This is a genomic window from Chryseobacterium ginsengisoli, from assembly GCF_039542325.1.
GTDB lineage: Bacteria > Bacteroidota > Bacteroidia > Flavobacteriales > Weeksellaceae > Chryseobacterium > Chryseobacterium ginsengisoli.
The window spans coordinates 57672-115342 of the sequence record NZ_BAABHX010000008.1 but is presented as its reverse complement, the minus strand read 5'-3'; the positions used below and the strand labels follow the sequence as shown (position 1 = coordinate 115342).

The following is a 57671-nucleotide window of genomic DNA, read 5'->3' as shown; positions in this document are numbered from 1 at the left end:
TCACCAAATTTTTAGAGGAAAAAAAAAGCCTAAAAAACAGCAAAAAGAAGTCATAACTTCTGAAACAAAACCAAAATTTCAACGATTCAATTCTTTAGTAGACGAAAAAAAATTAGAGAATTTCATCAAACCGATGCTTGCAAAACCTTTTGAAAAAGCATTCAATGATGAAGACTGGATTTTCGAAATAAAATGGGACGGTTATCGCGCTATTGCAGATCTCAGCCAAAAACAACCTCTCTTCTACTCCCGAAACGGAATTTCATTTTTGTCAAAATTTGAAAAAGTGTCGCAGGATTTCGAAAATCAGAAACATAAAATGATTTTGGATGGTGAAATTGTTGCTTACGATGAAAACGGAAGACCCAATTTTCAATTGCTTCAACAGATTGGTGAAAATCCTGATTTAGCCTTGACTTATCAGGTTTTTGATATTTTGTGGCTTAATGGTCATTCGACTGAAGAAATCCCTTTAATTCAGCGAAAAGAACTTTTAAAAGAAGCTTTGGTTGAAACGGATGTTATCAAATATTGCGATCACGTTCCCGAAAAAGGCATTGAATTTTTTAATCAAATGAAAAAAATGAAGCTGGAAGGAATGATTGCTAAAAAATCCGACAGTCTTTATGTAGAAAATCACAGAACTACGGATTGGCTGAAAATAAAATTCACCAACACAGAAGAAGTGATAATTTGTGGATTTACAGAACCTCGCGGAACAAGAGAAGGTTTTGGAGCCTTGATTTTAGGAAAATATATTGACGGAAAATTGATTTATTCCGGACATACAGGAACTGGTTTTAATAAAGAATCATTGAATCTGCTTCATGAAAGACTGAAAAAATTAATTATAAAAACTTCACCGTTTGAAACAATTCCAAAAACGAACTCGCCTGTAACATGGACAAAACCCGAATTGGTCTGTGAAATAAAATACTCTGAAATTACCAAAGACGGAATCTTCCGCCATCCTGTTTTTGTGGCAATTCGTGAGGATAAAAACCCTGAAGATGTAAACGAAAAACCTAAAGAAATGAAAGCTAAAACTCCCACAAAAAGCACAAAAATTTCCGAAAAAGAAAAGGAAATCACGTTGAATAAACACAATGTAAAACTAACTAATCAGGATAAAATTTATTTTCCAAAAGATGAAATTACAAAAGGCGATGTGATAGAATATTATCAGTCGATTGCAGAATATATTTTACCACATTTGAAAAACCGTCCGCTTTCTTTAAACCGTTTTCCTAATGGAATTGAAGAGCAAGGATTTTATCAGAAAGATGCAAGTGATAATATTCCTGATTGGATAAAAACGACCCAGGTTTATTCCGAATCCAACGACAAGTACATCGATTATATTTACTGCAACGATAAGGCAACTTTAGCTTATCTGAACAATTTAGGCTGTATTGATATGAATCCGTGGAACTCCTCACTTCCCGATTTAGAACATCCTGATTATCTGGTTTTGGATCTGGATCCTTCGAAGAAAAATACCTTTGATGATGTGATTGAAACCGCTTTACAAGTAAATGAAGTTTTAGAATCTATAAAAATTAAAGGATATTGTAAAACTTCCGGAAGTACGGGAATTCATATTTATGTTCCGATGGGTGGAAAATATGATTTTGACCAGGTGAAAGATTTCGCGAATATTCTCATGAAGCAAGTCAATGAAAAATTGCCAAAACTTACGACTTTAGAAAGAAGTTTACAGAAACGTGATGATAAGAAAATTTATTTGGATTATCTTCAAAACAGAACTGGGCAGACTTTGGCGAGTGCTTATAGTTTACGTCCAAAAGAAGGTGCTTCCGTTTCGATGCCTTTGGAATGGGAAGAATTGAAAAAAGGATTAAAACCGACTGATTTTAATATTCATAATGCATTGGAAAGAATTAAAGAAAGAGGCGATTTATTTAAGCCTGTTTTGGGAAAGGGAATTAATATGATGAAGGCGTTGGAATTGTTGCAGGATGTTGAATAAAATTAATCATTTAAATTTTCAATCATTTTTAAACAAAAATCAATGCTATTTTCATCTCTTAAATGATTGACTAATAAATATAAATTATTAATGATATCATCAATCGACAAAATTAAATCATTCTTGAAAAATTTTCTCTGCATTAAATATACTTCTAAATTAATATAAATATATCTAAGATATTCAACATCATTAATTTTTGAAAAACACTCGCAAAAAACATATGAAGATTGATATTTTCCTTCTAATTCATAATCTGTAGAATCTAAAAAATCTGCAATAAAACATAATTGATAATCTGCCCATTTAAAAACCTCTTTCACAAAATCATCATGTTGTTTTGGAGTTAAACTTTCTAAAATATTCTTTAAAAAAGGATAATGATCATATTCAAAATTTTCTGAACTGTCATTGGAGCTAATATTATCAATATAAGTTTTAATTTCTAAAAATTGATCATTCATTATTATGATTTAAGGAAGTTTTGCGACCAGACTTTCCGGCAATATTTTCAAAATCAGATAAATCACTTTCCACTTAAAATTCGGAACAATAGTGAACGAATTTCCTGCATTTACAATAAATTTTGCCACATAATCAGGTTCCATAATTAAAGAGTCATTCAATTCTAAACCTTCATTGATCTTTGTTCGGATATAACCAATGACCAAAGCATTGACTTTAATATTTCTTGAAGCTAATTCCTGTCTCAATCCAGCTAAATAAGTCGTAAAAGCCGCCTTTGTACTTCCGTAAACAAAATTACTTTTTCTTCCTCTCACACCCGAAAGTGAAGATAAACCAATGATTCTTTCTAAATTCTTATTGCTTTCATCTGTCGCAATAATATTTAAAATAGAAACAGCTCCCATATAATTTACCATCATCATTTGTTGAGTACCTTTGAAATCTCTTAAAGCTTTTTCATTATCAACTAAAAATCCTGCGGCATAAACTACAATATGAGGTTTTACGGGAAGTTGATCATAAAATTTCTGATGAGAGTCAAAATCTACAGAATCAAAACTTAAAATTGTGACTTTTGAATTGAAATTATTCTCGTGAACAAATTCTTCCAATGATTTCGTATTTCTCGAAGCTGCAATAACTGAAAATCCCTTTTGAATGTATTGTTTAATACTTTGTTTCGCGACATCGGAATTTGCGCCTAAAATGAGAACGGTTTTGTTTGTGTTTTGATTCATAGAGCAAAGATAAATTAAAGCATATAATTAAACGAAAATTTGTCATTTCGACGAAGGAGAAATCTATTAAATCTCTTGAGGCTTTAAATAAGAAATTAAAATTATTAAGATAGATTCTTCTCTACGCTTTGCTTCGTTCTGAATGACAGTGAGAATAATATAAAAAGTTTCGGCGGGGTGAGCTTTGCTCACCCCGCCGAAACGAAATATTTTAAAAACTAGAAAAATTATTTTTTCTCTGTTTCGATTTCTTTTTTGTCTTCTGTTTTTTCAGTAGCTTTTGCTTTATCTCCGAAACGGTTTTCTGTAAATTCTCTTGAAACAGCCGCTTTTTCAAACTTTAGTTTCCCAGATAATGTTTCGATTACAAAACCATCATCCTGAACTTGAGCAATTCTTCCGTGAAGTCCTGAAGTAAGCACTACTCTGGTTCCCACTTTCAAAGTTTCCTGAAAGTTTTTCTCTTGTTTTGCCTTTTTCTGTTGAGGTCTTATCATTAAGAAATAAAAACCTACAAACATTACTCCCATCATGATAAGCATCATTGGAGATGATCCTCCACCTGGAGCTGCCTGCAAAAAGATTGATAATAGATTCATATTATGGTTGAATATTTGCCGTGAATGTTAATTTAATTGGAGCTTTTTCTACGTTAGCAAAAACATCCGCATATTTGTTTACGTTTCCGTCGAAGTTTGAAGAATCGAAGTGCAACGTGATTTTTCCTTTTTTACCAGGTAAGATTGGCTCTTTTGTAAAGTCACCTGCAGTACATCCGCATCCAGGTTTTACTTCAGAAATTACTAATGGATTGGTTCCTGTATTCGTAACTTCATAAATGTGCTCTACTTTATCTCCTTTTTTGATGTTTCCAAAATCGAAGCTGTTTTCAGCAAGAGCAATTGTTGTTAATGGTTGGTTTGATGCAGGATCAGCTGTCTCTGTTGAAGCAGGAGCCAAAGTAGGATCTGCATGAGCAGCAGTTGTAGCCGTAGAATCTGTAGCAACAGTTTCTTTGCCAGCAACCTCTTTATTTTCTTTTTTACAAGAAACCAAACCAAAACCTATGATAGACAAAGCGATAATTGATAACGTCTTTTTCATATTTAAAATTTTATATTCTATTTAAATCTTTACAGTATTTATCTAAAATTCCGTTAATGAAAATATTTGATCTGTCTGTTGCGAAAACTTTTGCAATCTCGATATATTCATTAATAATAACTCTTGAAGGCGTAAAAGGAAAATTGTCAAGCTCCGTAATAGCTGTTGATAAAATAACTTTATCCATCAAAGAAACTCTTTCCAGATCCCAGTTTTCCAGTCTTTCTGAAAGCTTTTTTTCGTTGTTTTCCCAACTGTCCAAAGTATTTCGCAAAAGTTTCATGGCAAAAGTTTTATCCTCTTCATCTTTAATCATTTTAATTAAAGTTCTGCTTTCTTCATCTTCTTTCAGGAAACCAATTGTTTTTTGAACCATTGAATTTGCAATGTGGATATCGTCGTACCAAGAAAGTTCTTTATCACTAAGATAATCATGGAAATCATCATTTTCAGCAATGTATCTTAAAAATAATTTACCAATGAATTTCTGATCTTCCTCAAAAGAATATCCTTCTTCTTTCATGAAATCCTGATAACGTTTTCCTGCTGCCATTCTCTGAAAAGTCTTTACCAAAAGATCATCATGCAAATCCCATTTCAATTCCTTGTGCTGACCTGTGAAAAATAATCTCTCAGGGTTTTCTTCCAGCTTAATTAAAACTTGATTATTGATGAATTTTTGGTTAGGATTAATATCAGAATCAGACTTAAGATATTTGTTCTTACCAATCTCAATCTGATTTTCTGCCAGTTCTTTAAGAGAAACCAAAAAATTCAGCTGATAAATATAGAGATAATAGATTTTCTCTATTCCAGCAAACATGTTTTTCTCTAATACATCAAATTTTACAGGATTCTGGTAGTATGAATACACAGTCTGTACCACTTTTTCACGGATTTGTCGTCTTCCTAACATTCAAAGAGCTTTTTTATGGGCGCAAAGATACAAAATTTAAAATTGATGAAATTCGTAATGTGGTCACATTTTCGTAATTTTGTAAAACTTTATGAAAGCGCTAAAAACTCTGAACCCCTACTTCTGGAAGCACAAAATATTACTATTTTGGGGGGTATTATTCATCATTACCAGCAATTTTTTTAATATATATAAAGTTCAGTATGTAGGAAAATCTGTAGATGAACTTACAAAGAACGGAAATCTTGGTTTCAATAATCAGGTTTTAATTTATGTTGCTATTATTGTAGGCTGTTCCTTATTAACAGGATTTTTCACCTTTATGATGCGACAGACGATTATTGTTGCTTCAAGAAGAATTGAATATGAGCTGAAAAACAAAATTTACAGACATTATCAGGATCTTTCTTTAACGGATTACAAGCAAACAACAATCGGAGATTTAATGAACAGATTAAGCGAAGACGTTGTTGCTGTAAGAATGTATCTAGGTCCCGGAGTAATGTATGTTGCCAACTTAATCGTTCTTGTCGTTATTACTGCCATTTATATGGTAAAAACAGATGCTTCCATGACGGCTTGGACACTGTTGCCTCTCCCGATTTTATCGTATGCTATTTATAAGGTAAGTTCGATTATTAATAAAAAGTCGAAGATCATGCAGAAAAGCCAGTCTGCAATTTCAACTTTTGTGCAGGACAGTTTTTCCGGAATTCGTGTGGTGAAATTTTTTGCAAGAGAAAATTACATTAAGAAGAATTACGGAGTAAAAGTTACCGATTATCAAGACAAAGCATTAGATTTAGCAAAAACTGAAGCATATTTCTTTACTATTATTTTATTCGTAATTGGATTATTGAATGTTGCAATCATTTGGATCGGTGGTCAGAAATATATTGCAGGAGAACTGAGTATTGGTAAAATTGCAGATTTCTTCATGTATATCAATACCTTGATTTTCCCTTTCTCAATGGTAGGTTGGGTAACTTCTGTTAATCAAAGAGCAGAAGCTTCAATGCAGAGAATTAATGAATTCATGGATAAAAAATCTGAAATCATTAATAAAAACTTCGACACATATGAAATCAAAGGTAATATCGAATTCAGAAATGTTTCTTATGTGTATCCAAATACAGGAATCCGGGCTTTAGATAATTTAAGCTTTACTTTAAAAGCGGGCGAATCTCTCGCAATTATGGGGAAAACCGGAAGCGGAAAGTCTACAATTGCCTTATTATTATGTAGATTAATTGATCCTACTGAAGGTGAAATTTTAATTGACGGTAAAAATTTAAAAGAGCATAATTTAGAAAATTACAGAAATTTCATCGGGTATATTCCTCAGGAAAGCTACCTTTTCTCCGATTCTATTGAAAATAATATCGGTTTCGCCATCGACAAACCAACTCACGGAAAAGTAGTTGAATATGCCAAGATTGCCGACGTTGATAAAAATATTATTGAGTTTAAAGAACAGTACAATACAATGGTTGGCGAACGCGGCGTGATGCTTTCGGGAGGTCAGAAACAGCGAATCTGTATTGCAAGAGCCTTAATTAAAGACCCGAACATTATCATTTTCGATGATTCTCTGTCTGCTTTAGATACTGAAACAGAACAGAATATACTTGAAAATATCGACAGAAAAATCCATAACGCAACATCCATAATCATCACACACAGAGAGTCTAGCGCTCAGAGGGCCGATAAAATCCTCAACCTGACTGAAATTACCGATTCCATAACTGCATAGCAGAATCGTTCACAAATGTTAAATAAATCATAAAAAAAATTTTGTGATTAAAAGAAAACTTTTATATTTGTTCTTAACAAGATTAAAAAATATCTAACAATGAGTGAATACAAGGAACGCCATGAAAATGAAATTTTCACGAAGGTGTTAAAAGCAGGGAGAAGAACTTATTTCTTTGATGTGCGCGAGACGAAAGCAGGAGATTATTATCTTACAATTACTGAGAGTAAGAAGAATTTCGGAGAGAATGGAGAAGCTACATTCGAGAAGCATAAAATTTACCTTTACAAGGAAGATTTTAAGAGTTTTCAGGAGATGTTTAATGAATCCACAGATTTCATCATTAACGAGAAGGGTGAGGATGTAATATCAGAAAAGCATGATAAAGACTTCAAAAGCAGATCTTTCACGATCGATTCTGACGACGAAGTTTAATCAAACAATACTTTAAAAACACAAGCATCTGAAAAAGGGTGCTTTTTTTGTGCCTATATTTTTCTTTTTTAAGACAGAATAAAAGCGTTTATTTAATTATTGAACTGTGTGTTAAATCAATAACTATATTTCTGTAAGTTTGCAATAATAGTTTAACTATAAATGAAACAAGAATACTCAATATAAATTCTTAATTGACTATCAAAATATACGCAAATAGTAAAATTTAGAATATTCCTGATTTTGCTTATTAAATACAGCTATCTTTTAGTTACTGTTTTTTGAAAATAATTGAAATAAAAAACGTCAAGATGGTTTATTTTGAAAAATAAAAAAATCCCGCTAAAACCTTAGCGGGATTCAAAACTTTGGGGTGAATGAGGGGTCTCGAACCCCCGACCTCCGGAACCACAATCCGGCGCTCTAACCAACTGAGCTACAATCACCGTTTTTGGTGGTGCAAATATAGGAAAGAATTTTCAATTACCAAACAATTCCATCAAAATTTTTCAAAGAAATTAGCTTCTCAGACGTAAATCCCTCAGCATAAGTCACTCCCGATAATCTTCCTAAATCTTGAGCACGATAAGTTAAGCTTTCATAAAAATCTTTTGATGTAATTGGCGTTTCCGGTTCTTTAGAAGTCGGATCATAAAACTGAGTTTTGAAAGCCATACAAGCTGCAATCTTTTTATCCAAATGCTCAGAAATGTCGATACAGAATTCCGGCTCGATATTTTTCCACTGAATATAATGGAAAACATGCTTCGGCCTCCACACTTCCTGATTCTCTCCGTCTAAAACGGTCTCAATTTTTCTCAGCCCAGCTAAGAAGCACGCATCAGACACTAATTTCGCTCCTTTTGCATGATCTGGATGTCTATCATCAATTGCATTAGCTAAAACGATTTCCGGGCGGTATTTGCGAATCATTTTTACGATCCTCATTTGATATTCTTCAGAATTCTCCAAAAATCCATCCTTCATCCCAAGATTTTCTCTTGCAACTACTCCAAGAATTTTCGCAGAATCTGCTGCTTCCAATTTTCTTGTTTCATCAGTTCCTCTTGTTCCCAACTCTCCTTTAGTAAGATCTACGATAGCGCAAATTTTTCCTTCTGAAACCATTTTGGCAACTGTCCCGCCACAGCCCAATTCTACATCATCAGGATGTGCTCCAAAAGCTAGTATATCTGTTTTCATTTATTCTTTCTTATTTTTTAATTTGTCAGATGGAACGCCAGTAATTTTTCTCATATTTTTAATCTTTAACCTCGGCGTTTCATATTTTCAAAGATAAGATTTAAAACAAAAACTTCCCAAACATTAAGAATGGGAAGTTTTAATATCTATAATTTAGATTTTAAATTATTTGTTGATCTCTGCATTCAATTTTACAGCATCCTGATAAGTAGGATCCAATTGAACAGATTTTGCTACATAATCTTTAGCTTTAGCCACATCAGAATCTTTGCTCATGTAAGCTACTGCAAAATATGCGTATGCTAAAGTTTGTTTGTTAGCTTCCTGATCTGCAGGTTTTACTGTACTGATGAATTTTTCGTAAGCAATCTTTGCAGCATCATTATTTCCAGCTTGCTGATAAGAATATCCTAAACTGTAGTAACCAGGAGCCCAATCCGGAAGAAGTGCGCTCATTTTCTGCCATGTAGCAATTGCTCCATTCCAGTTTTTAATATCCTGATAAGCAGTAGCCAACTTAAATAAAGAATCGCTATCCTGAGAATTCGCAGCAACTTTTTGCTTTAAACCATCAATTGTAGGGTTAGTTGGTCCTGCATCTATATCAGCCTGAGAAGCTCCTCCTCCAGCGATTTTTGCCAATTCCATATCCCATTTCATTGTTTCATCTTTTGCAGCTTTTGCAATAGCAATCTTTTGTTGAGCTTCTGTTATTAAAGCTGTTTTCTTAGCAGCATCAGTTTCAGTTTTAGCCAAACCAGCCGCGATCAAACCTTGCAAACCTTGGTCAGCTGGTTGTACTCTTGCCTTTTCAGCCTGAGAAACAAAGCTATCCATGTTTTGTTTTGCCTCAGCATATTTTCCGTCTGCAAATAATTGATAAGCTCTTAATTTAAATTTAATTGGATCATTAATTTTATCAAAGATTTTATCTAAAACCTGCTTAGAGTTTGCATAATCTTCATTTGTGAAATAAAGTTTAGCAATTTCTAATTGAGTATATGGATCTTCATCAGCATATTTTGTATAGTTGATAAGATCTTGAGTAGCTTTCGCGTTTTGTTGATATCTGATATCATATGCAGCTAAAGCTTTGTAAGCTGGTGCATAAGACTGATCTGTAGCGATTGCTTTATCAATACTTGTTTTTGCTTGCTGCCATTGTTGAGCTGCCATCCACAAAGTACCAATTCTTGTATAAACTGATGCTTTATTTTTAGCTAAAGGAAGTGCCTTATCATAAGCTGACATTGCATCCCCAGGAATTCTCTTCAATCTGTAAGCATCTCCTAAAGTATAATAGTAATGTGCCGGAACTCCTTTTTTCTCAGCTCTTTCAATTGCCTTATTAAGGAATTGAATTGCTAAGTCAGGAGAGTTATTTTTTTCAAATAATGTTAAAGCTTCTGCAGCTCTGAACAATACTTCAGCATCTTTTTCTTTAGAATCCGTTACAATTTTCTGGATTTCAGCAATTGCATTTTTGTCACCTTTTCCAAGTTTTACAGTAGCCAAACCTAATTTGTTCAAATAGCTTTTGCTGTCTGCAACAAGACCTTTGTTGAAACTGTCGGTTGCCGCTGCAAAATCAGGTTCACCTTGCTTTAAAAATGTATTTCCTAAGTAGAAATAGTTTTCAGCTGTAGGCGCTGTAGCGATCATGTTCGTAAAATTAGTTTTTGCTTGGGCAAATTTATCACTGTCAATACTGTTGATACCATCCTGTACTGTTTGCGCGTAGGCAAAGTTAGCAAAGAATACCACAGCTGCTCCAAAAGCAATCTTTTTTACATTCATATTCATTATATCTTTCATTTTTATATTTTCTAATCTAAATTCGATTTATATAGTACACAATTTTCAGACCAAAATAATATTTTTATTTCGGGAAATAATGTAATTTAATATATTTTAACGCATTTGCACTTCTCTCTTATACAAATTGTAAGGCTGTAATCCTTCTTTTTGTACAATCATTTGCCCCAATTGTGTACAAGAATATCTTATAAAACCATTGGCAATATTGAAGTTTCCTTCTCTTGTCAAAAAGTATAAAACTCTTGTAAAAGGATATTCCATATTACGCAGATTATCATAATCTGTATTATACAAAACCCCTTTGCTCTCAACAGGAAGAATTTTCACCATATTTCTTAATTGTTCAGATTCTTTATCATAAGGACGACTGAATGTATTAAGCCCAATAACTCCTATTTTATCGGGATATTTATTTAATTCTTCAATAATATTTTTGTTACCCGGAATTACTGAAAACTTTAAATCTTTAGGCTGTTTTTTAAGCTTTTGAGCGACGAAATTTAAATTACTTGAATTGGCTCCGTTAAAAACAAATTGCTTATCCTCAGATTGCATTCCCTGAGAAATTTCTTCCATTGAAATACTTTCTTTTGGAGAATCCTTCGGAACAATGAAAATCACAGCATCAGCAGCGAATTTAGCAGGTAAAAACTTTATATCAGCTCGTTCTTCGTAAGTTTTAATCTCTTCCTGAGATAATTCTTTTGACATTACAACAGTTGTTGCCTTATCGTTTAAGAGATCTATAAAGCCTAAATCTTCTTTCTTTGTAACAACCTTAATATGCGCATCAGGATAATTGATCATATAGCCATCTGCTAAAGCATCAACAACACCTTCAAAAGATTCGTCCGTAAGAATTGTAAGATCTCCTTTTTTATAGTCAACATCTGAAGATTTATCCTCTTTTTTGCAGCTTACAATGACAATACTAAATATAAATAGTATCAGAACTTTAATACTATTCTTCATTTCCTGAATTTTTAATTTTTGTAATCGCCCTGTATATTCTGAAAATACCATAAAGAATAAGAAGCGCGCCTAATATATAAGCAACTCCCGGTTCCAGAATCGTGAAAAAGAACTTGTAGAAAATTACTACAATTCCTAAAACGATATAAAACAATCCCGTAACTAGGGATAACCAATTGAACATCATGTAACAAAAATACCAAAAAAAATAAAAAGAGAAGCATAAGCTTCTCTTTATTTAATTATTATTTAAAGATAAAAATTATCCTTCAAAATTCATAGTCAAAGGTAATCTAAATCTATAACGTACAGATTGTCCGTTAATTTTAGCAGGAGTCCATTTGTTTTTAATAGACTTAATTGTTCTGATTGCTTCAGAATTGAAATCAGAATTTCCTCCGCTAGCTTTAACGTCAGTAATACTTCCATCTCTTTCAACTACGAAAGTAACTTCAGCTTTTACTGTACCTTCATCTCCGTTCATAGCAGATCCATCAAAGTTACTAGATACTTTGTTTCTGAAGGCATTGATACCTCCAGGGAATTCTGCAGTTTGCTCAACCTCTGTATAAACCTGGTTTTCATTAACTTGAGGCTTAACTTCAGCTGTTGAAGCTTTTGTTCCCGTTGATGGCGGTGGTGGCGGTGGTGTATAATTTGGAACTTTCACCCCTTCTTGATTCTCCAAACCAGTCTGTGTATCTAATTGCTTAGAAATTGGTGGTGGTGGAGTTTCAATTTTCGGAGCTCTTACAGGTTCCGGAACCACATTCTGAATCACCTCGATTTTCTCTTCCTCTTTTGGTGGAGGTGGTGGTGGTGGTGGTTCATCTTTTGGCTGCTCTATAATTTTATCTTCCTGAACTACATCCTTCAATTTAGCTTCAACTTCTGTTTTTTCTCTAGCATTCATTTGTTGGATTTTCATTACAACAAATGGAGTTGCTATAGCAAGAACGAAAATCAGAGTTCCAATAAGGAAAGACTTTGTTAATAGTCTTGGGTATGCACTTCTTAAATCATAGGCACCATATTCTTTATTTCTATGTTCAAATACAATCTCATCTAAAGTAAGATTTTGATTGTAATTATTTTCATTTGACATATCTCTATAATTTTATGGTTAAATTACTTCGCCGCTGGTGCTGCAGTTGCAGGATTACCAACTTTTCTATCATAAATAGCTTTTTCCCAAGGCTTAAGATCAGTAACACCGTACTGTTCACTCTTCGTAATTGCCATTTCATCAAGAATATCCACAAAGTTTTTATATACAGCATCGTCAGTCGGTTTGATAATAACAGTAAATTTAGTTTTATCAGCCGCGTTTGCTTTTGCAGTCTCAATTACTTTTCTAATTCCTTCTCTGTCGAAAGTAGTTTCATTAAGATTCTGATCCGTCAAAGAAGTATTATCTTGCTGGTGCCAGAAAATTTTATTGTCTTTACCTAATAATAAAGAAATAGAGTTAGAAAGTTTAATTTCAGTTGGAGGTGGTTTTTTTTGATCATCTTTCGGTTTTGCCGGAAGCCCCAAATCCATTACATTCGGTTTAGAGAATGTGGTTGTGAACATAAAGAATGTAATCAAAAGAAATCCTAAGTCCACCATCGGAGTCATGTCTACGCGGGTATTCTGCTTTTTCGATCGGACCTTGCCGCCTTTCCCGCTATCATCTTTTACTTGTACTTCTGCCATTTCTAATTGATTATTCGGATTTTTCTTGTGATGTTATCAACCAAAATTTAAGAAAATCTATATCTCTCAAACCTTCAAATAAACTTTTAACTTTTGGATATTGTGTATTAACATCCCCCTTAATAGCTAATTTGTACTGAGGGTTAACTGCTAAACTTGCTTTAATCCAGTCTACTAATTGTTTATTTGTACTATCCATAGGAACTCCAGGAGCACCTTTAAAGTTTTTTCGCTCATCTTCAGGTAAATCCAAATAGCTTTTTAACTGCGTCATTGGAACACCAATTGCCTGAACTTTCGTGAATGCTACTTTTTCTGCATCTGTAAAAGGAGGTAGATTATATTTCTGCCCCATACTTTCCAACAACTGAATTCTTTCAGTTCCGTTCTCAACAGGCTGGAAGTAGAATGTACCTTTAGGAGATACACTTACAGACATTAAGCTTGCATCAGGAAGCAATTTTTCTGAGATTGAAGATGGCGGTTTTATCTGCTCCACATCAGGTTTTTTAAACTGTGTGGTCAATATAAAGAACGTAAGTAGTAGGAATGCAACGTCACACATTGCCGTCATATCCGTCACTACTCCATGTCTTTTTGGTTTGACTCTCGCCATTATTATTAATGATTTTTAATTAAACTTCTTTTTACTTACTACAAATACCTTGCTAATTCTTAGTTGAATTCAGCAAAAGATTGTTGGATGCTCATAGCGATCTCGTCGATCTTATAAGTTAATCCGTCAATTTTAGAAGTAAAGAAGTTATAAAGGATAATCGCAATTGCAGAAGTACCAATACCTAAAGCTGTATTCATAAGTGCTTCAGAGATACCGATTGATAATGCAGCAGCATCCGGAGTTCCACCTCCACCACCTAAAGCAGCGAACGCTCTGATCATCCCGATTACCGTACCCAATAGTGCTACTAACGTTGCAACAGTACCTAAAGTAGAAAGGATCATCATATTTTTCTCAAGCATTGGCATCTCAAGAGTTGTAGCTTCTTCGATAGCTTTGTTAAGCGCTACCATTTTCTGCTCTTTGTTAAGAGTTGTATCATGAGATAAAGCTTTGTAAGTAGTAAGACCTTCTTTTACTACGTTACCAACAGAACCTTGTTGTCTGTCACACTCTTCTAAAGCTTCGTCAACTTTGTTTTGGTTTAGTAAGCTTCTTACTTGTAATACGAAATTATCAATGTTTCCAGAACCTGAAGCTTTTCTTAAAACGAAGAAACGCTCAAATGCAAAAACCAACACTGTAATCATAAAAGTAATCAAAATCGGAACGATAAATCCTCCCATGTATACCATTCCTAAACCATGAGGGTGTAGTTCTTTAGACTCAATATTTGCAAAAGCAACTGAAGCTACCCCTTTAATTCTTGGATCATCTTGGAAATTCCCAGGATTACCGCAGATAAATAGATAAATAGCTATACCTACTAATAACAAAATAGGAATAATAACAGATGGGTTTAAACCTCCCGACTTTCTAGCAATTACTTGCTCATCATTTTTTGAAACATTCATTTCCATATTTAACTAAATTATATTGTTTTAAAAATTTTACAAGGTGTAAATTAAAGGCAAAAATAATTAAAATGCAAGAGTCTTAAATAAACATTTGCCTTTTTTTTGATAAGGAAATTTTAATACACTTTCGATATTATAATTATTTTCTCTTTTTTTGGCAATATTCCTCAATTTTAACATTTACGTTAAAAAATTAAAAAAATTAAGCCCTCATTTTTTTAAATTTGCCAATGTTAATTTTTTTTTAAATTACTATATTCACAATTCTGTGAGGCACTACAATGATTTTCGTAGGTGTTTTACCTTCCAAAATCTGCTGCATTTTTTCATCCTGAAGCACTGTCTCTTCAACTTCTTTAGCAGAAAGCTGTGCAGAAAGGGAAATTTTAAACTTCATTTTACCATTTACACTCACAGGATACTGAATTTCATCTTCTACTAAATAATCCTCATTCAATACAGGGAATTTCTCGAATTCGACAGATTCATTATGACCTAATAAACTCCAAAGTTCCTCGCAGATGTGCGGTGCATACGGAGAAATGATAACGGCAAGAGGTTCTAAAATATTGCGCTTGTTACATTTTATTTTCTGTAATTCATTTACAGCAATCATAAATGAAGATACAGACGTATTGAAAGAGAAGTTTTCGATGTCGTAAACTACCTTTTTTATTAATGTATGTAATACTTTATATTCTGCTTTTGTTGGTTCTTCGTCCGAAACTTTAAATTGATCTTCATTAAAATATAAATTCCAGAATTTTTTCAGGAAACCATAAACTCCACTTAGACCTTGTGTATTCCAAGGCTTTGATTGTTCCAATGGACCTAAGAACATTTCATACAACCTTAAACCGTCTGCTCCATATTCATTACAAATATCATCAGGATTTACAACATTGTATTTTGATTTGGACATTTTTTCTACTTCACGACCTGTGATGTATTTTTCATCTTCTAAGATAAATTCTGCATCCGCATAATCTGGTCTCCAAGCTTTGAAAGCTTCAGTATCTAATTCGTCAGTTGTTCCTTTTAATAAAGATACATCAACGTGGATTTCCTGAACTTGATAATCTTTTGCTAAATTTTTAGATACATATTTATTAGTACCATCAATTCTATACACAAAAGCACTCATACCCAAAATCATCCCCTGATTAATCAACTTTTGGAAAGGCTCATCATTATTAATATATCCTTTGTCTTTTAAGAACATATTCCAGAAACGAGAATACAATAAGTGACCCGTTGCGTGTTCGCTTCCACCGATATATAAATCAACTTGCCCCCAATAATCTGATAATTCTTTATTAGCAAAAACCTCATCATTTTTCGGATCCATATATCTAAGGAAATACCATGAGCTTCCCGCCCAACCCGGCATTGTAGATAATTCTAATGGGAAAACAGTTTTTTCGTCGATTAAATTTGTATCAACAATTTTCTGGTTCGCTTCGTCCCAAGCAAAAGTTTTTGAATTTCCTAATGGCGGATCTCCATCTTCTGTCGGTAAATATTTTTCAACTTCAGGAAGTTCCAAAGGCAATGCAGAAGTCGGCAACGTATAAGGCATTCCATCCTTATAATAAATAGGAACCGGCTCTCCCCAATAACGCTGTCTTGAGAAAATAGCATCACGCTGTCTGTAATTCGTCGTTCCGTGACCGATTCCTCTTTTCTCAATTGCAGAAATAATCAATGCTTTGGCATCACTGTAATTTAAGCCGTTTAAGAAATCTGAGTTTACACAAACAGAATCTTTAGAATCAAAAGATTTTTCCTGAACGTCTTCTTCTGTTTCTACAACTTTTTTAATTTCAAGATTAAATTTCTTTGCAAATCTGTGGTCACGCTCATCATGTGCAGGAACAGCCATTACAGCTCCCGTTCCGTACCCCATCAATACATAATCTGAAATATAGATCGGCATTTTTTCTCCGCTAAACGGATTGATCGCATAACTTCCCGTAAAAGCACCTGAAACGTTTTTCACGTCAGACATTCTGTCTCTTTCAGTTTTTTTGGAAGTTTCTTCAATATAAGTATCTACCTCAATTTTTTGTTCGGCTGTAGTAATTGTTTCTACTAAAGGATTTTCAGGAGCTAAAACCATAAATGTTGCTCCGAAAATTGTATCAGGTCTTGTTGTGAAAACCTCAACGATCTCATTAGAATGACCTTCAATTTCAAATTTCACTTGTGCTCCCTGAGATTTTCCGATCCAATATTCCTGAGAATCTTTCAAAGGTTGTGGCCAGTCTAAAGTTTTAAGACCTTGTAATAGTCTTTCAGAATATGCAGAAATTCTCATGCTCCACTGCATCATTTTCTTTTGGAAAACAGGGAAACCTCCTCTTTCGGATTTTCCGTCTTTCACCTCATCATTTGCCAAAACAGTTCCTAATGCAGGACACCAGTTTACAGTTGTTTCTGCTCTATACGCTAAACGATAATTTAATAAAATATCTTCTTTATCAATTTCGGAAGCATTTTTCCATTCTTCTGAAGTGAAATTTAATTCGTCATTCTGATTGGCATTTAATCCTTCTGTTCCTTGTTCTTCAAAATGCTTGATCAAAGTTGAAATAGATTCTGCCTTGTCTGTATCTTTATTATACCAAGAGTGGAACAACTCAATGAAAATCCATTGTGTCCATTTATAATAAGAAGCGTCAGAAGTTCTTACTTCTCTGCTCCAGTCGAAAGAAAAACCAATTTTTCTTAACTGCTCTTCGTATCTTGTAATGTTTTGCTCAGTCGTAATCGCAGGATGTTGCCCTGTCTGAATAGCGTACTGTTCAGCAGGAAGTCCGAAACTATCGTAACCAACCGGGTGGAGAACATTGAAACCTTGGTGTCTTTTGTATCTCGCGTAAATGTCGGACGCAATATATCCAAGCGGATGACCTACGTGAAGTCCTGCTCCTGAAGGATACGGAAACATATCGAGAACATAAAATTTCGGTTTGTCTGTGTTATTGGAAGTCTTGTACGTTTGATTGTCTTCCCAGTATTTCTGCCACTTTTTTTCTATCTGCTGATGATCGTAAAACACTTTTTTATAGATATTAGATGTTAGATATTAGACATTAGATTTTTTAAATCCCTATTCTAATTTTCACAAAAATAATGATTTTAAAAGAAATGGAAATTGAATTTTGAATTAAATATATTAAAACAAAAAAAAATCCCATCCGAAGATGAGATTTATATATTGTATTGAAAATTCAGATTATTATTGAGGAACTCTTCTAAGTGTATACGTTTCAGAATGAAATTTGGTAGGGTCTGTTTTATCTTCAAACATAATGTTTAATGTAGTATCACTGATACTCACGATTTTTCCCTGATCCGGCTGTACAATTCCCTGGTATTTTACCTGAATAGCTTTGCTGTCTTTATCATAAGTATATGTAAAAACTCTATCAAAAGTCGCTGCACAAGTTCCCGGAGTTGCACTGTCTCCCATATCCATTCTTCTTCCTGCATTTCCTGAAGCGAACGTCCATCTTGATGTTATCTGACAAGCAGAATCAAAAGAAATACCGTCTGAAACAGGAGGCTGCCCTACTGCGACTGTCGTTACTACTTTTTTAACTGGCTGCCAAACCCCAACAAGTGGAGCTTCCGGCACTGTATTGTCGTCGTTAGTACATCCCGTAGCTACAAATAATGATAAACCTGCAAATAATACTGCTAATTTCTTCATATATCAAATTTTTCAAGCGCTAAAATTATGATTTATTTATATTATTCTACAATTTTTTTAAAGAAATATTATTAAAATTTATTATTTCATGTTTATTGGCTCTGCAAACCATTCAATTTACCTTTATTTAACAAACTTTCATTATCCTAAATATCCTCTTTTCTGCGAAAAAAACTATTTTTGCACAAACAAATGCAAATGCAAGACATAACGAAAAACAATTTTGACTTCATCCGTGTTCTCCTCGCTTTTATTGTTTTCCTGGGACATTTAGGGGCTTTAAGTGTTTCTCCTGAACTTAAATTCCTTGAGCACAGTCCGATCGAAATTGCTGTTTTCGGATTTTTTGCTGTCAGTGGATTTTTGATTGCAAGAAGCTACGACAGATCTTCAAGCTTAAAAAGTTATTTAAAAAAGAGAATCAAGAGAATTGTTCCCGCATATTTGTTGGTTGTTTTTTTATGTGCCATATTATTAAGTTTAGTCAGTACTTATACTTTCGCAGAATATTTCAGCAATACACAGGTTTATAAATATCTTGCATGGAACTCTGTATTTTTAAATTTCAAAGCACCATGGCTTCCCGGAGTTTTCGGAAATCAGGCTGTGAATGGCGCACTTTGGACATTGAAAATAGAAATGTGTTATTATTTTAGCGTTCCGTTGCTGTTTTTACTTTTTGGCAAGAATAATAAATACAGAAACATCAGCTTAATTATTTTGTATTTCTTGTCTTTAATCTACCTTAATTATTTTGAATCTTTAAATAAAATCTCAGTAGCAAAACAACTTCCGGGAACACTGTCTTATTTCATTCCGGGAATGTTGATCTATTTTAATTTTGATAAATTCATTAAACATAAAAATTTATTTTTTATCGTTGCTATTGCTACAGTCTGGATCGATTTATTTACAAATATTCAGCTATTTTCTCCGATGATGATTGGTATTATTGTGCTGTATATTGCTTATTCACTTAAATTTTTAAATAATTTCGGGAAATATGGCGACTTCACTTATGGAATTTACATCTTCCACTTCCCTATTATCAGGACTTTCCAGACTTTAGGATTATTTAAAGATTATAATCCTTATTTGATGGCTTTTGTATGTATGCTGACTGTAATTATTGTAGGTATAAGTTCATGGCATTTTTATGAGAAAAAATTTTTATAATTAATTTAAAAACACAAATGAAAGAGCTTATTTCCATCATCACGCCATCATACAATTCCGCAGAATTCATCGAGGAAACGATACAGTCTGTTTTAAACCAAACCTATGAAAATTGGGAATGGCTGATTTCTGACGACCGCTCTAAAGACAATACTGTTGAAATCATCAGAAAATACAACGATCCGAGAATAAAACTACAGGTTCTCGAGCAAAACGGAGGTGCAGGAAATGCCCGAAACAAAAGCCTTGAAAGAGCTCAGGGAAGATATATCGCCTTTTTGGATTCTGATGATCTCTGGTACCCTGAATATCTGGAAACAATGACGAATTTTATGCAGGAAAACAATGCAGAATTAGCGTATTGTAACTATTCAAGATGCGATGAGCATACGATGGAGCCGATTTTAAAAGATTTTGAAGCCGACAAAATCGTTACGTTTTCAAATTTGCTTAAAACTTGTCGATTAGCCCCTGTTTCCACCATTTACGATACAAAAAGAGTCGGAAAATTTTTCTTTCCGGTAAAAAGTAAACGTGAAGATCACGTCATGTGGCTGAATTTATTAAAAGAAATTCCCAAAGGTTATCCTTTGAAAAAAACACTGGCAAAGTACAGAATGCGCGAAAACAGCGTATCTCGAAAAAAGCAAAACATCATCAAAGATCAATATTTGGTATATAAAGATTTCATGGGATTTTCTACATTAAAATCTCTGTACTATACTGCCAATTGGGCAGTGAACGGATTTTTAAAATATTCTAAAATTTTTAATTAAATTTAAAAAATGGAATATTCAAAAGAATTTAAGACAGCTTTAAGTAATTTTTCTCCCATAGAAAAAGACCGTCTGATCTTCAGATTATTGAAAAAGGACAAACTTTTGTCTAAAAAACTGTATTTCGAATTAATCGATCCGGAAACAACTGACAATAAACGAGATGCAATGGAAGAAATTGTTGCAGAAAAGGTTTTATTGGCTTCAAAATATATCAGCAATCAAAAATATTTTCTAGGAATTATCCGAAAAATAAGCGCAGAAATTACCGAACATGTAAAAATTACGACCGATAAATTCGGAGAAGTTTCGCTTAATTTATTGTTGATTAATAAGATCTTAGAATACAATGAAGATCTTAGTAGACAAAGATTTGATAATGTTTACAAACTGTATCTTTATCTTATTAATAAAACTGTGAAAGCATTAAGTTTAATAAAAAAACTAGATGCCGATTATTGGATGGAGCTTGATGAGCATTTGGAAACTTTAGAAGAAAAAATTCATCAAAACAATTATTTATCAAAACTTTTCATCAACAATGGAATCGATTTCAATTGGCTGACAAGCGATAAAATTCCGGAAAATTTCGATCAAATTATAAAAGAAATAAAAAGTCAGGGATTTTTAAGATAGGATTTTAGTAATGATCAATTCTGTGGAATTTGGTTTTTCTGTAATAAATTTTTCTGCATTTTTAGACATCGAATTCCTTGTTTCATCATCATTTAAAAGGTATAAAATAAAATCTGAAGCCATTCCTTCTTTCTCAAACGACCGACCTCCGTCTACAGAAATCAATTCGTCCGCTTCAGGATTTTTCTTATAGTGATTTCCGAAAATAACAGGAACTCCGAAAGTTGCTGCCTCTAAAATATTATGCAATCCCGCCTCATGAAAACCGCCACCAACAACAGCAATATCTGCATAAGAATACAGTTTTGAAAGCAAGCCTATGCTGTCTATCAATAAAATTTCATATTCTTTAACCGGCAATTCGGCTTTTTGAATTTCACTATATAGAAGAGCTTCAGGAAACAACTCTTTCAGTCTGTTTACTCTTTTCAGATCATGAGGAGCTACGATAAATTTTGTGTATGGATTTCCACTAAAAGTTTCGGCTAAAATAATTTCTTCAGATCTCCATGAGCTTCCAAAAACCACGACTTTATTATTTTCTCCAATAAATTCTTTAATAAATTCTACATGATTATCCCGTTTTCTTAATTGCCTCACACGATCAAATCTTGTATCTCCCGTTACAGAAGATTTTGTTAAACCAATACTTTTCGTTAAAGCAAAAGAAATTTCTGTCTGATGAAAAAACCAGTCAATATTTTTTTGTAATTGCTTTACAAACCATTTTCCATACGAAGTAAAAAACGATTGTCCATCATAAAATAAAGCCGAAATTACATATGTTTTTGCGCCTTGATCTTTTAATTCCTGTAATAAATTATACCAGTAATCATACTTCACCGTAAAATATAGTTCAACAGAAAATTGCGAAATAAATTCCTTTACAGTGGATTTTTTATCAAAAGGTAAATAACAAATTACATCTGCGATATGTTTCTTTTTAACAACATTTTCATAACCGGACGGAGAGAAAAAAGTTACCAAGATTTTATGAGTAGGAAATTGCTGCTTCAATTGTTCCACTACAGGTAAACCTTGTTCATATTCACCTAAACTTGCAGCATGCATCCAAATGACTTTATCAGACTTTTTGAAGACCGATTTCACTTTCCCCAAAGATTCTTTTCTTCCTTCAACGCCTTTTTTAGTTTTATCATTAAACAACGAAAAAACCTTCATCCCGAAGATGAGCAGATTAATAAATATGTTGTACAAAAAAGACATTTTCTAACTTTTTGTTAAACCTCTAAAAAATTGAATCCCGCCAAAAATTACAGCTCCGTAAGCGATAACACCGCCTTTCCCACTTGCAACAGAAGCAATGGTGACAATCAGCCCTCCGAAAAACCATAAAGCACCATATAGCACATCATTATTAGCCTGTTTTTGTTCGTGCTGCTGAATAAGACTTGCTCTTAATTGCAATAACCTTTCATAATCTATTCTTTCCTCATCACTTTTCTCCAAAACATTAATTTTTGATGAGCTATATTCTGCATAATCAGCAACTCCATTATTCTGGAAAAACTCCTGTTCTAGTTCGGAGATTGATTTTTGATGACTTTCACTAAATTCTGCTATCAGATTTTCTAACTGATCATTGAATGGAATTCCTCTCTTTCTCAATTCTGAAATTGCAAGAATTACTGTTTCTTTAGTATAGTTTTTCCAGTTTACCACCACTTCGGATAAACCTCCATTTTTTGTCTGAGAAATCTCAAGTAAAGTTTTGTTCATGTGTTATTAGATAATATCTTTTCTATCATTATTCGTAGAAGGATTTGAAATGACTAAAAATTCCAGATCTTCCATAGATTCATTAGAAATATAGTGTTTTGATTTTGGTAAAATAGTAATACTTTCTCCAGCTTTTAAAGAAAATTTCTCATCATTAATATACAGAACAGCTTCACCTTTTAAGATGTAAAAGAATTGTTCTGCATGATCATGAAAATGTAATTTTTCTGTAGTTCCGGAAGGCATCTTTTCTTGCTTGATCGACAGATTTTGAGAATCTTTCAGAATCCAGCTGTCGCAGCCATTTCCCCAAATATAATGTTCGGAATTGTTTTTAGATTGTATCATTTGAATTGCGCTGTAATTATAAAAACGAACATTACGCTTACTAGAACCGACAAGATCGCAGTTGTCATCGGAATTCTCGGTTTGGCATTTTCATCAAAAGAATATCTGAACATATAATCCTGACTGTTCAAAAAAATCATCATGATTAAAAAGTATATCCATCTTATAAAAATTTTCATGATGAGAAACTGCGCATATTCATTTTCAGGAGTAATTTTTACAGGGAAATTAGCCGATTCCGGATCTCTGACAACAAATGCAAATAAAGCATACAGTGCAACAGCCAAAACAGGCAATAAAAAAGAATATTTTTTGCTTCCGAAATTATCCGGCTTGCCGTCAAAATCAAAATGGACAGGAATAGTTTTTGGTAAAGTTTTATAATTCTTCACGGTAAACCACCACATGAAGACAACCAATCCAAAATTAAAAATATCAAAAATTGCAAATAGAATATTCTCCATTCCAGATCAACTTTTAAAATTATAAAATACTTTTTATGACTCTTAATTTATGAGTATGTTTATTCAGTTCTTTATTGAAAATCCCTGTAGAATCCAGTGTATCGATTCTCACTTTTCCTGAAGCATGGATAATTCTTTGATTATCAAGCATGATTCCTACATGAATAATTTTTCCTTCAGGATTTTCAAAAAATGCCAAATCGCCAAGCTGGCTTTCTTCAACAAAAGTTAAGGATTCACCGACTTCAACCTGTTGAGAAGTGTCTCTTGGCAATTTTATATTGTGAACTTTGTAAACCAATTGTGTAAAACCAGAGCAATCAACTGCAAAAAAACTTTTCCCGCCCCATAAATACGGAACATTCAGAAATTCCTTTGCCGTTAAAGCAATACTTTCACGCACATCGTGACTTCTTCTGGATGCAACCACAGGAAATTCCACTTCCGAACCCATCGAAAGCAAAGTTTTTCCGTCGTTCATCAAAACGGAAGCGAAATCTTCAGTCACCACCGTAACTTTTCGTTTTGCCAGATCTTCGTCTGTTACAGGCTTTAATTGTTTTGTATCCATCCATCCTTCATAGCCGTCGTAATGCATTTTTATTTTGGTCCAGTTTTTATTCACTTCCAAAATATCTGCACTTTCGCCAAACAATATTTCCGTAACAATTTCCGCTCTGTCAGATCCTTCTGCACGAACGGGCGCTACTGTAACAATACAAATTCCTTTATTCATGTTTCAAATTTAGAGATTAAGAAATTTAGGAAGTAAGAAAATCAATGTTTTCTAATGTCTAAATCTCCGAATTCTTTAATTTTTAATTACTTTCTGCGAAGAAAGTTTACTCCGTCACGCAAAGGTAAAATAAGATTTTCAAAATCATCATCTTTTGCGATCAGATCATTTAATTCCTTGATTATCTGTGTAGATTTTTGCTTAGGATTTTCTTCGAGTACTTTTCCGTACCAAAGAACGTTATCGAACATTACAACTGATCCTGATTTTGTTCTTGGTTTAATTAATCTGAAATATTCTGCATAATTTTCCTTGTCTGCATCAATAAATACAAGATCGAAAACCTCATCAGTTTCTCTTAAAAACTCTTTCGCATCCTGTAGTTTAAAATCAATCTGATTTGAATATTCACTTTCTGCAAAATATTTCTTTGGTAGATAAGCTAAATCTTCATTTACATCCAGTGTTGTAATTTTTCCATCTTTTGTCATACCCGTTGTAAGACAAAGTGTAGCGTATCCCGTGAATGTTCCGATTTCAAGAATGTTTTTCGGCTGCATCATTTGAGAAATTATCGTTAATAATCTTCCCTGCTGATAACCGGAAATCATGTGTGGCTGTGTTGTTTTCTGGTATGTTTCCCTTCTTAATTTTCTCAGAATTTCAGGTTCTGAGGAAGCATGCGTTTCCAAATACCTGTCCATTTCTGGATTTGTTTCTTCAAAAAAGCTCATTCTACAATTTTTTATTCTTTCAAATTTACTTAAATATAAGGAAAAACTATGAAAAATCCTAAAGATTATAAAGCATGGGGAATTCCCCATATCAATTACCGTAAAAATACGGATACCATAATTTACGAATAGCTCTAACTTTGCAATGAAGGGTAAAAACACACATACACATGTTTGTCGGAGAAAAACAAATTAACAAGAAGAATCAGAAGACCGCAGCGCCGAAAAGCAATGCGGGCTCTTCTTTAGGCAAAACTAAACCAGAAATATCCAATTCATTTTTTCAAAGAATTATTTCATTATTGAAAAAAGAAGAACTAATTTGATTAAAAAAATAAATCCCGAATTGCTTCGGGATTTATTTTTTATTGATTGAATGTTTTGTTCCTGTTTATTTCTTTGGTGCGATATCCATTAATTTCATAAACTCATCAAGTTTAGGCATAATGATAATTTCCGTTCTTCTGTTTTCAGCTCTTCCAGAAACGCTCATATTTGTCGCTTTAGGATTGTATTCAGAACGTCCACCTGCTGTAATTCTAGCAGGATCAACTCCAAACTGCGTCTGTAAGATTTTTGCAACCGCTGTTCCTCTCAATGCAGAAAGATCCCAGTTGTCTCTTGGCAGACTTGTAGAATTTAATGCTGCGTTATCTGTGTTACCTTCGATCAATACAGAATATTTATCGTAATCGTTGATTACTTTAGCAACTTTTCCTAACACTTCCTGAGCCGCAGGAAGAATGTTGAAATCTCCTGTTTTGTACAACATTTTATCTGAAAGAGAGATCATTACAACTCCTTTCAATACTTTCACCTGAACATCATCATCGGTTACGTTATCCAAAGATCTTTTTAATTTGTTTGACAATGCCAAGTTTAAACTGTCATTTTTAGCATTATTTGAAATCAATTGTTTGATATAAGAATTTGAAGAGTTGATCTCTCCTACTAACTTATCGATATTTGCAGAACTTTTCCCTGAATTTGAAAGACAGGCATCAAGTGAAGATTTTAAAGCATCATGCTGACTTTTAAGTAAATTATTTTCACTAACCAATGCAGCATTCTGAGACTTCATTTCCTGAATTTCTCTTTGTCTTTCTCCTACGTTTTCAATACATTGCTTGTAATTTGAGCTTAGCGCGTCATACTGCTTTTTGCTAATACAAGATGTCATTCCCAACACCATTGCAGATACCGCTAAAATTTTAAAAATTTTCATAAATAATCATTTTTAGACCAGCCAAAGGTAACGAAATTCATTTTAATTATATGGATTATCTTTGCATAAAAGAAATTCTCAACATATCTATTGAAAACGTCAGACTTAAAAAACCAATTAGAAAATCTCGTTTATATTCCGGAAAATCACAGCTATCTTTTGGCGGTGAGCGGAGGTTCCGATTCTATGGTTTTAACTCATATTTTTAAGGACTTAGGAATTAATTTTCAGATTGCACATATCAATTATCATCTTCGTGGAGAAGATTCTGATCTGGATCAAAAAGTTGTACAGAATTTTTGCGAAAAACATCATATTAAATTTCATTTATATGAAGTTTCAGCAAAAGATCAAAAGCCGGAAAATTCAATCCAGCTTTGGGCGAGAGAATTGAGATATGCTTTTTTTAAACAAATTCAGGAAAAAGAAAACCTGGAATTTTTAGTAACCGCTCATCATTTGAATGATCAGCTGGAAACTTTTATTATTAATCTTTCAAAAGCATCCGGAATTAATGGCTTGAGTGGAATTCCTTCGAATGATAATCATACTTTAAGACCCCTTTTAAATTTTACCAAAGAAGAAATCTACGAATTTGCAAAAGACAACAATATTGAATACCGCGAAGATCTTTCCAATAAAAAAAGTGATTATCTAAGAAATAAGATCAGGAATGAAATTGTTCCAAAACTTTTGGAAACGAATGATCATTTTCTAGAAAATTTCAAAAAAAGTAGTTCTTATTTAAATCAGACTAAAGATTTTGTTCAGCAACAAATTCACGAAATTGAAGGCAAAATTTCGATTTTTAACAAAGATCATAAAATCTTATCCAAAAACAAGCTGAATCAGGAAAGTGATTTCGTCAAGTTTGAGATTTTAAAAAAATATGGTTTTGATCAGGAAGAAGAAATTCCGAAAATCTTTAAAGCCGAAAACGGAAGTTCTTTTTTTTCAAAAGATTATCAGTTGATTATCAATCGAGATGAATTGATTTTAATTAATAAAGATGAAGAACCAGAAATTCAGGAAGAAATTCTCCTGATCGAAAATTTTGACTTTTCCAAAAACCAAATTCTCATTAATCTCGAAGATGTTATTGGAGAGATTGAAGAAATCAATAAAATCGTTGAGTGGGATTTCGATGCCGAAAAACTCCATTTCCCATTGCGATTGAGAAGACAAAAAGACGGTGATGAATTTTATCCGACAGGTTTTTTGGGGAAAAAGAAGGTTTCTAAGTTTTTTAGGGACAAAAAATTATCTATTTTAGCGAGGCAAAAAATCTGGATACTGACTGACAGCAAAAATTCTGTACTCGGAATCATCCCTTTCAGGCAAGACAGAAGAAATTCTAAGGATGAGAATACGAAAAAGATTCTCAAAATTTTTAATAAAAAGTAAAATGAAATTTAAAAGCTGGTTTCTATTAATTCTGTTGTTTTTGGCGACAGGAATTAATGCACAAATCAAAAATCCTGTAAAATTTAAATTTACCATCAACGAATTAGGCGACAATCAATACGAAGCTGTGTTGAATGCGACTATGGAAAGCGGTTGGCATATTTATTCTAAAGATATTCCGGAAGACACAGGAATTCCGACTGAATATAAAGTTTCAGGAAAGAATATCGAACTGATCGGAAAATTTACAGAAACAGGTAAAAAGCATGAAGAATTTTCTGAGGCTTTCGGAGGAAAAATTATTTTTTACTCTAATTCTGCCGGTTTCAAGCAAAAATTTAAATTAAAGGACGGAACAAAACCGGGAGATGTCGTTGCGGAAATTACGTATCAGACTTGTGACGACAGAGTTTGTCTTGCTCCGAATACATTAGAATTCAACAAACAAGTTACACCAAAAGGTGCAACTGAGGAAGTTAAAACTGATGAAAAAGTACCTGCAAAAGATTCTTTACAACCTGTAGTGGATACTTTAGGAAATGTTGTTCAGACTGCAGTTCCTACCGCAGAAGTTTCAAAACTTGATCCTAAACAATTAAAAATACAGTCAATCGACATCCAAAAACCTTTGACGGATTGCGGAACAGGTTCATCAAAAATCAGCGAAAATTATTGGACTTATCTATTATTAGGATTTATCGGAGGGTTGATTGCATTATTGACGCCGTGTGTCTTCCCAATGATTCCTTTAACGGTTTCGTTCTTCACAAAAGGAAATAAAAACAAAGCAAAAGGTAAAAGAGATGCATTGATCTATGGATTTTTTATTTTCTTAATTTTTGTTTTATTAAGTGTTCCTTTTCATTTAATTGATGGAATTGCAGGAAATGTCTTTAATGAAATTTCTACAAACGTCTGGCTGAACATTGCATTCTTTATCATATTCATTTTCTTCGCAGGAAGTTTCTTCGGATATTATGATATCACGTTGCCAAGTTCGATTGCGAACAAATCTTCAAAAGCGGAAGAAGCAGGCGGAATGATTGGAATTTTCTTCATGGCTCTGACTTTGGTGATCGTTTCTTTCTCTTGTACAGGACCAATTTTGGGAAGTTTACTTGGAAGTGCAATTACAGGATCTGCAAACGTTCCTATGTTACTGACATTTGCTTTGGCAGGTTTCGGGTTGGCTTGGGCGATCGTTTTCGGATTATTGGCACTGTTCCCGCAAGCTTTGCAAAGTCTCCCAAAATCCGGAGGTTGGATGAATACCGTGAAAGTAGTTTTAGGGTTTGTAGAATTAGCTTTAGCATTGAAATTCTTATCAAAAGCAGACTTAGTTTCTAAAACGTTCTTAATTAAAAGAGAACTTTTCATCGCGATCTGGATTATCGTTGCAATAGGTTTAGCAATATATTTATTCGGATTAATAAAATTCCCGCACGACGATAAAAAACCAAAAATTTCTGTTGCAAGAAAGATTTTAGGAGTATTGGGAATTGGTTTTGTTGTTTATCTGGTTCAAGGGTTAATTCCTGCGGAACGTCCGAAATTACAATTATTAAGTGGTATTTTACCTCCATTAAATGTAAGTTATTTCCACGATGAAAAAGATGGAATTTTGGGAATGCATCCTGAACATGATTTCTTTAAAGCAATTGAACTAGCAAAAAAGGAAAACAAACCGATTTTGATCGACTTCACTGGTTACGGTTGCGAGAACTGTAGAAAAATGGAGGAATTCGTCTGGAGCGAGCCTGATATTTTACCAATCCTTCAAAACGATGTTGTTCTTGCCTCCCTTTATGTGGATGATAAAGAAGAACTTCCGGAAGATCAGAAAACAAAGATCGATCTTGGTGACGGACAAATGAAAAAAGTACAGACCATCGGTGACAGATGGAGCTTGTTCCAACAAGTGAATTTTAATAACAATTCTCAGCCGCATTATGTTTTATTAACTCCGGATGGAAAAGTGATCAACACGCCGGTTTCAGGATATATGGAAAAAGAGAAGTTCAAAAAATTCCTTGAATGTGGGATTAATTACTTCAAAAACAATAAATAAGTAACTTCAAATATTATTTAAAACTCATGTCGAAAAGCGTGAGTTTTTTCTTTTAAGATCTTTTCTTAATAAAGGTAACAAATAAAGAATTATCCTTAAAATATGATAAAGTTTTATGAATGTTAGAGTACTTCAAGCTGTTTTTATGTTAAAATTTAATTCATTTTAAACATTTAACATTATTTTGAAATTTTAGGTATAAACTTTGTATAGATTCACAAACAAAAGTACGGATACCTTATCCTTATCACAAACTGTTTAACATTTTAAAAATTAATAACTATGGCTGAAGTAATTGCACAAGAGAAGCAAGGAGGAAGCAAACAAAGAAAAAAACCAATCAGAGTGGATATGACTCCAATGGTAGATTTAGGATTTTTATTGATCACATTCTTTATGTTTACGACAAATTTTACAAAACCCAATGTAATGGATTTGGGATTGCCGGCGAAAGGTCCTCATCCAACAAATGTTCCATACATTGATAATTTAAATCAGGTTACCTTTATTTTAGGTAAAGACAACAGAGTTTTCTATCATCAAAGCAATAAAGATGAGTTAAACAAAAGCAATCTGAAAGAAACAAACTTCAGTGGAATCAATATCACTAAAATCATTTCTGAAGCTTACAACAATGCTCCGAAAAAGGAAAATTTCACAATCATCGTTGAACCTACAGATGATGCAAACTATAAAAATTTCGTAGATGTTTTAGACAATATCGCGATTTCCAAAAAGGAACAATACGGAATTACTGATATCAAACCTTGGGAAAAGAAAGTTTACGAAGAATTAACCAAATAAAATAGAAGGGCATTTTTAAAATGCTCTTTTTTTTATCTATTTTTGGGTATAATTTTATATAATGAAAAACTTTTTAGCCACAATTGCTCTTTCAGTCGCAATTATTTCATGTTCTAAAAAAGATGCAACTTCTACTTCAAAACAAGTTGACAGTACAAAAATCATTGATTCTATCAATGCTGTAACAACGAAAATAAATGACAGCATCAAATCTAAAAATCATTTCAAAGATTTTAGCGGAACTCACAAATTCACACACAATTCAATAAAAACTTCAGGATCTGTTGATTTCAAAAAAATTGATGGAGAAGCTGATCATTACAATGTAACCGGAGATATCAAATCTGGAAACGACTACGTGCATATCGACGGATTTATGGCAGTGATATCCGACAAACACATGAATTTCACAGGAGGCATTTCCGAAAGTGTATCTGAAAGCGAAAATGGAAAACTATATGTAAGAAAAGGCACAAAAACCTTTATGTCTAAAGACGGCGGAAAAACATACAGACTTCAGGATATGGTGAATGGTTCGGGATTTGTTGAGTATATTGATATTCACTTTTAATTGTTGAAATTATGTTAAACTTTGAGAGAAAAGGAAACGGAAAAGAAACTTTGGTTTTACTTCACGGTTTCATGGAGAATCTTCACATTTGGAACGACATGGAACCTCATCTTTCTGAAAATTTTTCATTGCTAAAAATCGATCTTCCCGGTCATGGACAATCAGAAATTATTGCAGAAGTCCAGACGATGGAACTTGTTGCGGAAGAAGTGAAAAAAGTATTGGATGATCAAAATTTAACGAAAATTCATTTGTTGGGACATTCAATGGGAGGCTATATTTCTTTAGGTTTTGCCGAAAAATATCCGGAATATCTGAAAAGTTTAACATTATTTTTTTCCACTTACTTTCCGGATGATGCCGAGAAAAAAGAACAGCGCATAAAAAGCTACAGAATTATAAAAGATGCCTTTCCTCATTACGCAAGAATTGGAGTTCCAAACTTATTCAATCCCAACGAAAGAGATATTCTCGAAGGAAAAATTGAAACAGCTTTAGAAATTGCCCTTTCTACAAATAATCTCGGAGCTTTAGCATCAGTAAAAGGAATGGTCGAAAGAACCGATAAAAAGCACGTTCTAGAAAACCTGGATGCCAAGATTTTAGTCATCGCAGGAAAACACGACAATGCTGTAAAAACAGAATTGCTGATTAAAAATCTTCCGGACAAAACCAATATAAAATCCTACATTCTCGATTGCGGACACAACGGACATTGGGAAAAACCCAGTATTTGTGCAGAAATCATCAATACAGAACTTCTTCATAATCTACCGAAACATTTAGTTTTCTGATATGCTGGATTTTCTGTCTTTCAAAAAAAAGAAACCTGTAATCGGCTTGACTTTGTCTGGCGGAGGAATGCGTGGAATTGCCCATATTGCAGTTTTAAAAGCTTTGGAAGAATATAATCTGAAACCCGATATTATCTCAGGAACCAGCGCAGGATCTATCGTTGGAGCATTTTATTCTTTCGGAAAATCACCGGATGAAATGATGGAAATTGTAAGGCAAACCACTTTTTTTTCGAGATCATTTTTAAAACTTTCCAAGAACGGGATTTTCAGTTCAAAATTTATTATGAAATTATTTACGGATCATTTTCCCGAAGATGATTTTAAAATTCTTAAAATTCCGGTTTACGTTGCAGCTACAGAAATGACTCATGGAATCGTGGATTTCTTTTCGGAAGGTGAACTTTTTGCTCCATTATTGGCTTCTTCAAGTGTTCCGTTTATTTTACCACCTGTAAGAATTGGCGAAAAAATTTACGTCGACGGCGGAGTTTTAGATAATTTGCCGATCGAACCTATTGTTGATAAATGTGATTTTTTAATCGCCTCTCACGTTAATTCCATCAGTTATGACAGTCTGGAAAAGATGAGTTTAATGAAAGAATTTGACAGGATCTTACATTTGGCAATCGCTAAATCGGTTTACTCTAAAGCAAAAACCTGCGATATATTTTTGGATCCGCCGAAAATGACAAAGTTCAGTTTATTCAATAAAAAATTTCTTGATATTATGTTTCAGGAAGTGTATGAATATACTTGTAAAGAGCTTGAAGAAAAAGGTTATTCGCGATTTTCCTAATTTTTTTTATAACTGAGAAATGCAGTTATTTTAAGCTAAATTACAAATTTTCCTCCCCTTCTATTCTACCTTTAAAAGTTTCAATTGTATTCTGCAAAGATTCATTAGATTTTCCACCCGCTGCATTGATATGACCTCCTCCACTGAAATATTTTCTTGAGAATTGATTAACATCCACATCATCTTTACTTCTGAAAGAAATTTTAATGAAATCTTCATACAGATCTTCCATGAAAAATGCTGCCATTTTTACGCCTAGAATACTCAGTCCGTAATTTACAAAACCTTCTGTATCTCCTTTCTGGAAGCCATATTCTTTTAATTCTTCTCTCGTAAGATATAATACTGCAACTTTTCCGTCTTTTACCACTTCGATTCTTCCTAAAATCAAAGCCAATAAATGAAGACGTGAAACTGTATTTGTATCCCAAGTATTTGAAGTGATCATTGCGGGATCTGCTCCTTTTTCAATTAAATTAGCAACAATTCTATGCGTCGTTGCGCTTGTAGAACGGAAACGGAAACCTCCCGTATCGGTCATAATTCCTGTGTAAAGACATTCTGCAATATCTGTGTTCACCAAATTTTCATCATTCATCGCTTCGATAAAATGATAAATCATCTGACAGGTCGCAGGAATAATTGTATCAGAATATACATAATCGAAATTTTCCGGCTGCTGATGGTGATCAATAAGGATTTTTTTTCCTTTTGCATTTGTCAGCCAATCTCCAAGCAAACCGATTCTTGAAGGAGAATTAAAATCAAGACAGAAAATAACATCTGCTTCACTTATCAGATCAAAAGCAACTTTTCTTTTATATTCGGCAATCAGTGCTCTTTTTGCTTCAGGCATCCATTTTAGAAACTTCGGAAAATCGTTTGGAACGATAACTTCAGCAAAAATTCCTTTAGCTTTTAAATAATGTTTCAGACCAAGACTGGAACCAATCGCATCACCGTCCGGATTGTAATGTGTAAGAATTACGATTTTGTTTTCTGGAGTAAGTAACGTATTGATTTCTAAAAGTTCTGCTGGTGTAAACATCATTATGTTTATTTTTTCTTTAATTTTGAGTTTTCAAAGATAAAGCTTTTAAATAAATCAATCCTATTATTTTTAATTATAGAGAAATTCGTGTTGTAATCGGACTTTATCAATAATTGATAAAAAAAGAGATTAAAAAAATCAAAAAAAGAGTGGTAAAGTTTGCAACTTTTAAAAAATTCCATATCTTTGCAACCTGAAAATTAATAGATAATTACGATTTAAACATATAGTAATGAGTAAAAGAACATTCCAGCCATCAGAAAGAAAAAGAAGAAACAAACACGGTTTCAGAGAAAGAATGTCTACGCCAAATGGAAGAAGAGTTTTGGCTGCGAGAAGAGCTAAAGGCAGAAAGAGTTTAACTGTAAGTGCTGCACGCGCTAAGAGATAATTCTTTATTATCATATACGAATCATGCTTGAAAAGTTTATTTTCAGGCATTTTTTGTTGTTAAAATTTCCTAAAATTTAGGTTCTTTATTCTTCTTTTTCCTATTTTTAAAATCTGAAAAAATATTTTAGAAACAGCACTTTAAATCTGAATTATGCCACATACAAATATCGCCGGAGATAATATCATAAGTTTGCAGCACGCAAAGATTGCACAAAAAAACTTTACGGTTCTTTCTGATGTGAATCTGAACATTAAAAAAGGAAGATTCTGCTATCTTATCGGAAAAACAGGTTCCGGAAAAAGTTCACTTTTAAAGACTTTGTACGGACACATTCCTTTAGCAGCAGGACATGGAGCAGTTGTAGGTTTTGACCTGGAAAAAATGAGAGCTTCAGACGTTCCGAATTTGAGAAGAAAATTAGGAATAGTTTTTCAGGATTTCCAATTGCTTTCTGACAGAACGGTTGAGAAAAACTTAATTTTCGTTTTACAAGCAACAGGCTGGAACGACAAGGTAAAAATGGAAGACCGCATCAATGAAGTTCTTGGAAGCGTAAACATGAAGAGTAAAAAGCATAAAATGCCGCATGAACTTTCAGGAGGTGAACAACAGCGTATTGCAATTGCAAGAGCTCTTTTGAATCATCCGGATTTGATCTTAGCGGATGAGCCTACAGGAAATCTTGACCCTGAAACTTCTAACGAAATTATGACATTATTGAAGCAGGTTGCCCTTGAAAACGGAGCCGCTGTTGTAATGGCAACTCATGATTATCATATGATTCAAAATTTCCCGGGAGAAGCAATCAGATGTGAAGACGGAAAAGTTTCTGTTTTAGATACTGCTGAATTATTTGAATAAGAAATTAAGATTAAGAAATTACTAACTTCTAAAATCTAATTTCTAACATCTTTTTTAAAGATATGAAACTCTTTGGTGAGTTCAAGATATTGGTCCGAGTATTTTCTCGGACTTTTTTCTATGATAAATTCTGATTCTTCAAGATTTTTTTCAACTAGAGAAAATTCAAGAACTAATCTTTTTATCTTTGAGTTTTCAATTCCTTTAATATTGATCTTTCGACTTAAAAACAATTGATTTTCTTTCGCAATCTCAATAAAGCTCTCACCTACTTCAACAGGAATTATGACTGAAAAAATTCCATTTTCAGAAAGCAATATTGAAGATTTTGAAATTAATTGCTTAAAATTTAATTCAACCGTTTGTCTTGCAATTTTATCTTTATCGGATTCTGAAGATTCGAAATATGGTGGGTTTGAGACAATTAAATCAAATTTATCATCCGTTTTAAAAGTCTTAAAATCCTGATGACTATTTTTTAGTCTTAATTGAAAAGGAGAATTCTCAAAATTAATTTTGGTAAGATTCACAGCTTCTTCATTAATATCAATTCCTAAAAACTCGGCTTTGGAGTTTCTTTGAGCCAACATTAATGAAATTAAGCCCGTTCCTGTCCCTACTTCCAAAACTTTAGAGGCATTATTTACGTCAACCAAAGCACCCAACAAAACACCATCCGTTCCCACACGGAAAACATCTTTAGATTGTTGAATTTCAAATTGCTTAAATATAAAAGGTTTCACTATAAATTCGTTGGCAAAGTGATTGTAAATGTAGAACCTTTTCCAAGTTCGGACTTTACAGTAATTTCTCCTTTATAATCTTCTACCATTTTTCTTACCATTGATAAACCAAGTCCCATTCCGCTATTTTTTGAAGTAAAATTCGGTTCAAAAATTCTTTCGTACATATTTTCATCAATTCCAATTCCATTATCCTGAATCGAGATGATAACCCTTCTCTGATGCTGTTCCACATCTACATTGATCATCATTTTTCTTTCATCACTTTCTGCCTGTCTTGCGTTCGTGACAAGATTTGTAATAATTCTGGACAGATAAATTCTATCCATATTAATCATAATATTACCTTTATTGGAATGCATAAAAATACTGTCATCATTGAAAACACGAAGAATATCTTCCACTTCTGTATTCAGATTAATGACTTCATTATTTTTTTCGGGAAGTTTGGCAAATTCCGAGAAAGCCGAAGCAACTGTTGCAATCAAATCGATCTGATCAACCATTGTCTTGCTCATCTGTTTCACTCTTTCTCTTATGTTTGGATCATCCGGATCGAATTTTCTTTCAAAGTTTTGAATGGTTAATTTCATGGGTGTCAAAGGATTTTTCACCTCATGAGCAACCTGTTTTGCCATTTCCCTCCAAGCTTCTTCAGATGCTTTAAAACGGAGTCTTTCCTTCTGATCCTGAATCTGGAGAATCATCCTATTATAAGCTCTTGCCAAAGCATTCAGCTCATCATTTTTATAATATCGGATTGGTCGCATCTCATTCTCAAACAATGTGATACGTGTGATCATATCAGAAAACTTGGTAATGGTTTTTGCTAAACTGTTAGACATCACCCAACTAAACCAAATACTAAATAAAATTAAAAGAATATCAACTAAAATGATATATTTCGCATAGGTATTTAAAACCTCAAAATAAGCCGTTTCATCGTAATAAAGCGGAATATATACAATTGCAATCGGCTCCAGATCATTATTTTTTAATAATAAATAAGAAGAAGTAAGCACTGCATCTTTTGTTGGATCATAACCTTTGATATCAACTCTCGCTTTGGTTGCTAAAATCTTGTTTACAATATTAATAGGTACTTTTTTTTGCTCTACAAGATTCTCTTCCCTATTAGACAAAAGGTAATTTCCTTTCAGATCGTACAAATAAATATCATGATGATTGATATCGGCAATCTCAAAAATTTTACTTTCTAAAACCTTTTTCAGGTCATCAGTTTTTACGCGTGTACTGCTCAATGCATAATCCAGATAGCCCATTACGGCTCCTGTTTTAGTCTGCATATCAATCTCACTTTGTTTCTCATAATTTTGCTTTAAAACAAAGTAAGGAACCAGCGAAGAAGCAACAACACTTAAAAGACACACCAATAAGAAACCGAAAAATACCCGATTCCTTAAGCTATATCCTTTGTACATACTTATTGACATGCTATCTTTTAATTAACTTAGCAATATACTTACCAATTATGTCAAATTCTAAATTAACTTTATCTCCGGCTTTTAAATGTTTCATATTTGTAAATTCCCAAGTATACGGAATAATTGCCACTGAAAACTGAGCGTCTTCGCTTTTTGCCACCGTTAAACTTATTCCGTTTACCGTAATAGAGCCTTGCGGTACTGTTACAAAACTTCCGTTATCTTCATATTTCATGGTAATAAAATAACTTCCGTCCTTATTTTCAATGCTTACAACCTCTCCTGTCTTATCAACGTGACCTTGTACAATGTGTCCGTCTAATCTTCCGTCCATTTTCATGCAACGTTCAAGATTTACAACAGAACCTACTTCCCATTGTCCGAGATTTGTTTTTTCTAATGTTTCATTGATTGCTGTTACCACATATTGATGTCCATCAATTTTAACAACAGTAAGACAACAACCGTTATGTGCAAGACTTTGATCTATTTTCAATTCAGTTGTAAAAGGGCAGGTAAGAGTAAAATCAATGTTACTTCCATTTTCTTCAATCTTCTCAATTACTCCAACCGCTTCAATAATTCCTGTGAACATATTATTTTTTGCTAAATTTGTAAATTATAATGTTCAAAGATAATCAAAATGAGCCCAAAAAACCATAAAGTACGAGTAGGAATTTCAATTGGAGATTTCAACGGCATCGGTCCCGAAATCATCATGAAATCCCTTGCAGACAAAACCATTACGGATTTTTTCACGCCTGTAATTTTTGGTTCGGGAAAATTATTTACCTATCAGAAAAATATTTTTAAGCTTAATATCAACTTCAATTATATTAATGAAGCTTCACAGGCACAGGCAGGAAAACTTAATATGGTAAATCTTGTGAAGGAAAATTCTATGGTAGAATTGGGAACTCCGACGGAAGAATCCACAAAAATGGCGATTGATTCTTTAGAAGCTGCAACTGAAGCTTTAATAAAAGGAGAAATTGATGTTTTGGTAACCGCACCGATCAACAAAGATGAAATGGTGAAAATGGGCTTCAAACATGCAGGTCACACAGGATATTTTGAAGAGAAATTCAATAAAAAAGGCTTGATGTTTTTGGTAACTGAAGATCTTAAAGTTGCTGTTTTAACACACCATATTCCAATTTCTCAGGTTGCTGAAAATATTTCTAAAGAGAAAATAAAAAAACAGATCCGAGTTTTAAACCAAACTTTAATTGAAGATTTTAATATTTCAAGACCGAAAATAGCAGTTTTAGGATTAAATCCACATTCTGGAGACGGTGGCGTCATCGGTAATGAAGAAATTGAGATCATTTCTCCGGCAATCAAAGAACTTTCAGATAACGGAATTTTGGCTTTCGGACCTTTCCCTGCCGACAGTTTTTTCCAGCCGAGCAAATACAAAAGTTTTGATGCTGTTTTAGCAATGTATCACGATCAGGGACTTGCTCCTTTTAAAACGTTAGCTTATGAAGAAGGGGTAAATTATACAGCCGGACTTCCATTCATCAGAACTTCTCCGGATCATGGAGTTGCGTATGATATTGCAGGAAAAAACATTGCCGATGAGCAGAGTTTTACAGAAGCAATATTCACCGCGATTAAGATTTTTAAAAACAGAAGTGAATATAATGATCTGATGAACAATCGCATGCAGCCAAGAAAAATGGCGATGGATAACGGAATTGACGAAGATCTGCCAGATGAAACTGATGCATAAATCTTTAATAGAGATTTTAAATTAATTTGTTGGGAATTTTATTTGTTATTATAAAAAAATTGCATATTTTTGCACACTCATTTTATGGACAAGTTAAGAAACTATGATGTAAGCTTTTCCGGACTGAAAACCGGGAAACATGTGTTCAGGTTTGAGATAGATAAAGAGTTCTTTCAATTATTTGACACTGAACAGGAATTTACAAATCCTAAAATCACAGTAGATGTTTTATTAGATAAACACACTACTTTTTTAGAATTTGAGATTAAAGTAAACGGAACGGTAGAATTGGTTTGTGATATCACAAACGACAGTTTTGATCATCCCATTGAGAACCAAATCAAGGTCTTGGTGAAGTTTGGAGAAGAGTACGATGACAGTGAAGAAGATGTAATCACCATCCCAACCAGCGACCATGCTTTTAATATTGCACAATTGATTTACGAAAACGTGGCACTTTCAATACCAATGAAAAAAATATCACCGAACGTAAGCGAAGAAGATCTGGCAATCCTGGAAAAGTTCAGCCCAAAAGAAATTGAGAAAGAAAAAGAACAAGAAAGCGACCCGAGATGGGACGCATTAAAAAATTTAAAGAATAAAAATTAAATAGTTTAATGATGGGATGATGAATCTCATCGCTCATCAATTAAAAAAGTTATTACAAAATGGCACATCCAAAGAGAAGACAGTCGTCTACAAGAAGAGATAAGAGAAGAACTCACTACAAAGCTGTAGTTCCTCAATTAGCAAAAGATGCAACAACAGGAGAGCTTCACCTATACCACAGAGCTCACTGGCATGAAGGAAAATTATACTACAGAGGAAAAGTAGTATTAGAAAAAGAAGTAGCAACTACTGAAGAAAACTAAGAGTCGATTTTCACTGAAAAACACTCGTTTTAATACAAAAACCGCCCGATTTTTATAAAATTTGGCGGTTTTTTGTTGTTTTTTGTCTTTTTTTGGTATCTTTGAACCAAAATCAAATATCAAATTTATGGACATTAAAGACATACAAAATCTTATCAAGTTTGTATCTAAAGCTGAAGTTTCTGAAGTGAAATACAAAACTAAAGATTTCGAAATCACTATTAAAACTCCATTAGCTGGAAGCGACGCAGTATATGCTCAACCTGCAGTTTATCACACTGCTCCACAACAAATGGCGGCTCCTGCACAAGCGGCAACTCCGGCGGCGGCTCCTGCTGAAAAAGCTGAAGCTGTATCTGATGACAGCAAATATATTACCATCAAATCTCCAATGATCGGTACTTTCTACAGAAAACCATCTCCTGATAAAGACGTATTCGTAAATGTAGGTGACGAAGTTTCTGTTGGAAAAGTAGTTTGTGTAATTGAAGCAATGAAATTATTCAACCAAATTGATTCTGAAGTAAGCGGAAAAATCGTTAAAATTTTAGTTGACGATGCTACTCCAGTTGAATACGACCAACCTTTATTCTTAGTAGATCCATCTTAATTAGAAGTTAGATGTTAGACATTAGATGTTAGACTAAAATTCTACATTCAAATAACATTAATCTAATTTTCAAATTATCTAATTTTCAAATTTAAGAAGATGTTCAAAAAAATATTAATTGCCAATCGTGGCGAAATTGCAATGCGTATTTTACGTACTTGTAAAGAAATGGGAATCAAAACTGTTGCAGTATACTCTACTGCCGACAAAGACAGTCTTCATGTAAGATTTGCTGACGAGGCTGTTTGTATTGGTCCTGCGATGAGTAAAGACTCATACCTAAAAATCCCTAACATTATTGCTGCTGCGGAAATTACAAATGCAGACGCAATTCACCCAGGTTATGGATTCTTATCTGAAAATGCTAATTTCTCAAGAATTTGCCAGAAGAACGGTATTAAATTTATCGGTGCTTCTCCTGAACAGATTGAGAGAATGGGAGACAAAGCAAATGCTAAAGCTACCATGAAAGCTGCAAACGTACCTTGTGTACCTGGTTCTGAAGGATTAATTGAATCTTATGAGCACGCAGTAAAAACAGCAGAAGAAACAGGCTATCCTGTAATGATCAAAGCCACTGCAGGTGGTGGTGGAAAAGGGATGAGAGCTGTTTGGAAAGCTGAAGACCTTAAAGAACACTGGGAATCTGCAATTCAGGAAGCTGTTGCTGCATTCGGAAACGGAGGTATGTACATGGAAAAACTGATCGAAGAGCCAAGACATATCGAGATTCAGGTTGCAGGTGATCAATTTGGTAAAGCTTGTCACCTTTCTGAAAGAGACTGTTCTGTACAAAGAAGAAACCAAAAATTAACTGAAGAAACTCCTTCTCCATTCATGACTGACGAACTTCGTGAGAGAATGGGTGAAGCAGCAGTAAAAGCAGCAGAATTTATCGGTTATGAAGGTGTAGGAACTATTGAATTCCTTGTTGACAAACACAGAAATTTCTATTTCATGGAAATGAATACGAGAATTCAGGTAGAGCATCCAATTACTGAACAGGTTATTGATTATGACTTGATCAGAGAACAAATTCTTTTAGCTGCAGGAACTCCAATTTCAGGAATTAATTATTACCCGAAATTACATTCAATCGAATGTAGAATCAACGCGGAAGATCCTTACGCAGATTTCAGACCTTCTCCGGGGAAAATCACAGGATTAAATATTCCTGGTGGACACGGTGTAAGAGTTGATACTCACGTTTATTCCGGATATACAATTCCTTCTAACTATGACTCAATGATTGCAAAACTGATCACGACGGCTCAAACTCGTGAAGAAGCTATTGCAAAAATGAGAAGAGCGTTGGAAGAATTCTATATTGAAGGAGTAAAAACTACAATTCCTTTCCACAGACAACTAATGGATAATGAAGATTATCTTGCAGGAAACTATACTACAAAATTCATGGAAGATTTTGTAATGGATAGAAAATACGAAAATCACTAAGATTATTCTAAATAAAATTTTAAACCGTCTCATTGTTGGGACGGTTTTTTATTTATGAAAATAGCTCATTTGTGGTATTGTGAGATATTTTTAACTCGATTAACTTTAATAAAATAAAACTCAAACCAATTGATGCAAAATAAATTAAAACAGATTTTATTATTTATCTTCCTTTCTGGAATTTGGAATATCGCTTTTTCTCAGGAAAAAGAAATTTTAAAAATACTTAATAGAGAACTTAAAAAAGAAGTAAAAAATCAATTCAAATCATCCAATTTCAATGGTGATACTATTCGAATTGTTGAAGGATTTAGTATTGACACTCATAAAAATCTATCGTTTCAGATAAAGAAAACAAGCCCATATTTTACTGGTTATCAAACAATAAAGCAAAAAGTTTCTCTTGCAAAGATTTTAAAAGTCGGAAAAGATATTCAGATTATTCTTGAAACAGAAAAAGATGCTGTTACTACAGAATATCTAAGTTCTGACGGTGATCTACGAGAAGAAACAATAAAAGGAAGTCTATTTTTCCTCTATCTTTCTAATGAAAAACAAAATGACGATTTGGGTATTGAATTACAAGAAGCTTTTCAAAAAGCAGGTTTTCAGGTTAGTAAAGATTATTGGTATGATTGATAATCACTTTAATTAAAGATATAATACCTGCAACACTCTACTAATCTGAGCAATATTTTCTAAAGCATTCATTTTTAAGATCAAAATGCACTTAAATCAAGCCTTAATTCAGTATCAGGTTTCTGTTTATCTGTATCATTTATAATGTTTAAATTTGTGAAAACCTAAAATTTATGTCTACAGTAGAAACAGTAAAAAATTCACAATATTTCATTGAGCTTGAGGACAAATACGGTGCTCATAATTACCACCCTCTTCCGGTTGTTTTAGACAAAGGAGAAGGTGTTTTTGTCTGGGATGTTGAAGGCAATAGATATTATGATTTTCTTTCAGCATATTCTGCTGTAAACCAAGGACATTCTCACCCGAAAATTGTAGGAGCATTGGTTGAACAGGCTCAAAAATTAGCCTTAACATCAAGAGCTTTTTACAATTCAAAATTGGGAGAATATGAGCAAAAAATCACTACTCTTTTCGGCTTTGATAAAGTTTTACCGATGAATTCCGGAGCTGAAGCTGTGGAAACTGCCGTAAAATTAGCAAGAAAATGGAGCTATGAAGTAAAAGGAATTTCTGAAAACGCTGCAAAAATAATTGTTTGTGAAAACAATTTTCACGGAAGAACAACAACGATCGTTTCTTTTTCTAATGATCCTGATGCGAACCAAAATTATGGTCCTTTTACTCCCGGATTTATTAAAATTCCTTACAACGACATTCAAGCTTTAGAAGAAGTTTTGGCTCAAGATGCTCAAAATATTGCGGCATTCCTTGTTGAACCAATTCAAGGTGAAGCTGGAGTGTATGTTCCGGATGAAAATTTCTTAAAAAATGCTTCTGAGCTTTGTAAAAAACACAATGTTCTTTTTATTGCAGATGAAGTTCAGACGGGAATTGCAAGAACAGGAAAATTAATTGCCTGTCACCACGAAGATGTTCAACCGGATATTTTAATTTTAGGAAAAGCTCTTTCCGGCGGAATGTATCCTGTTTCAGCTGTTTTGGCGAACAATGAAATCATGAATGTAATTAAGCCAGGTCAACACGGCTCAACTTTCGGTGGAAATCCGATTGCCTGTGCTGTTGCAGTTGCTGCTTTAGATGTAGTTGAGGAAGAAAAATTATCTGAAAGAGCGGAAGAATTAGGAAAATTATTCAGATCGGAAATTGAAAAGGTAATTGAGAAAAGTGATTTAATTACAAAAGTAAGAGGAAAAGGTTTATTAAATGCAATTTTAATTAATGATACTCCTGAAAGCTCTACTGCATGGAATCTTTGTTTAAAATTAAAAGAAAAAGGATTACTGGCAAAACCAACTCACGGAAATATTATCAGACTGGCTCCGCCTTTGGTGATTACTGAAGAACAGTTGCTGGATTGTGTGAAAATTATTGAAAAAACTATTTTAGAATTCAAAAAATAAATGCCGCTTTCACTTGCAATTATTACTTACAATGAGGAAGAAAACATTGTAAGACTTTTGGATACAGTAATAGATATCGTGGATGAAATCGTAATTGTTGATAGTTTTTCAACAGACAAGACTAAAGAAATATGCACACAAATGTATCCCAAAGTAAAATTCTTTGAGAAAAAATTCAATGGGTATGGTGAACAAAAAAATCATGCCCTTAACTTATGCACTCAGGATTGGGTTCTTTTTTTGGATGCAGATGAAGTTCCGAATGAGGAAATGAAAAAATCAATTCGTGAAATTGTAGATTCACCTTGTTCGAAATTCGACATTTATAATGCAAAATTCATCAATCATCTTGGGATTTATATCATAAAACATGGAGGTTGGGGAAATGTTGAAAGAGAAAGACTCTTCAAAAGAGATGCTGCAATATATTCTGATGATAAGGTGCACGAATTTTTAATTGTTAATAAAAAGCAGGGATGTTTAAACGGTAAAATTCATCATTATACTTACAAAAGTATCCATCATCATGTATCGAAAATTAATAAATATTCTGATATGATGGCTGAAAAAATGTTTGAGAAAGGAAAAAGAGTGAAGCGTTTCAAAATTATTTTTAGCCCGTTTTATGAGTTTAATAAAGTGTTTTTCTTTAGATTTGGTTTCTTAGACGGTTTTGCCGGATTTTATATTGCGCAAACCATGTCTTATTACACTTTTTTAAAATATATAAAACTGCGTGAAAAGGTAAGATTGAAAGAACTTGAAAAAAAGCACATTAAAGTAACATGATTCTATATCTCTGTATATTTTTATTAATTGTTTTTATTATTGTCTATTTCAGACTTTATCTTTTTCTTCTTCCTAAAAATAGACTCATTATTTTGATGTATCATCGTGTGGAAAAAGAAACTCAAGAAGATCTTACAATAAGTCTAAAAAATCTTGAACAGCAATTCAAATATTTAAAAGAAAACAATTATTCTTCTAAATTTTTTTCCGAAATAGATACTCCTTCAAAGAAAAGTATTATCCTTACTTTTGACGATGGATATAAAAACAATTTTGATTATTTACCGCCGTTACTGGAAAAATATAGTTTAAAGGCAACAATATTTATTCCTACAAAATTTATTCAAGAAGGTTATAAAGACTATGAATTAATGACTTTTGAAGACATTAGAAATTTAAATAAAAAATATTTTGAGATAGCTCTTCACAGCCATGCTCACGAAAATTTCAGAGATATTTCCACAAATCACATAGAGGATGACCTAAGAAATAATATGCAGATTCTTGATAACGAAAACATTACCTACTCAAAAATTTTGGCATATCCTTATGGAAAATATTCTAAGAACAACCCCGAAAAGAGTAATGTTTTTAACATTCTGAAGAATTTGGATTTAAAATATGCTGTAAGAATCGGAAATAAAATAAATTTTTTCCCTACAAAAAAACCTTACGAGCTTTGCAGAATAGATATAAAAGGCAAAAATTCGTTAATTATCTTCAAATTAAAACTTATCTTTGGTAGATTAAAACTTTTCTAGAAGAAAATACTTCCGATACAAATAAGTTTATGATGGATATAAGTGGTTTGATTATCACATTTAATGAAGAAAAAAACATTCGGGAGGTGCTTGAATGTTTCGATTTTTGCGATGAAATAGTCGTTATAGATTCTTTTAGCACTGATAAAACACTGGAAATTGCAGCAAGCTTTCCAAATGTAAAAATAGTTCAGAACAAATTCGAGGATTTTACAAAACAAAGAAATGTGGCTTTAGACAATGCCAAAAATGATTGGGTGCTATTTTTAGACGGAGATGAAAGAATCACTCCCGAATTGAGGAAAGAAATTATTAATGAGCTTAGTAAATCTAAGCAAAAAGATGCCTATTATTTTTATAGAAAATTCTTTTTTGCCAATAAACCAATTAATTTTTCCGGAACTCAGTCTGATAAAAATTTCAGACTTTTCAAAAAATCTAAAGCGAGATATATTACAGGTAAAAAAGTACATGAAACTTTGGAAGTAAAGGGGAAAATTGGTATCTTAAAAAATAAATTACTTCATTATTCCGTTACAGATTATGAGTCTTATAGGAAGAAAATGATTCATTATGGAGTCTTAAAAGGGCAGGAATTGGCTGCGAAAGGAAAAAAATTCAGTATATTACATCAGTATATAAAAACAGTTTTGAAATTTTTTAAGGCATACATTTTGCGTTTAGGTATTCTTGACGGAAAAGAAGGATATCAACTTTCTTATCTCCAATCATTAAGCGTTTTTGAAACCTATAAATCATTAAAAAAAGAGCAAAATTAGTTGGATGAAAATTTGTGTAATCAGTTTCGATTTTTGGGGGTATGACCAGCATATTGTAGAATCATTATGTGCGCAAGGGATCAATGCTCACCACATTAAAATAGGAGATGTCACACATTCTAATTTTAGTGAAAGAGCGACGAATGCGATTAGCAAAATTTTCCTTAATAAAAATCTGAAAACAGAAAAAAGACAAAAATTTGTTTTAGATTCCCTTGAAAATTTAGGATATCAAGATCAAATTTTGGTGCTAAATCCGGATACTTTTGATATATCAACATTACAACAAATACGCAAATATTCTGATCGTCTTATTACTTATCTTTATGATAGTCTTGACAGGTTTCCTGTGGATAGAAAAAAACTGGAACTTTTTGATAAAATTTTCTCATTTGACATTGAGGACGTAAAAAAATATAATTTCGAAAAATTAACAAATTATATTTATTTGCCTCACATTCCATGCGAGAAACAGCAGCCTAAGATGGATCTTTTTTATATCACATCATATGACAATAAAAGAGTTACTTTTATTAAACTACTTACAAAAAGGTTGTTTGAATTAAATTTAAAGTTTCAGATTATCGTTATAGGAAAAAAGGGATGGAAACACCAACTTAAAAATATTTTAATTAAAGTTCCTGAAAACCTTCAAATTATTTTCAGCATAAAAAAAATATGCCATTCAAAACTTCCAGAATATTATAAAAATTCCAAAGCATTACTGGATCTTACTCGGGAAAACCAATATGGGTTGAGTTTCAGAGTATTTGAGGCAATGGCTTTAGAGAAAAAAATTATTACTGATAATGAGTTTATTAAAAACTATGATTTTTACAATCCCAATAATATTTTGATTTTAAACGAAACCTGCAGCAATCTTGACAAGTCTTTTTTTGAAACATCTTACCAAAAAATTCCAGAAGAAATCTATTACCGATATACTTTGGACCATTGGGTAAATATTATTTTTAATTTAAATGTATGACAACTTCAGTAGCTTTATGTACTTATAATGGTGGAAAATTTCTAAAGCAACAGATTGATTCAATTTTAAGCCAAACCCTGAAAGTAAACGAAATAATAGTCTGTGATGATGGATCTACTGATTCTACTGTTGAAATCCTAAATACCTATAAGAAGCAATATCCCGATATTTTTAAAATTTATATTAACGAAAAAAACCTTAGAAGTGCAAAAAATTTCGAAAAAGCCATTTCCCTCTGCAATAACGATATAATATTTTTAAGTGATCAGGATGATGTTTGGGCTTCAGAGAAAGTAAAAACATATTGTGAATTTATGAGGAATCATCCTAATATATCTGTTTTATGTTCAAATGGTTTTATCATAGATGATCAAAATAAAAAACTTGAAAAGTATACGATTTGGGATATTCCAGGATTTTTCAAAGAAAAAAAGGAGTCCGTGAACTATTATGAAACCATTGCATTTACATCAAATATTGCAACAGGAGCAAGTATGTCGATAAAAAGAGAATTTATTCCTAATATTTTACCAATTCCAGAGATTACCGGATTTCATCATGATGAATGGATTGCCTTAATAGCTGCATCCAAAGCGCAATTTGAAATTTTGGATGATAAACTCTTCAGTTACAGATTTCATGAAAACCAACAAGTAGGAGGTGTTTTCGTTGAAAAAAACAATGCAGACAAAAAGAAGCTCTTAGAAAAATTTTACAGTGATGAATATTCTAAAACTTCAAAAACAAAATTATCCTTTTTAAAACGTCTTAAAAGAAGAGAAAAAAAATTAAAAGAAGTATATACCTCAACCAATAACAAAATATTTAGTGATCTTTTAATAGCAATAGATTTGAAAAGAAATGAAATTACAAGAGAGCTAAAATCTCATAATTTCATTCTTTTCTTATTTTATAAAATTTTAGGAAAAATTTAATATTATTTCTTATTTTTTCTATTTCTAAAGTACAATTTTATATTATAAATAAACATTACCAATTTACTTTTCTTAAGAATATATAATTCGTGCTTCATTTTTTCATTATCAATAAATAAATTGATCAGTTCATTCTTTATAGGATTAGGCTCAAAAATCTTGATAATATTATGTACTCTGTTATCTACAAGATCTCCTATTTTTTTAACAGAAAAGTCAGTAAGAATTGTCTCCTGCCCTTTCAATGCTTTATTTTTTATAATCTCAGAATTTTCCTTTACAAGTCTCATAAGTTCAGCAGCATGATCTACATTTGGTTCAGACCAAACAGTATTGCTATCATAATTAATAATTGACGAGCCTATTTTTGCCTTTTTGAAATCAACTAAAAAACTATTTTCATCATTCATAAACTCAAGATTTCCTGAATAGTTTGTTGCAATTACAGGTTTACCAAAAAACATAGCTTCTGCCATTGTAAGTCCGAAACCTTCTGATCGATGTAAAGAAACATACGCATCACAACCTCTGATAATCTTATACAAAGTTTGCTTATCATATATTTTTTCCACAATTTTTATATTTTGAAATCCACTTACATAGGATTCAAGCAGTTCTCTTTCTTTTACGAACCTTGTTGATTTTGAAGTTTTAATAGTAAGAGATACACTTTTATCATTTTTACCAAAAGCCTTTTCAAATGCATTGATTAAATTAAGAGTATTTTTTCTTTCCAGCGTACTATTGTAATCAAACATGAAAAAGAAATTAAAGGAATTTTTATCATAAAAACTCTCTGCTTCTTCATCTTTTTTATCATCCACGTCAATTTCAATAGGATAGGGAATTACATTTACCGGAATATCACAATAATTAGCCAGAATATCTTTACAATACTGAGCTGGAACCCATATTTCATCATAAAAATTCAAATTATCTACATATTCCTTCGGAATATATTCTGATTCCCAATTGAGATAAAAAATATTATATTTATTTTTAAAAAAATGTTCTGGATAATGTGCCAGTATTTTTTTTCCTTCAGAAGGTCCTAATAAAACTAGATTTATAGGATGTATAGCATCATTACTATAATCTTTGAATGTGTCATCTTCATGCCGGTGATTAGTTTTAATGTCATAATTGATTAATGAAACAGGAACTTCAGCCTTGTTTAATGCTTTTATAATTAGTCTTACAGCTTCACCTAAACCAAACTCGCCTCCTATAAAGCCAAATACATTTACTCCTAATTTTTTTTCCATAATGAAATCTATGCTTTTTTCTTCTTTAAAATAAATATTTGGATACAAAGATAATCGTTTTTGTATATTTGGTTCTGTGTTTATTAAAAAAACGTAAATTTGCAAATTGTTAACTAGTCTATATGAAAAAAGCAATTATAACAGGGATTACAGGTCAAGATGGAGCTTATCTATCTCAATTATTATTAGAAAAAGGATATGAAGTATTCGGAACTTACAGAAGATCAAGCTCAATGAACTTTTGGAGAATTGAAGAACTTGGTATTCAGGATAATCCCAATTTACATTTGTTAGAATATGATCTGAATGATCAGACAAGTAATATAAGACTAATTGATAAAGTACAGCCGGACGAAATCTACAATTTAGCAGCTCAGAGTTTTGTAGGGGTTTCTTTTGATCAACCTCTTTCAACAGCTCAAACTACAGGAATTGGCGCTTTACACTTATTGGAAGCAATAAGAATTATTAATCCTAAAATAAAATTCTATCAGGCAAGTACTTCTGAAATGTTCGGAAAAGTACAGCATGTTCCTCAAACTGAAGATACTCCTTTCTACCCTAGAAGTCCTTATGGTTTTTCGAAATTATTTGCACACTGGGCTACTATTAATTATAGAGAAAGTTACGACATATTCGGAGTAAGCGGAATCTTATTCAATCATGAATCTCCGTTGAGAGGAAGAGAATTTGTAACCAGAAAAATTACTGATGCTGTTGCTAAAATTTCTTTAAAAAAACAAAGCATTTTAGAATTAGGAAATTTAGATGCTCAAAGAGATTGGGGATATGCAAAAGAATATGTGGAAGGAATGTACAAAATGCTTCAGTATGAACATGCTGAAACTTTCGTATTGGCAACAAATAAAACTTTTACAGTAAGAACTTTTGTTGAGCTTTCTTTCAAACAAATCGGTATTGATCTTATTTGGAAAGGTACTGGTGTTGACGAAAAAGGATATAATAAAGCTACTAATGAATTATTAGTTGCTATCAACCCAAATTATTTCAGACCTGCAGAAGTGGAATTATTAATCGGAGATGCCAAAAAAGCTAACGAATTGCTTGACTGGGTTCCTCAAACCACTTTGGATGAATTGTGTTCTATCATGGTAACTGCTGATCTGAAAAGAAATGAAAATGGATTCTCTTTCTAATAAAGTTTTGATTACCGGGATCAATGGATTTACCGGAAAATATCTTTCAGATCATTTTACAACTCAAGGTTATGAGGTTTTCGGAATTGTTAATAATAACAACAATTCCGAAAAAAATATTTTTTCCTGCAACTTGTTGGAAAAAGATAAATTATCACAGATTATCAACCAATTACAACCAAATATAGTTATTCATTTGGCCGCAATATCTTTTGTGGGACATCCTAATATTGAAGATTTCTATAGTGTAAATGTGATTGGAACGCAAAATCTACTGGAAGCAATTAAAAATAATAGCTCAGCAAATACTAAAAAAGTAATTTTAGCAAGCAGCGCTACTGTTTATGGAAATCAGGATCATTATGAGCTTTCGGAAACAATGTGTCCTAATCCTAATAATCATTACGGAATAAGCAAACTGGCGATGGAACAGGTTGCAAAAAACTATTTTGATTTCTTACCGATCATCATAACACGCCCATTTAATTACACAGCTCCAGGACAAGATATTAATTTCGTAATTCCTAAGATAACAAAAGCTTTTAAAGAGAGAAGCGAAACACTAGAACTTGGAAACATCAATGTTTTCAGGGAATATAATTCTATTGATTTTGTAACGGAATGTTATTATAAACTGGCAGTAAGTGAATATAAATCTGAAATAGTGAATATCTGCTCCGGAAAAACACATTCTCTGGAAGAAGTCCTTAAGTTATCTTCAAAAATCACCAATCATAAAGTGGAAGTCCTGATAAACCCAAATTTCGTCAGAAAAAATGAAATTTTTAAGTTATCAGGAGATCCTGCTAAATTGTATAAAATGATTGATCTTGGAAATAAAAAATTTGAATTGCAAGATACCCTCAATTTATTTCTATAAATCTATGAATTAAGAATTTTTTTAATTTTCAGATAGTCTCTTGTCTGGTATGATTCTCTCGAGATTTTGAACATCTTCTTATATTTTTTCTTTTTCAGACCGAAAAAGGATTTTTTAACATCGATGTCATTCAGAGCGTATTCTATCTGATCTTCCGTAAAGGTTTTGGTCGTATAAATATGCAAATTGCCTTTTCTATAATACTTCTTATTGAATTTTTCTGCAATAATCTGTAAAGATTTTTCGGAATAAAAGGCAATATGTTGACCTGTTTCCTGCGAAATATAAACCCAGTTTTCAATATCTTCTACTTTATCCGGAACTACTTCCGTAGAAAAAATAAGATGATCAGAATATTGTAAAATACCTTCAATTTCTTCAAGTGGTTTTGGCAAATGTTCGAATACTTCAAAAGCTGTTACAACATCAAATTTTTTAATATCTGTATCTTTTATATCAAAATAATCTGCAAAAAGGTTTTCACAATAAACATCCTGTCTGTAAAAATCATACCCAATATCTCTCATGGATCTTGCAAAAAGACCATAACCACCTGCATAATCCAAAAAGACTTTTCCTTCGCTGTAGCAAGCATCAATTATTCTTGAAACATTTTTTATTAAAAAAGAGTTTCTTATCAATATTCCAATATCTAATGATGTGATTGCATTATTATAAGCTTCTTCAAGCCAAAAAGGCTCATCAGTCTGCATAAAACCACAGTTTGAACATTGATGATAATTTACCTGATATTTACATAAAACAGTTTTCTCGAAAATCTTATGAGAAGGTTGTTGACAGATTTTACACTCCATCCGATAAAATTATCAATTTTTCTTTAGACGAAAAAATATAAATTACAATATAACAAATTGACAGTAATATGATATTATAATAATAATTACCAAATGCTTGTTTTGATAATATAAATATGGAAAACAAAACCAAAATAAAATATTTTATCAATAGAAATGGTGTATAGTTTTTATTTTTATAAAACATAAAATAAATAACTCCCAATACAGCTAAAATCAAATAATCGGCAAATTTAGAAATATTATTTCCTTTATTAAATAAATAACCTGTTATTGAAAGAGCATCGTATCTTGGATTAGAATTTTTAAAGTATTCTATACTATATAATAAACTTTTGACATCAATAATCGAAAAAGGAAGGAAACATATAAAAAATACAAAACCTGTGAGGAAGGTATATTTAAAATATTCAACAACAGAAAATTCTTTATGAAAATATAAAATAACTAAAGGAAATAATGGCAAAAAATAAAGCTTCATCGACATAATAACTCCTAAAAAAATAAAACTGAAAATTTTCTTTTTATAAAGAACCGAAACAAAAAACAGACAGAAAAAAGGAAAAGACAGGCTGTCAATCCAAGCATATTTTACCATGTAAAAAGTATATGGACATGTAAAAACCAATAGGAGACTTAAACCTAAAATCTTTAAATCTCTCTTTAGACCTAAATACAAAATCAGACAACCGCTAAGAAGATAAAATATATTACCAAAACGAATATCTCCAAAAAAAGCCTGAAAAGGAGTTAATAAATATATATTAATCGGCCAGTAAACTAATTTTATATCCTGTTTTTTATACACATAATCATAAGTCCCTTTATAAATATCCATATACACTCTTTCATAAGGATTTTTCAATTGAGTTATATCATTTATTGACTGTTTTAGAATTTTAAACAGATCAATAAAAGGATCCGGATATAAAAAAGGAATAGTAAAAACTAACAGAATAAAAATAATCAGATATACATTTCTAAAAATTTTAATCTTCTTGTGGAAACCGAACAACAGAATTATTCCGTTTAAGACAAGAAGAATTATTTTTAAATTAAACCCTATATAATTTTTTAATGTCAGAAAAAATTGACTCTCATTTTCTACTTTTCCAGTAAGAAATACAAAAATATTAATGAGACAAAAGAATAAAATCAATTTCGTTAAGGAGAAATTTTCAGGTAAAGAGAACTTAGTTTTTGAAAAGGAAAATCCTACAAAAAATAAAATAAATACTAAAATAGGTAAAAAGCTTAGCTTTATATTTGCTCCTATAAATAAAGATAACAATACTCCTAAAATAAAATATCCATATATAAATACAGATATTTTATTTAGATTGTTAATATAGTTTTTAAGAAAACTCATTAATTTCTATCATAGTCATCCTCTATTCTCACAATATCATCCTCACCAAAATAAGTTCCCGTCTGAACTTCGATGAAAACAACAGGCTTATCCGAAAGATTCATCATTCTGTGTCTTGCGCCTAATGGAATAAAAATGCTTTCGCCATATTTTAGATTGATCTCTTTATCATCCAAAACTACAGTAGCATCACCTTCAATAATTGTCCATTGCTCTTGTCTTTTATGGTGATATTGGTAAGATAATTTCTGACCTGGGTTTACTTCAATTCTTTTCAATTTATAATTTGGTTCGTCTGCCAAAACAAAATATTTTCCCCAAGGTCTTTCGCCTATTTCTAACATATGATATTCTTTATAATTTATACAAAAGTAAATATTCAAATTAAAAAAGCAAGCAACCTGAACATTAATCATTCTTAAAACGTATAATTTTAAGTAAATTTGCATCAAAATTTAAATTGATATGGAGAAAGTAAGAGTACGTTTTGCTCCAAGTCCTACCGGACCTTTGCATTTGGGAGGCGTAAGAACCGCATTATATGATTATCTTTTTGCTAAAAATCAAGGAGGTGAATTTGTATTGAGAATCGAAGATACAGACACTGCAAGATATGTGGAAGGTGCAGAAGATTATATCGAAGAAGCCCTTGAATGGTGCGGAATTATTGCGGATGAAAGCCCTAAAAAAGGAGGAAAATTTGCTCCATACAGACAATCAGAAAGAAGAGACATTTACGACAGATATACAGAGCAGATTTTAAAAACAGATTATGCCTATATTGCTTTTGATACAGCCGAAGAACTAGATATTATTCGTGCTGAATATGAAGCGAAGGGTGATGTTTTCTCCTACGACAACAAAACAAGAAACCGTTTAAGAAACAGTATTGCACTTTCTGAAGAAGAAGTTCAAAAATTATTGGATGAAAAAACTCTGTATGTTGTAAGATTCAAAATGCCAATCGACAGAACTTTAAATCTTGTAGATATCATCAGAGGAAATTCTTCGGTGAATACCAATACCTTAGATGACAAAGTTTTAGTAAAAAACGACGGAATGCCGACTTATCATTTCGCCAACATCATAGATGACCACGAAATGGAAATTTCTCACGTGATTCGTGGAGAAGAATGGTTGCCTTCTTTAGGTTTACATACGTTATTATATGAAGCAATGGGTTGGCAAGCACCTCAGTTTGCACACCTTTCATTGATTTTAAAACCTGAAGGAAAAGGAAAATTGAGCAAAAGAGACGGCGATAAATTCGGATTTCCAGTATTTCCATTAAACTTTACAGATCCTGCGACAGGAAATGTTTCTAAAGGTTACAGAGAAAGCGGATATCTTCCGGAAGCGTTCATCAATATGGTGGCACTTTTAGGTTGGTCTCCTGCAGATGATAAAGAAATTTTATCTTTAGATGAAATGGCGAAAGAATTTGATTTAAATAAAGTTCATAAAGCCGGAGCAAGATTCAGTAAAGAAAAATCTGAGTGGTTCAATCATCAGTATATTCAGAAAACATCTGACGAAGAATTGCTTACAATTTTAAAGAATTCTGATTTAGATTTAAATATCGAAGATGAAAAATTAGTAAAGATTATTCATCTGATGAAGGAAAGAGCAACGTTCCCGAAAGACATCTACGAAAACGGAAAATTTTTCTTCGAAGCCCCAACTTCTTATGATGAAAAAGCATCAAAAAAAGCTTGGAACGATGAAACATCTGCAGTTTTAGGAGAATTAGTCACAAATCTAGAGGGTACTGATTTTAATGCTGAAAATTTAAAGCAAATTGTTCACGATTTCGCCGAAAATAAAGGATTGGGAATGGGCAAAGTAATGATGCCGTTGCGTTTAGCATTAGTTGGAGAATTGAAGGGACCAGATGTTCCAGACATCATGGAACTTCTTGGAAAAGAGGAAACTACCTCCAGAATAAGCAATGCTATAAACAATTTTAAATAAAATTACCATAATTTTTCATACATTTGAAAGATTTAATTTACTTCAAGAAATGGAATATTTAAGTTTCGAACTTCCTATAAAAGAATTAATGGATCAATACCAAACTTGTTCTTTAGTAGGAGAAGAAAGTGGTGTTGATGTAAAATTAGCATGCAGCCAGATAGAGGATAAAATCATAGAAAAGAAAAAAGAAATCTATGGAAATCTTACTCCTTGGCAGAGAGTACAACTATCCCGTCATCCGGATCGTCCTTACACAATAGACTATATCAACGGAATGGTGGATAAAGGTAGTTTCTTAGAGCTTCACGGAGACAGAAATTTCGCTGATGATCCTGCAATGATTGGTGGTTTAGCCACTCTTGACGGGCAAAAAGTAATGATCATCGGAACTCAGAAAGGAAGAACAACTAAAGAAAGACAACACAGAAGATTCGGAATGCCGAATCCTGAAGGATATAGAAAAGCTTTAAGACTAATGAAGCTTGCTGAAAAGTTCAAAATTCCTGTTGTAACTTTGGTTGATACACCGGGAGCTTATCCAGGTTTGGAAGCTGAAGAAAGAGGACAAGGTGAAGCGATTGCAAGAAACATTTTCGAAATGGTGCAGCTTAAAACTCCGATCTTTACTTACATCATTGGTGAAGGAGCAAGTGGTGGCGCATTAGGAATTGGTGTTGGTAACAAAGTATATATGTTGGAAAACACTTGGTATACTGTAATTGCACCTGAAAGCTGCTCTTCAATCCTTTGGAGAAACTGGGATCACAAAGAAGATGCAGCCAATGCATTGAACCTTACTCCGAAAGATGCTTTAAGAGAAAAATTCATTGACGGAATCGTGGAAGAACCTCTTGGAGGAGCTCATTATGACCCGGAAACAACGTATTTAAATTTGAAGAATTCGATATTACAAAATATTAAAGCGTTCTCAAAATTCACAGGACAGGAACTTGAAACCCAAAGACAAGATAAATTCATTGCAATGGGTCAGTTTAAAGGATAAAAATAAAAAGCGGTTAAGAAATTTCTTAACCGCTTTTTTTATGTAATTTTTAATATTTTAATCATCACTTACATTCAGTTCGATCTCAATGTCTTTAGTAATTTTCTTTAGCGATGAATATTTCGCATCACAAACCATTGTCGTCAAGATATACTCCCCTTTTTCTACCATCAAAAAGTTCTGTCCTTTTGCAGGAACATCAAGATTGTAATATTTTTTACCGTTGATTTTTACGATTAAATTACACTTAGATTTATTTTTGATATTAATGTAAGCTTCTTTGTCCATCGGATCATTATTGAAAAGGTGCGTCAACATTGCGGCAGTTTTTTTACCTTGCTCATTCGATCCCGTTGATTTTTTGCTTGATCCTGCTGCACTTGCATAATTAACGGTTCTTTCCGGTGCTGCCGCTGCATTTGCTGCAATAGTTTTAGAATTATTCAGGCTGTTATTATCCAAAACCATCTGTCTGATTTTATCTTCGCTTACCGCTTTAATTGTCGGTTTTGCTTCCAGAGAATTACCCGCTGTAATAATTGTGATCAGTTTTCTTTTAAAATAATCCGTCTTGGCATGACCGGGATTTTGCTTTAAAAAACCAGCAACTACTCTGGCTTCTGTTGTCGTTTCAGCATCACTTTCTGTGTAAATGATGGTTGTTTCTTTTTCTACAATGCCTTTGGATTTCGTTTTCTTCTTTTTCTGCGAGAACCCAAGAGTGAAAATACATAAAAATATAAGGAGAAATATTTTTTTCATTAATTAACCATTTAAAAATTTATTTAAATATACAAATAACGCAAAAAGTCATTTTTTAGTTTATCATTAAAATCATTATCTTTGCACAGCTTTAAAATTAAGCTAAAAATTAATACTAATCTAAAATAAAAAAATAATAGATATTATGTCTTATACACCAGCTGCTGCAGACGTAGCAAAATTGAGAAACCAAACAGGTGCAGGTATGATGGACTGCAAAAAAGCTTTAGTTGAAGCTGAAGGAGATTTCGAAAAAGCGGTAGATATCCTTAGAAAAAAAGGACAGAAAGTTGCTGCTAACAGAGCTGACAGAGAATCTACTGAAGGTGCAGTTATTGCTAGAGT

64 protein-coding genes and 1 tRNA gene (2 of these 65 cut by a window edge) are annotated in these 57671 nt (G+C 32.6%); 33 read left to right on the top strand and 32 right to left on the bottom strand.

Annotated elements, in window-relative coordinates; genetic code table 11:
- On the top strand, positions 1-56 hold the 3' portion of the coding sequence (locus ABD940_RS19690) for a DNA polymerase ligase N-terminal domain-containing protein (protein ID WP_345207716.1). Its footprint begins 547 nt before the window's first position; 56 of the gene's 603 nt are visible here — the last part of the coding sequence; its start codon lies off the left edge, out of view; it ends in the stop codon at positions 54-56.
- Between the two features lie 77 nt (positions 57-133).
- Entirely contained in the window at positions 134-1990 is a 1857-nt protein-coding gene (gene ligD, locus ABD940_RS19685; RefSeq protein ID WP_345207714.1) for a DNA ligase D, read from the top strand.
- Positions 1991-1992: 2 nt separating this feature from the next.
- On the opposite strand, the gene ABD940_RS19680 is transcribed toward ligD, so the two are convergent.
- The 5 genes from ABD940_RS19680 to nusB form a co-directional block, all read right to left on the bottom strand.
- Complete coding sequence (locus tag ABD940_RS19680) at positions 1993-2454, bottom strand: hypothetical protein (RefSeq protein WP_345207712.1); 462 nt, start codon at positions 2452-2454, stop codon at positions 1993-1995.
- A gap of 9 nt (positions 2455-2463) precedes the next feature.
- On the bottom strand, positions 2464-3195 hold the full coding sequence (locus ABD940_RS19675) for an SDR family NAD(P)-dependent oxidoreductase (RefSeq protein ID WP_345207710.1): 732 nt from the start codon (positions 3193-3195) through the stop codon (positions 2464-2466).
- A 227-nt stretch (positions 3196-3422) separates the two neighbouring features.
- A complete protein-coding gene (yajC, locus tag ABD940_RS19670) occupies positions 3423-3794 on the bottom strand; it encodes a preprotein translocase subunit YajC (RefSeq protein ID WP_345207708.1) in 372 nt (123 codons plus the stop codon).
- Position 3795: 1 nt separating this feature from the next.
- Positions 3796-4299, bottom strand: a complete 504-nt coding sequence (locus tag ABD940_RS19665) for a DUF1573 domain-containing protein (protein ID WP_345207706.1) — start codon at positions 4297-4299, stop codon at positions 3796-3798.
- A 10-nt stretch (positions 4300-4309) separates the two neighbouring features.
- Positions 4310-5215 (bottom strand): transcription antitermination factor NusB, encoded by a 906-nt coding sequence (gene nusB / locus ABD940_RS19660; RefSeq protein ID WP_345207704.1) that lies wholly within the window; start codon positions 5213-5215, stop codon positions 4310-4312.
- Between the two features lie 91 nt (positions 5216-5306).
- On the opposite strand from nusB, the gene ABD940_RS19655 reads away from it, so the two are divergent.
- Both ABD940_RS19655 and ABD940_RS19650 read left to right on the top strand, forming a co-directional pair.
- A complete protein-coding gene (locus ABD940_RS19655; RefSeq protein WP_345207702.1) occupies positions 5307-6968 on the top strand; it encodes an ABC transporter ATP-binding protein in 1662 nt (553 codons plus the stop codon).
- A 99-nt stretch (positions 6969-7067) separates the two neighbouring features.
- Positions 7068-7403, top strand: a complete 336-nt coding sequence (locus tag ABD940_RS19650) for a DUF3276 family protein (protein WP_027375472.1) — start codon at positions 7068-7070, stop codon at positions 7401-7403.
- Between the two features lie 369 nt (positions 7404-7772).
- On the opposite strand, the gene ABD940_RS19645 is transcribed toward ABD940_RS19650, so the two are convergent.
- From ABD940_RS19645 to ABD940_RS19595, 11 genes are all read right to left on the bottom strand, one after another.
- Positions 7773-7849 (bottom strand) — tRNA-His (locus ABD940_RS19645).
- 37 nt (positions 7850-7886) lie between these two features.
- Positions 7887-8606 (bottom strand): bacillithiol biosynthesis deacetylase BshB1, encoded by a 720-nt coding sequence (gene bshB1, locus ABD940_RS19640; protein WP_345207700.1) that lies wholly within the window; start codon positions 8604-8606, stop codon positions 7887-7889.
- A 165-nt stretch (positions 8607-8771) separates the two neighbouring features.
- Positions 8772-10421, bottom strand: a complete 1650-nt coding sequence (locus ABD940_RS19635; RefSeq protein ID WP_345207698.1) for a tetratricopeptide repeat protein — start codon at positions 10419-10421, stop codon at positions 8772-8774.
- Positions 10422-10517: 96 nt separating this feature from the next.
- Positions 10518-11396, bottom strand: coding sequence for a PstS family phosphate ABC transporter substrate-binding protein (locus ABD940_RS19630; protein ID WP_345207696.1), 879 nt, complete (start codon positions 11394-11396; stop codon positions 10518-10520).
- Positions 11386-11583, bottom strand: a complete 198-nt coding sequence (locus ABD940_RS19625; RefSeq protein ID WP_345207694.1) for a DUF308 domain-containing protein — start codon at positions 11581-11583, stop codon at positions 11386-11388. Before ABD940_RS19625 ends, ABD940_RS19630 begins: the two co-directional genes overlap by 11 nt.
- Before the next feature lie 75 nt (positions 11584-11658).
- On the bottom strand, positions 11659-12501 hold the full coding sequence (locus tag ABD940_RS19620) for an energy transducer TonB (protein WP_345207692.1): 843 nt from the start codon (positions 12499-12501) through the stop codon (positions 11659-11661).
- A 23-nt stretch (positions 12502-12524) separates the two neighbouring features.
- Positions 12525-13094, bottom strand: coding sequence for an ExbD/TolR family protein (locus ABD940_RS19615; protein ID WP_345207690.1), 570 nt, complete (start codon positions 13092-13094; stop codon positions 12525-12527).
- A gap of 10 nt (positions 13095-13104) precedes the next feature.
- Positions 13105-13710 carry an ExbD/TolR family protein gene (locus ABD940_RS19610; protein ID WP_345207688.1) on the bottom strand — a complete coding sequence of 202 codons (606 nt, stop codon included), beginning with the start codon at positions 13708-13710 and terminating at the stop codon, positions 13105-13107.
- A 59-nt stretch (positions 13711-13769) separates the two neighbouring features.
- A complete protein-coding gene (locus tag ABD940_RS19605; protein ID WP_345207686.1) occupies positions 13770-14633 on the bottom strand; it encodes a MotA/TolQ/ExbB proton channel family protein in 864 nt (287 codons plus the stop codon).
- A gap of 241 nt (positions 14634-14874) precedes the next feature.
- Complete coding sequence (leuS, locus tag ABD940_RS19600) at positions 14875-17691, bottom strand: leucine--tRNA ligase (protein ID WP_345207684.1); 2817 nt, start codon at positions 17689-17691, stop codon at positions 14875-14877.
- Positions 17692-17871: 180 nt separating this feature from the next.
- Positions 17872-18345: a lipocalin family protein gene (locus tag ABD940_RS19595; RefSeq protein WP_345207682.1), complete on the bottom strand. Its 474-nt coding sequence runs from the start codon at positions 18343-18345 to the stop codon at positions 17872-17874.
- A gap of 198 nt (positions 18346-18543) precedes the next feature.
- Between ABD940_RS19595 and ABD940_RS19590 the strand changes: the two genes are divergently transcribed.
- The 3 genes from ABD940_RS19590 to ABD940_RS19580 are packed head-to-tail and all read left to right on the top strand — an operon-like array spanning position 18544 to position 20933.
- On the top strand, positions 18544-19521 hold the full coding sequence (locus tag ABD940_RS19590) for an acyltransferase family protein (RefSeq protein WP_345207680.1): 978 nt from the start codon (positions 18544-18546) through the stop codon (positions 19519-19521).
- A gap of 17 nt (positions 19522-19538) precedes the next feature.
- Positions 19539-20297: a glycosyltransferase family 2 protein gene (locus ABD940_RS19585; protein WP_345207678.1), complete on the top strand. Its 759-nt coding sequence runs from the start codon at positions 19539-19541 to the stop codon at positions 20295-20297.
- A 9-nt stretch (positions 20298-20306) separates the two neighbouring features.
- Complete coding sequence (locus ABD940_RS19580) at positions 20307-20933, top strand: deoxyuridine 5'-triphosphate nucleotidohydrolase (RefSeq protein WP_345207676.1); 627 nt, start codon at positions 20307-20309, stop codon at positions 20931-20933.
- Here the strand turns inward: ABD940_RS19580 and ABD940_RS19575 are convergent.
- The 7 genes from ABD940_RS19575 to ABD940_RS19545 form a co-directional block, all read right to left on the bottom strand.
- The gene (locus ABD940_RS19575; RefSeq protein ID WP_345207674.1) at positions 20925-22160 is read right to left on the bottom strand and encodes a 3-deoxy-D-manno-octulosonic acid transferase; all 1236 of its coding nucleotides are present in this window, start codon (positions 22158-22160) and stop codon (positions 20925-20927) included. The two genes, ABD940_RS19580 and ABD940_RS19575, sit on opposite strands and share 9 nt — an antisense overlap.
- 3 nt (positions 22161-22163) lie before the next feature.
- Positions 22164-22673: a hypothetical protein gene (locus ABD940_RS19570; protein WP_345207672.1), complete on the bottom strand. Its 510-nt coding sequence runs from the start codon at positions 22671-22673 to the stop codon at positions 22164-22166.
- Positions 22674-22679: 6 nt separating this feature from the next.
- Positions 22680-23021: a cupin domain-containing protein gene (locus ABD940_RS19565; RefSeq protein ID WP_345207670.1), complete on the bottom strand. Its 342-nt coding sequence runs from the start codon at positions 23019-23021 to the stop codon at positions 22680-22682.
- The gene (locus ABD940_RS19560; RefSeq protein WP_345207668.1) at positions 23018-23485 is read right to left on the bottom strand and encodes a DUF1648 domain-containing protein; all 468 of its coding nucleotides are present in this window, start codon (positions 23483-23485) and stop codon (positions 23018-23020) included. The genes ABD940_RS19565 and ABD940_RS19560 overlap by 4 nt, the downstream gene beginning before the upstream one ends.
- A gap of 19 nt (positions 23486-23504) precedes the next feature.
- A complete protein-coding gene (locus ABD940_RS19555; protein ID WP_345207666.1) occupies positions 23505-24221 on the bottom strand; it encodes a C40 family peptidase in 717 nt (238 codons plus the stop codon).
- 86 nt (positions 24222-24307) lie between these two features.
- The gene (locus ABD940_RS19550) at positions 24308-24955 is read right to left on the bottom strand and encodes an O-methyltransferase (RefSeq protein WP_345207664.1); all 648 of its coding nucleotides are present in this window, start codon (positions 24953-24955) and stop codon (positions 24308-24310) included.
- 391 nt (positions 24956-25346) lie between these two features.
- Positions 25347-26180 carry an OmpA family protein gene (locus tag ABD940_RS19545; RefSeq protein ID WP_345207662.1) on the bottom strand — a complete coding sequence of 278 codons (834 nt, stop codon included), beginning with the start codon at positions 26178-26180 and terminating at the stop codon, positions 25347-25349.
- Between the two features lie 90 nt (positions 26181-26270).
- On the opposite strand from ABD940_RS19545, the gene tilS reads away from it, so the two are divergent.
- The 6 genes from tilS (at position 26271) to ABD940_RS19515 (ending at position 32620) form a co-directional block, all read left to right on the top strand.
- Entirely contained in the window at positions 26271-27584 is a 1314-nt protein-coding gene (gene tilS / locus ABD940_RS19540) for a tRNA lysidine(34) synthetase TilS (RefSeq protein WP_345207660.1), read from the top strand.
- Position 27585: 1 nt separating this feature from the next.
- Complete coding sequence (locus ABD940_RS19535; RefSeq protein WP_345207658.1) at positions 27586-29652, top strand: protein-disulfide reductase DsbD family protein; 2067 nt, start codon at positions 27586-27588, stop codon at positions 29650-29652.
- 282 nt (positions 29653-29934) lie between these two features.
- A complete protein-coding gene (locus tag ABD940_RS19530) occupies positions 29935-30456 on the top strand; it encodes a biopolymer transporter ExbD (protein ID WP_345207656.1) in 522 nt (173 codons plus the stop codon).
- A 61-nt stretch (positions 30457-30517) separates the two neighbouring features.
- Positions 30518-31027 (top strand): hypothetical protein, encoded by a 510-nt coding sequence (locus ABD940_RS19525; protein ID WP_345207655.1) that lies wholly within the window; start codon positions 30518-30520, stop codon positions 31025-31027.
- Positions 31028-31038: 11 nt separating this feature from the next.
- A complete protein-coding gene (locus ABD940_RS19520) occupies positions 31039-31821 on the top strand; it encodes an alpha/beta fold hydrolase (protein ID WP_345207654.1) in 783 nt (260 codons plus the stop codon).
- A 1-nt stretch (position 31822) separates the two neighbouring features.
- Entirely contained in the window at positions 31823-32620 is a 798-nt protein-coding gene (locus ABD940_RS19515) for a patatin-like phospholipase family protein (protein ID WP_345207651.1), read from the top strand.
- Between the two features lie 40 nt (positions 32621-32660).
- On the opposite strand, the gene ABD940_RS19510 is transcribed toward ABD940_RS19515, so the two are convergent.
- Entirely contained in the window at positions 32661-33668 is a 1008-nt protein-coding gene (locus ABD940_RS19510) for a DHH family phosphoesterase (protein ID WP_345207892.1), read from the bottom strand.
- A 235-nt stretch (positions 33669-33903) separates the two neighbouring features.
- On the opposite strand from ABD940_RS19510, the gene rpmH reads away from it, so the two are divergent.
- The gene (gene rpmH, locus ABD940_RS19505) at positions 33904-34062 is read left to right on the top strand and encodes a 50S ribosomal protein L34 (protein ID WP_039365072.1); all 159 of its coding nucleotides are present in this window, start codon (positions 33904-33906) and stop codon (positions 34060-34062) included.
- Between the two features lie 153 nt (positions 34063-34215).
- A complete protein-coding gene (locus ABD940_RS19500) occupies positions 34216-34926 on the top strand; it encodes a cell division ATP-binding protein FtsE (RefSeq protein ID WP_345207648.1) in 711 nt (236 codons plus the stop codon).
- A gap of 35 nt (positions 34927-34961) precedes the next feature.
- Here ABD940_RS19500 and ABD940_RS19495 read toward each other — a convergent pair whose 3' ends face one another.
- Genes ABD940_RS19495 through ABD940_RS19485 form a run of 3 tightly spaced genes read right to left on the bottom strand, consistent with a single transcriptional unit; the run spans position 34962 to position 37709 of the window.
- The gene (locus ABD940_RS19495; RefSeq protein WP_345207646.1) at positions 34962-35669 is read right to left on the bottom strand and encodes a tRNA1(Val) (adenine(37)-N6)-methyltransferase; all 708 of its coding nucleotides are present in this window, start codon (positions 35667-35669) and stop codon (positions 34962-34964) included.
- The gene (locus tag ABD940_RS19490) at positions 35669-37123 is read right to left on the bottom strand and encodes a sensor histidine kinase (protein ID WP_345207644.1); all 1455 of its coding nucleotides are present in this window, start codon (positions 37121-37123) and stop codon (positions 35669-35671) included. The genes ABD940_RS19495 and ABD940_RS19490 overlap by 1 nt, the downstream gene beginning before the upstream one ends.
- A gap of 1 nt (position 37124) precedes the next feature.
- Entirely contained in the window at positions 37125-37709 is a 585-nt protein-coding gene (locus ABD940_RS19485) for a riboflavin synthase (RefSeq protein ID WP_345207642.1), read from the bottom strand.
- Between the two features lie 48 nt (positions 37710-37757).
- On the opposite strand from ABD940_RS19485, the gene pdxA reads away from it, so the two are divergent.
- The 12 genes from pdxA (at position 37758) to ABD940_RS19425 (ending at position 48101) form a co-directional block, all read left to right on the top strand.
- The gene (gene pdxA / locus ABD940_RS19480; RefSeq protein WP_345207640.1) at positions 37758-38849 is read left to right on the top strand and encodes a 4-hydroxythreonine-4-phosphate dehydrogenase PdxA; all 1092 of its coding nucleotides are present in this window, start codon (positions 37758-37760) and stop codon (positions 38847-38849) included.
- An 84-nt stretch (positions 38850-38933) separates the two neighbouring features.
- Complete coding sequence (locus tag ABD940_RS19475) at positions 38934-39458, top strand: YceD family protein (RefSeq protein WP_345207638.1); 525 nt, start codon at positions 38934-38936, stop codon at positions 39456-39458.
- 59 nt (positions 39459-39517) lie between these two features.
- On the top strand, positions 39518-39721 hold the full coding sequence (rpmF, locus tag ABD940_RS19470) for a 50S ribosomal protein L32 (protein WP_007843326.1): 204 nt from the start codon (positions 39518-39520) through the stop codon (positions 39719-39721).
- A gap of 127 nt (positions 39722-39848) precedes the next feature.
- Positions 39849-40331 carry an acetyl-CoA carboxylase biotin carboxyl carrier protein gene (gene accB, locus ABD940_RS19465; RefSeq protein ID WP_345207636.1) on the top strand — a complete coding sequence of 161 codons (483 nt, stop codon included), beginning with the start codon at positions 39849-39851 and terminating at the stop codon, positions 40329-40331.
- A 99-nt stretch (positions 40332-40430) separates the two neighbouring features.
- Positions 40431-41786: an acetyl-CoA carboxylase biotin carboxylase subunit gene (gene accC / locus ABD940_RS19460; RefSeq protein WP_345207633.1), complete on the top strand. Its 1356-nt coding sequence runs from the start codon at positions 40431-40433 to the stop codon at positions 41784-41786.
- A 132-nt stretch (positions 41787-41918) separates the two neighbouring features.
- Complete coding sequence (locus tag ABD940_RS19455) at positions 41919-42425, top strand: hypothetical protein (protein WP_345207631.1); 507 nt, start codon at positions 41919-41921, stop codon at positions 42423-42425.
- Positions 42426-42598: 173 nt separating this feature from the next.
- Entirely contained in the window at positions 42599-43849 is a 1251-nt protein-coding gene (rocD, locus tag ABD940_RS19450; RefSeq protein ID WP_345207629.1) for an ornithine--oxo-acid transaminase, read from the top strand.
- Entirely contained in the window at positions 43850-44638 is a 789-nt protein-coding gene (locus ABD940_RS19445; protein WP_345207627.1) for a glycosyltransferase family 2 protein, read from the top strand.
- A 95-nt stretch (positions 44639-44733) separates the two neighbouring features.
- Positions 44734-45399, top strand: coding sequence for a polysaccharide deacetylase family protein (locus tag ABD940_RS19440; RefSeq protein WP_345207890.1), 666 nt, complete (start codon positions 44734-44736; stop codon positions 45397-45399).
- 29 nt (positions 45400-45428) lie between these two features.
- Complete coding sequence (locus ABD940_RS19435; RefSeq protein WP_345207625.1) at positions 45429-46178, top strand: glycosyltransferase family 2 protein; 750 nt, start codon at positions 45429-45431, stop codon at positions 46176-46178.
- Positions 46179-46182: 4 nt separating this feature from the next.
- Positions 46183-47166, top strand: coding sequence for a WaaS/CpsH family glycosyltransferase (locus ABD940_RS19430; RefSeq protein ID WP_345207623.1), 984 nt, complete (start codon positions 46183-46185; stop codon positions 47164-47166).
- Positions 47163-48101, top strand: a complete 939-nt coding sequence (locus tag ABD940_RS19425; protein WP_345207621.1) for a glycosyltransferase family 2 protein — start codon at positions 47163-47165, stop codon at positions 48099-48101. The genes ABD940_RS19430 and ABD940_RS19425 overlap by 4 nt, the downstream gene beginning before the upstream one ends.
- Before the next feature lie 2 nt (positions 48102-48103).
- On the opposite strand, the gene ABD940_RS19420 is transcribed toward ABD940_RS19425, so the two are convergent.
- Positions 48104-49366, bottom strand: coding sequence for a glycosyltransferase family 4 protein (locus tag ABD940_RS19420; protein ID WP_345207619.1), 1263 nt, complete (start codon positions 49364-49366; stop codon positions 48104-48106).
- Between the two features lie 122 nt (positions 49367-49488).
- Here ABD940_RS19420 and gmd point away from each other — a divergent pair, with 122 nt between their 5' ends.
- Together gmd and ABD940_RS19410 are read left to right on the top strand one after the other, a co-directional pair.
- The gene (gene gmd, locus ABD940_RS19415; RefSeq protein WP_345207617.1) at positions 49489-50523 is read left to right on the top strand and encodes a GDP-mannose 4,6-dehydratase; all 1035 of its coding nucleotides are present in this window, start codon (positions 49489-49491) and stop codon (positions 50521-50523) included.
- Complete coding sequence (locus tag ABD940_RS19410; protein ID WP_345207615.1) at positions 50507-51403, top strand: GDP-mannose 4,6-dehydratase; 897 nt, start codon at positions 50507-50509, stop codon at positions 51401-51403. The genes gmd and ABD940_RS19410 overlap by 17 nt, the downstream gene beginning before the upstream one ends.
- Before the next feature lie 2 nt (positions 51404-51405).
- Here ABD940_RS19410 and ABD940_RS19405 read toward each other — a convergent pair whose 3' ends face one another.
- Positions 51406-52218: a class I SAM-dependent methyltransferase gene (locus ABD940_RS19405; RefSeq protein WP_345207613.1), complete on the bottom strand. Its 813-nt coding sequence runs from the start codon at positions 52216-52218 to the stop codon at positions 51406-51408.
- Positions 52208-53083 (bottom strand): hypothetical protein, encoded by an 876-nt coding sequence (locus ABD940_RS19400; RefSeq protein WP_345207611.1) that lies wholly within the window; start codon positions 53081-53083, stop codon positions 52208-52210. Before ABD940_RS19400 ends, ABD940_RS19405 begins: the two co-directional genes overlap by 11 nt.
- Before the next feature lie 271 nt (positions 53084-53354).
- On the opposite strand from ABD940_RS19400, the gene ABD940_RS19395 reads away from it, so the two are divergent.
- Positions 53355-53570: a hypothetical protein gene (locus tag ABD940_RS19395; protein WP_345207609.1), complete on the top strand. Its 216-nt coding sequence runs from the start codon at positions 53355-53357 to the stop codon at positions 53568-53570.
- Between the two features lie 16 nt (positions 53571-53586).
- Here ABD940_RS19395 and ABD940_RS19390 read toward each other — a convergent pair whose 3' ends face one another.
- A complete protein-coding gene (locus ABD940_RS19390; RefSeq protein ID WP_345207607.1) occupies positions 53587-53931 on the bottom strand; it encodes a phosphomannose isomerase type II C-terminal cupin domain in 345 nt (114 codons plus the stop codon).
- 121 nt (positions 53932-54052) lie between these two features.
- Here ABD940_RS19390 and gltX point away from each other — a divergent pair, with 121 nt between their 5' ends.
- Complete coding sequence (gltX, locus tag ABD940_RS19385; RefSeq protein WP_345207605.1) at positions 54053-55558, top strand: glutamate--tRNA ligase; 1506 nt, start codon at positions 54053-54055, stop codon at positions 55556-55558.
- 49 nt (positions 55559-55607) lie between these two features.
- Positions 55608-56564 (top strand): acetyl-CoA carboxylase carboxyltransferase subunit alpha, encoded by a 957-nt coding sequence (locus tag ABD940_RS19380; RefSeq protein ID WP_345207603.1) that lies wholly within the window; start codon positions 55608-55610, stop codon positions 56562-56564.
- A gap of 57 nt (positions 56565-56621) precedes the next feature.
- On the opposite strand, the gene ABD940_RS19375 is transcribed toward ABD940_RS19380, so the two are convergent.
- Positions 56622-57326, bottom strand: coding sequence for a DUF6759 domain-containing protein (locus tag ABD940_RS19375; RefSeq protein ID WP_345207601.1), 705 nt, complete (start codon positions 57324-57326; stop codon positions 56622-56624).
- Positions 57327-57471: 145 nt separating this feature from the next.
- Here ABD940_RS19375 and tsf point away from each other — a divergent pair, with 145 nt between their 5' ends.
- Positions 57472-57671: the start of a translation elongation factor Ts gene (gene tsf, locus ABD940_RS19370; protein WP_345207599.1), read on the top strand. 625 nt of this gene lie beyond the right edge of the window; the window shows 200 of its 825 coding nt (coding positions 1-200); the start codon lies at positions 57472-57474; the stop codon falls past the right edge of the window.

Coding starts and splice junctions, on each gene's coding strand:
- ligD (WP_345207714.1), top strand. CDS start 134: ATGCTTGCAAAACCTTTTGAAAAAGCATTCAATGATGAAGACTGGATT.
- ABD940_RS19680 (WP_345207712.1), bottom strand. CDS start 2,454: ATGAATGATCAATTTTTAGAAATTAAAACTTATATTGATAATATTAGC.
- ABD940_RS19675 (WP_345207710.1), bottom strand. CDS start 3,195: ATGAATCAAAACACAAACAAAACCGTTCTCATTTTAGGCGCAAATTCC.
- yajC (WP_345207708.1), bottom strand. CDS start 3,794: ATGAATCTATTATCAATCTTTTTGCAGGCAGCTCCAGGTGGAGGATCA.
- ABD940_RS19665 (WP_345207706.1), bottom strand. CDS start 4,299: ATGAAAAAGACGTTATCAATTATCGCTTTGTCTATCATAGGTTTTGGT.
- nusB (WP_345207704.1), bottom strand. CDS start 5,215: ATGTTAGGAAGACGACAAATCCGTGAAAAAGTGGTACAGACTGTGTAT.
- ABD940_RS19655 (WP_345207702.1), top strand. CDS start 5,307: ATGAAAGCGCTAAAAACTCTGAACCCCTACTTCTGGAAGCACAAAATA.
- ABD940_RS19650 (WP_027375472.1), top strand. CDS start 7,068: ATGAGTGAATACAAGGAACGCCATGAAAATGAAATTTTCACGAAGGTG.
- bshB1 (WP_345207700.1), bottom strand. CDS start 8,606: ATGAAAACAGATATACTAGCTTTTGGAGCACATCCTGATGATGTAGAA.
- ABD940_RS19635 (WP_345207698.1), bottom strand. CDS start 10,421: ATGAAAGATATAATGAATATGAATGTAAAAAAGATTGCTTTTGGAGCA.
- ABD940_RS19630 (WP_345207696.1), bottom strand. CDS start 11,396: ATGAAGAATAGTATTAAAGTTCTGATACTATTTATATTTAGTATTGTC.
- ABD940_RS19625 (WP_345207694.1), bottom strand. CDS start 11,583: ATGATGTTCAATTGGTTATCCCTAGTTACGGGATTGTTTTATATCGTT.
- ABD940_RS19620 (WP_345207692.1), bottom strand. CDS start 12,501: ATGTCAAATGAAAATAATTACAATCAAAATCTTACTTTAGATGAGATT.
- ABD940_RS19615 (WP_345207690.1), bottom strand. CDS start 13,094: ATGGCAGAAGTACAAGTAAAAGATGATAGCGGGAAAGGCGGCAAGGTC.
- ABD940_RS19610 (WP_345207688.1), bottom strand. CDS start 13,710: ATGGCGAGAGTCAAACCAAAAAGACATGGAGTAGTGACGGATATGACG.
- ABD940_RS19605 (WP_345207686.1), bottom strand. CDS start 14,633: ATGGAAATGAATGTTTCAAAAAATGATGAGCAAGTAATTGCTAGAAAG.
- ABD940_RS19595 (WP_345207682.1), bottom strand. CDS start 18,345: ATGAAGAAATTAGCAGTATTATTTGCAGGTTTATCATTATTTGTAGCT.
- ABD940_RS19590 (WP_345207680.1), top strand. CDS start 18,544: ATGCAAGACATAACGAAAAACAATTTTGACTTCATCCGTGTTCTCCTC.
- ABD940_RS19585 (WP_345207678.1), top strand. CDS start 19,539: ATGAAAGAGCTTATTTCCATCATCACGCCATCATACAATTCCGCAGAA.
- ABD940_RS19580 (WP_345207676.1), top strand. CDS start 20,307: ATGGAATATTCAAAAGAATTTAAGACAGCTTTAAGTAATTTTTCTCCC.
- ABD940_RS19575 (WP_345207674.1), bottom strand. CDS start 22,160: ATGTCTTTTTTGTACAACATATTTATTAATCTGCTCATCTTCGGGATG.
- ABD940_RS19570 (WP_345207672.1), bottom strand. CDS start 22,673: ATGAACAAAACTTTACTTGAGATTTCTCAGACAAAAAATGGAGGTTTA.
- ABD940_RS19565 (WP_345207670.1), bottom strand. CDS start 23,021: ATGATACAATCTAAAAACAATTCCGAACATTATATTTGGGGAAATGGC.
- ABD940_RS19560 (WP_345207668.1), bottom strand. CDS start 23,485: ATGGAGAATATTCTATTTGCAATTTTTGATATTTTTAATTTTGGATTG.
- ABD940_RS19555 (WP_345207666.1), bottom strand. CDS start 24,221: ATGAATAAAGGAATTTGTATTGTTACAGTAGCGCCCGTTCGTGCAGAA.
- ABD940_RS19550 (WP_345207664.1), bottom strand. CDS start 24,955: ATGAGCTTTTTTGAAGAAACAAATCCAGAAATGGACAGGTATTTGGAA.
- ABD940_RS19545 (WP_345207662.1), bottom strand. CDS start 26,180: ATGAAAATTTTTAAAATTTTAGCGGTATCTGCAATGGTGTTGGGAATG.
- ABD940_RS19535 (WP_345207658.1), top strand. CDS start 27,586: ATGAAATTTAAAAGCTGGTTTCTATTAATTCTGTTGTTTTTGGCGACA.
- ABD940_RS19530 (WP_345207656.1), top strand. CDS start 29,935: ATGGCTGAAGTAATTGCACAAGAGAAGCAAGGAGGAAGCAAACAAAGA.
- ABD940_RS19525 (WP_345207655.1), top strand. CDS start 30,518: ATGAAAAACTTTTTAGCCACAATTGCTCTTTCAGTCGCAATTATTTCA.
- ABD940_RS19520 (WP_345207654.1), top strand. CDS start 31,039: ATGTTAAACTTTGAGAGAAAAGGAAACGGAAAAGAAACTTTGGTTTTA.
- ABD940_RS19515 (WP_345207651.1), top strand. CDS start 31,823: ATGCTGGATTTTCTGTCTTTCAAAAAAAAGAAACCTGTAATCGGCTTG.
- ABD940_RS19510 (WP_345207892.1), bottom strand. CDS start 33,668: ATGTTTACACCAGCAGAACTTTTAGAAATCAATACGTTACTTACTCCA.
- rpmH (WP_039365072.1), top strand. CDS start 33,904: ATGAGTAAAAGAACATTCCAGCCATCAGAAAGAAAAAGAAGAAACAAA.
- ABD940_RS19500 (WP_345207648.1), top strand. CDS start 34,216: ATGCCACATACAAATATCGCCGGAGATAATATCATAAGTTTGCAGCAC.
- ABD940_RS19490 (WP_345207644.1), bottom strand. CDS start 37,123: ATGTCAATAAGTATGTACAAAGGATATAGCTTAAGGAATCGGGTATTT.
- ABD940_RS19485 (WP_345207642.1), bottom strand. CDS start 37,709: ATGTTCACAGGAATTATTGAAGCGGTTGGAGTAATTGAGAAGATTGAA.
- pdxA (WP_345207640.1), top strand. CDS start 37,758: ATGAGCCCAAAAAACCATAAAGTACGAGTAGGAATTTCAATTGGAGAT.
- ABD940_RS19475 (WP_345207638.1), top strand. CDS start 38,934: ATGGACAAGTTAAGAAACTATGATGTAAGCTTTTCCGGACTGAAAACC.
- rpmF (WP_007843326.1), top strand. CDS start 39,518: ATGGCACATCCAAAGAGAAGACAGTCGTCTACAAGAAGAGATAAGAGA.
- accB (WP_345207636.1), top strand. CDS start 39,849: ATGGACATTAAAGACATACAAAATCTTATCAAGTTTGTATCTAAAGCT.
- accC (WP_345207633.1), top strand. CDS start 40,431: ATGTTCAAAAAAATATTAATTGCCAATCGTGGCGAAATTGCAATGCGT.
- ABD940_RS19455 (WP_345207631.1), top strand. CDS start 41,919: ATGCAAAATAAATTAAAACAGATTTTATTATTTATCTTCCTTTCTGGA.
- rocD (WP_345207629.1), top strand. CDS start 42,599: ATGTCTACAGTAGAAACAGTAAAAAATTCACAATATTTCATTGAGCTT.
- ABD940_RS19445 (WP_345207627.1), top strand. CDS start 43,850: ATGCCGCTTTCACTTGCAATTATTACTTACAATGAGGAAGAAAACATT.
- ABD940_RS19440 (WP_345207890.1), top strand. CDS start 44,734: ATGTATCATCGTGTGGAAAAAGAAACTCAAGAAGATCTTACAATAAGT.
- ABD940_RS19435 (WP_345207625.1), top strand. CDS start 45,429: ATGATGGATATAAGTGGTTTGATTATCACATTTAATGAAGAAAAAAAC.
- ABD940_RS19430 (WP_345207623.1), top strand. CDS start 46,183: ATGAAAATTTGTGTAATCAGTTTCGATTTTTGGGGGTATGACCAGCAT.
- ABD940_RS19425 (WP_345207621.1), top strand. CDS start 47,163: ATGACAACTTCAGTAGCTTTATGTACTTATAATGGTGGAAAATTTCTA.
- ABD940_RS19420 (WP_345207619.1), bottom strand. CDS start 49,366: ATGGAAAAAAAATTAGGAGTAAATGTATTTGGCTTTATAGGAGGCGAG.
- gmd (WP_345207617.1), top strand. CDS start 49,489: ATGAAAAAAGCAATTATAACAGGGATTACAGGTCAAGATGGAGCTTAT.
- ABD940_RS19410 (WP_345207615.1), top strand. CDS start 50,507: ATGGATTCTCTTTCTAATAAAGTTTTGATTACCGGGATCAATGGATTT.
- ABD940_RS19405 (WP_345207613.1), bottom strand. CDS start 52,218: ATGGAGTGTAAAATCTGTCAACAACCTTCTCATAAGATTTTCGAGAAA.
- ABD940_RS19395 (WP_345207609.1), top strand. CDS start 53,355: ATGAGACAAAAGAATAAAATCAATTTCGTTAAGGAGAAATTTTCAGGT.
- ABD940_RS19390 (WP_345207607.1), bottom strand. CDS start 53,931: ATGTTAGAAATAGGCGAAAGACCTTGGGGAAAATATTTTGTTTTGGCA.
- gltX (WP_345207605.1), top strand. CDS start 54,053: ATGGAGAAAGTAAGAGTACGTTTTGCTCCAAGTCCTACCGGACCTTTG.
- ABD940_RS19380 (WP_345207603.1), top strand. CDS start 55,608: ATGGAATATTTAAGTTTCGAACTTCCTATAAAAGAATTAATGGATCAA.
- ABD940_RS19375 (WP_345207601.1), bottom strand. CDS start 57,326: ATGAAAAAAATATTTCTCCTTATATTTTTATGTATTTTCACTCTTGGG.